General features: G+C 59.8%; 45 protein-coding genes and 2 tRNA genes (2 of these 47 running past the window's edge). 25 read left to right on the forward strand and 22 right to left on the reverse strand.

The features are described 5' to 3' along the window. On the reverse strand, positions 1-1,580 hold the 5' portion of the coding sequence (locus D0544_RS03800; RefSeq protein ID WP_125014671.1) for a DNA polymerase II. Its footprint begins 850 nt before the window's first position; the window shows 1,580 of its 2,430 coding nt (coding positions 1-1,580); it begins with the start codon at positions 1,578-1,580; its stop codon lies beyond the left edge, outside the window. Positions 1,581-1,817: 237 nt separating this feature from the next. Here D0544_RS03800 and D0544_RS03805 point away from each other — a divergent pair, with 237 nt between their 5' ends. Continuing rightward, on the forward strand, positions 1,818-2,183 hold the full coding sequence (locus D0544_RS03805; protein WP_207905752.1) for a ComEA family DNA-binding protein: 366 nt from the start codon (positions 1,818-1,820) through the stop codon (positions 2,181-2,183). Between the two features lie 71 nt (positions 2,184-2,254). Here D0544_RS03805 and D0544_RS03810 read toward each other — a convergent pair whose 3' ends face one another. Both D0544_RS03810 and D0544_RS03815 read right to left on the reverse strand, forming a co-directional pair. Beyond that, positions 2,255-2,989, reverse strand: coding sequence for a hypothetical protein (locus D0544_RS03810; RefSeq protein WP_125014672.1), 735 nt, complete (start codon positions 2,987-2,989; stop codon positions 2,255-2,257). A gap of 91 nt (positions 2,990-3,080) precedes the next feature. Next, complete coding sequence (locus D0544_RS03815) at positions 3,081-4,151, reverse strand: ethylbenzene dehydrogenase-related protein (protein ID WP_125014673.1); 1,071 nt, start codon at positions 4,149-4,151, stop codon at positions 3,081-3,083. Between the two features lie 304 nt (positions 4,152-4,455). On the opposite strand from D0544_RS03815, the gene D0544_RS03820 reads away from it, so the two are divergent. The 4 genes from D0544_RS03820 to D0544_RS03835 all read left to right on the forward strand — a co-directional run bounded on the left by D0544_RS03820 (position 4,456) and on the right by D0544_RS03835 (position 10,799). Continuing rightward, positions 4,456-5,304 carry a DMT family transporter gene (locus tag D0544_RS03820; RefSeq protein ID WP_341538850.1) on the forward strand — a complete coding sequence of 283 codons (849 nt, stop codon included), beginning with the start codon at positions 4,456-4,458 and terminating at the stop codon, positions 5,302-5,304. Positions 5,305-5,713: 409 nt separating this feature from the next. Next, on the forward strand, positions 5,714-6,808 hold the full coding sequence (locus D0544_RS03825; RefSeq protein WP_125014675.1) for a TRAP transporter substrate-binding protein: 1,095 nt from the start codon (positions 5,714-5,716) through the stop codon (positions 6,806-6,808). A gap of 277 nt (positions 6,809-7,085) precedes the next feature. Continuing rightward, the gene (locus tag D0544_RS03830) at positions 7,086-8,120 is read left to right on the forward strand and encodes a TRAP transporter small permease subunit (RefSeq protein WP_125014676.1); all 1,035 of its coding nucleotides are present in this window, start codon (positions 7,086-7,088) and stop codon (positions 8,118-8,120) included. A 21-nt stretch (positions 8,121-8,141) separates the two neighbouring features. Further along, entirely contained in the window at positions 8,142-10,799 is a 2,658-nt protein-coding gene (locus D0544_RS03835) for a TRAP transporter large permease (protein ID WP_125014677.1), read from the forward strand. Between the two features lie 159 nt (positions 10,800-10,958). Here the strand turns inward: D0544_RS03835 and D0544_RS03840 are convergent, their stop codons facing one another. Next, positions 10,959-12,284: a GAF domain-containing sensor histidine kinase gene (locus D0544_RS03840; protein ID WP_125014678.1), complete on the reverse strand. Its 1,326-nt coding sequence runs from the start codon at positions 12,282-12,284 to the stop codon at positions 10,959-10,961. Beyond that, the gene (locus D0544_RS03845; protein ID WP_125014679.1) at positions 12,284-13,819 is read right to left on the reverse strand and encodes an HD domain-containing phosphohydrolase; all 1,536 of its coding nucleotides are present in this window, start codon (positions 13,817-13,819) and stop codon (positions 12,284-12,286) included. The genes D0544_RS03840 and D0544_RS03845 overlap by 1 nt, the downstream gene beginning before the upstream one ends. A gap of 248 nt (positions 13,820-14,067) precedes the next feature. Here D0544_RS03845 and D0544_RS03850 point away from each other — a divergent pair, with 248 nt between their 5' ends. Beyond that, positions 14,068-15,375: a succinylglutamate desuccinylase/aspartoacylase family protein gene (locus tag D0544_RS03850; protein ID WP_125014680.1), complete on the forward strand. Its 1,308-nt coding sequence runs from the start codon at positions 14,068-14,070 to the stop codon at positions 15,373-15,375. A 9-nt stretch (positions 15,376-15,384) separates the two neighbouring features. Here the strand turns inward: D0544_RS03850 and D0544_RS03855 are convergent, their stop codons facing one another. The 3 genes from D0544_RS03855 to fusA form a co-directional block, all read right to left on the reverse strand. Then, positions 15,385-15,996: a LysE family translocator gene (locus tag D0544_RS03855; protein ID WP_125014681.1), complete on the reverse strand. Its 612-nt coding sequence runs from the start codon at positions 15,994-15,996 to the stop codon at positions 15,385-15,387. A gap of 121 nt (positions 15,997-16,117) precedes the next feature. After that, a tRNA-Asn gene (locus tag D0544_RS03860) sits at positions 16,118-16,193 on the reverse strand. Between the two features lie 99 nt (positions 16,194-16,292). Beyond that, positions 16,293-18,350: an elongation factor G gene (fusA, locus tag D0544_RS03865; protein WP_243647242.1), complete on the reverse strand. Its 2,058-nt coding sequence runs from the start codon at positions 18,348-18,350 to the stop codon at positions 16,293-16,295. A 192-nt stretch (positions 18,351-18,542) separates the two neighbouring features. Here fusA and D0544_RS03870 point away from each other — a divergent pair, with 192 nt between their 5' ends. Continuing rightward, on the forward strand, positions 18,543-19,946 hold the full coding sequence (locus D0544_RS03870) for a methyltransferase domain-containing protein (RefSeq protein WP_125014683.1): 1,404 nt from the start codon (positions 18,543-18,545) through the stop codon (positions 19,944-19,946). Between the two features lie 88 nt (positions 19,947-20,034). Beyond that, positions 20,035-20,111, forward strand: a tRNA-Pro gene (locus D0544_RS03875). Between the two features lie 294 nt (positions 20,112-20,405). On the opposite strand, the gene D0544_RS03880 is transcribed toward D0544_RS03875, so the two are convergent. Continuing rightward, complete coding sequence (locus tag D0544_RS03880; protein WP_125014684.1) at positions 20,406-20,597, reverse strand: DUF1289 domain-containing protein; 192 nt, start codon at positions 20,595-20,597, stop codon at positions 20,406-20,408. Positions 20,598-20,736: 139 nt separating this feature from the next. Here D0544_RS03880 and D0544_RS03885 point away from each other — a divergent pair, with 139 nt between their 5' ends. Then, positions 20,737-20,952: a hypothetical protein gene (locus D0544_RS03885; RefSeq protein WP_125014685.1), complete on the forward strand. Its 216-nt coding sequence runs from the start codon at positions 20,737-20,739 to the stop codon at positions 20,950-20,952. Between the two features lie 62 nt (positions 20,953-21,014). Here the strand turns inward: D0544_RS03885 and D0544_RS03890 are convergent, their stop codons facing one another. Then, positions 21,015-21,881 carry a helix-turn-helix transcriptional regulator gene (locus D0544_RS03890; RefSeq protein WP_125014686.1) on the reverse strand — a complete coding sequence of 289 codons (867 nt, stop codon included), beginning with the start codon at positions 21,879-21,881 and terminating at the stop codon, positions 21,015-21,017. Between the two features lie 199 nt (positions 21,882-22,080). On the opposite strand from D0544_RS03890, the gene D0544_RS03895 reads away from it, so the two are divergent. The 3 genes from D0544_RS03895 to D0544_RS03905 all read left to right on the forward strand — a co-directional run bounded on the left by D0544_RS03895 (position 22,081) and on the right by D0544_RS03905 (position 28,066). Further along, positions 22,081-23,223 carry an ABC transporter substrate-binding protein gene (locus D0544_RS03895; RefSeq protein WP_125014687.1) on the forward strand — a complete coding sequence of 381 codons (1,143 nt, stop codon included), beginning with the start codon at positions 22,081-22,083 and terminating at the stop codon, positions 23,221-23,223. A gap of 131 nt (positions 23,224-23,354) precedes the next feature. Further along, positions 23,355-27,143 (forward strand): response regulator, encoded by a 3,789-nt coding sequence (locus tag D0544_RS03900; protein ID WP_125014688.1) that lies wholly within the window; start codon positions 23,355-23,357, stop codon positions 27,141-27,143. Further along, complete coding sequence (locus tag D0544_RS03905) at positions 27,140-28,066, forward strand: diguanylate cyclase domain-containing protein (RefSeq protein ID WP_243647243.1); 927 nt, start codon at positions 27,140-27,142, stop codon at positions 28,064-28,066. The genes D0544_RS03900 and D0544_RS03905 overlap by 4 nt, the downstream gene beginning before the upstream one ends. Positions 28,067-28,155: 89 nt before the next feature. Here D0544_RS03905 and D0544_RS03910 read toward each other — a convergent pair whose 3' ends face one another. Together D0544_RS03910 and D0544_RS03915 are read right to left on the reverse strand one after the other, a co-directional pair. Beyond that, positions 28,156-28,974, reverse strand: coding sequence for a class I SAM-dependent methyltransferase (locus D0544_RS03910; protein WP_125014689.1), 819 nt, complete (start codon positions 28,972-28,974; stop codon positions 28,156-28,158). A gap of 42 nt (positions 28,975-29,016) precedes the next feature. Further along, positions 29,017-33,540 (reverse strand): two-component regulator propeller domain-containing protein, encoded by a 4,524-nt coding sequence (locus D0544_RS03915; RefSeq protein ID WP_125014690.1) that lies wholly within the window; start codon positions 33,538-33,540, stop codon positions 29,017-29,019. A gap of 241 nt (positions 33,541-33,781) precedes the next feature. Here D0544_RS03915 and D0544_RS03920 point away from each other — a divergent pair, with 241 nt between their 5' ends. From D0544_RS03920 to D0544_RS03935, 4 genes are all read left to right on the forward strand, one after another. Next, positions 33,782-34,105 carry a hypothetical protein gene (locus D0544_RS03920; RefSeq protein ID WP_125014691.1) on the forward strand — a complete coding sequence of 108 codons (324 nt, stop codon included), beginning with the start codon at positions 33,782-33,784 and terminating at the stop codon, positions 34,103-34,105. Between the two features lie 283 nt (positions 34,106-34,388). Continuing rightward, positions 34,389-35,237 (forward strand): HAD-IIB family hydrolase, encoded by an 849-nt coding sequence (locus tag D0544_RS03925; protein ID WP_164880825.1) that lies wholly within the window; start codon positions 34,389-34,391, stop codon positions 35,235-35,237. Next, positions 35,230-36,456 carry a glycosyltransferase family protein gene (locus tag D0544_RS03930; RefSeq protein WP_125014693.1) on the forward strand — a complete coding sequence of 409 codons (1,227 nt, stop codon included), beginning with the start codon at positions 35,230-35,232 and terminating at the stop codon, positions 36,454-36,456. The genes D0544_RS03925 and D0544_RS03930 overlap by 8 nt, the downstream gene beginning before the upstream one ends. Then, the gene (locus D0544_RS03935; RefSeq protein ID WP_125014694.1) at positions 36,453-38,195 is read left to right on the forward strand and encodes a sugar phosphorylase; all 1,743 of its coding nucleotides are present in this window, start codon (positions 36,453-36,455) and stop codon (positions 38,193-38,195) included. The genes D0544_RS03930 and D0544_RS03935 overlap by 4 nt, the downstream gene beginning before the upstream one ends. Before the next feature lie 10 nt (positions 38,196-38,205). On the opposite strand, the gene D0544_RS03940 is transcribed toward D0544_RS03935, so the two are convergent. From D0544_RS03940 to D0544_RS03980, 9 genes are all read right to left on the reverse strand, one after another. Continuing rightward, on the reverse strand, positions 38,206-39,171 hold the full coding sequence (locus D0544_RS03940; protein WP_125014695.1) for an AgmX/PglI C-terminal domain-containing protein: 966 nt from the start codon (positions 39,169-39,171) through the stop codon (positions 38,206-38,208). Then, positions 39,161-39,667: an ExbD/TolR family protein gene (locus tag D0544_RS03945; protein ID WP_125014696.1), complete on the reverse strand. Its 507-nt coding sequence runs from the start codon at positions 39,665-39,667 to the stop codon at positions 39,161-39,163. The genes D0544_RS03940 and D0544_RS03945 overlap by 11 nt, the downstream gene beginning before the upstream one ends. A gap of 4 nt (positions 39,668-39,671) precedes the next feature. Beyond that, the gene (locus tag D0544_RS03950) at positions 39,672-40,178 is read right to left on the reverse strand and encodes an ExbD/TolR family protein (RefSeq protein ID WP_125014697.1); all 507 of its coding nucleotides are present in this window, start codon (positions 40,176-40,178) and stop codon (positions 39,672-39,674) included. Then, on the reverse strand, positions 40,175-41,146 hold the full coding sequence (locus D0544_RS17450) for a MotA/TolQ/ExbB proton channel family protein (RefSeq protein WP_341538845.1): 972 nt from the start codon (positions 41,144-41,146) through the stop codon (positions 40,175-40,177). The genes D0544_RS03950 and D0544_RS17450 overlap by 4 nt, the downstream gene beginning before the upstream one ends. A gap of 133 nt (positions 41,147-41,279) precedes the next feature. Continuing rightward, entirely contained in the window at positions 41,280-41,555 is a 276-nt protein-coding gene (locus tag D0544_RS03960) for a hypothetical protein (protein WP_125014698.1), read from the reverse strand. 4 nt (positions 41,556-41,559) lie between these two features. After that, positions 41,560-42,174 carry a tetratricopeptide repeat protein gene (locus D0544_RS03965; protein WP_125014699.1) on the reverse strand — a complete coding sequence of 205 codons (615 nt, stop codon included), beginning with the start codon at positions 42,172-42,174 and terminating at the stop codon, positions 41,560-41,562. After that, positions 42,155-46,489: a tetratricopeptide repeat protein gene (locus D0544_RS03970; RefSeq protein WP_164880826.1), complete on the reverse strand. Its 4,335-nt coding sequence runs from the start codon at positions 46,487-46,489 to the stop codon at positions 42,155-42,157. Before D0544_RS03970 ends, D0544_RS03965 begins: the two co-directional genes overlap by 20 nt. After that, on the reverse strand, positions 46,489-47,028 hold the full coding sequence (locus D0544_RS03975) for a hypothetical protein (protein WP_125014701.1): 540 nt from the start codon (positions 47,026-47,028) through the stop codon (positions 46,489-46,491). The genes D0544_RS03970 and D0544_RS03975 overlap by 1 nt, the downstream gene beginning before the upstream one ends. A gap of 204 nt (positions 47,029-47,232) precedes the next feature. Next, complete coding sequence (locus tag D0544_RS03980; protein WP_125014702.1) at positions 47,233-47,727, reverse strand: Lrp/AsnC family transcriptional regulator; 495 nt, start codon at positions 47,725-47,727, stop codon at positions 47,233-47,235. Between the two features lie 119 nt (positions 47,728-47,846). Between D0544_RS03980 and D0544_RS03985 the strand changes: the two genes are divergently transcribed. The 9 genes from D0544_RS03985 to D0544_RS04025 all read left to right on the forward strand — a co-directional run bounded on the left by D0544_RS03985 (position 47,847) and on the right by D0544_RS04025 (position 57,538). After that, on the forward strand, positions 47,847-48,458 hold the full coding sequence (locus D0544_RS03985) for a LysE family translocator (protein ID WP_125014703.1): 612 nt from the start codon (positions 47,847-47,849) through the stop codon (positions 48,456-48,458). A 179-nt stretch (positions 48,459-48,637) separates the two neighbouring features. Continuing rightward, positions 48,638-49,111, forward strand: coding sequence for a bacteriohemerythrin (locus tag D0544_RS03990; protein ID WP_164880827.1), 474 nt, complete (start codon positions 48,638-48,640; stop codon positions 49,109-49,111). 342 nt (positions 49,112-49,453) lie between these two features. Then, a complete protein-coding gene (locus D0544_RS03995; RefSeq protein WP_125014705.1) occupies positions 49,454-51,643 on the forward strand; it encodes a malate synthase G in 2,190 nt (729 codons plus the stop codon). Between the two features lie 30 nt (positions 51,644-51,673). Next, positions 51,674-52,105, forward strand: a complete 432-nt coding sequence (locus D0544_RS04000) for a GlcG/HbpS family heme-binding protein (protein WP_125014706.1) — start codon at positions 51,674-51,676, stop codon at positions 52,103-52,105. 60 nt (positions 52,106-52,165) lie between these two features. Then, positions 52,166-53,632: an FAD-linked oxidase C-terminal domain-containing protein gene (locus D0544_RS04005; RefSeq protein WP_125014707.1), complete on the forward strand. Its 1,467-nt coding sequence runs from the start codon at positions 52,166-52,168 to the stop codon at positions 53,630-53,632. Then, positions 53,632-54,690, forward strand: coding sequence for a glycolate oxidase subunit GlcE (gene glcE / locus D0544_RS04010; protein ID WP_125014708.1), 1,059 nt, complete (start codon positions 53,632-53,634; stop codon positions 54,688-54,690). Before D0544_RS04005 ends, glcE begins: the two co-directional genes overlap by 1 nt. A gap of 16 nt (positions 54,691-54,706) precedes the next feature. Further along, a complete protein-coding gene (glcF, locus tag D0544_RS04015) occupies positions 54,707-55,921 on the forward strand; it encodes a glycolate oxidase subunit GlcF (RefSeq protein ID WP_125014709.1) in 1,215 nt (404 codons plus the stop codon). 26 nt (positions 55,922-55,947) lie between these two features. Beyond that, positions 55,948-56,739 (forward strand): IclR family transcriptional regulator, encoded by a 792-nt coding sequence (locus D0544_RS04020; protein WP_243647244.1) that lies wholly within the window; start codon positions 55,948-55,950, stop codon positions 56,737-56,739. A 109-nt stretch (positions 56,740-56,848) separates the two neighbouring features. Next, positions 56,849-57,538, forward strand: a complete 690-nt coding sequence (locus D0544_RS04025; RefSeq protein WP_125014711.1) for a crotonase/enoyl-CoA hydratase family protein — start codon at positions 56,849-56,851, stop codon at positions 57,536-57,538. Between the two features lie 41 nt (positions 57,539-57,579). Here the strand turns inward: D0544_RS04025 and D0544_RS04030 are convergent, their stop codons facing one another. After that, on the reverse strand, positions 57,580-57,671 hold the 3' end of the coding sequence (locus D0544_RS04030; protein ID WP_125014712.1) for a PAS domain S-box protein. The gene runs 1,960 nt beyond the window's last position; the window shows 92 of its 2,052 coding nt (coding positions 1,961-2,052); its start codon lies beyond the right edge, outside the window; the stop codon is at positions 57,580-57,582.

Consider the following 57,671-nt stretch of genomic DNA (forward strand, 5'->3'; position numbering starts at 1 on the left):
ACACCGTAAAAGGAGTTCATCAAAATTTTGATCGCCTGGCTGAGGGGCTGGTTTTTCGCCCGCTTGGCGTTATCGCGTAGGAGCCAGAGCTGCTCGATCAGGCCTGGCAGGATCGATTGCTCCTTGCTGAACAGGGCTCCGTTAAAGCCTGGCACCAGGGTGGAGTGCTCCAGCAGGTCGGTCTCATGCTGGCTGTCGTTGGCCGGGCGAGGATCGGCCTTAAGGCCGGCGATCAGTCCCAGCGGGTCCACCATAAAGGTGCGGATGATGCTGGGGTAGAGACTCTTGAAGTCGAGCACCAGCACATTGCGGTAGAGGCCGGGGGCGGAATCCATCACATAGCCTCCGGGGCTGCCTACTCCACGGGGATTTTGAGTCAGGTTGGGGGCGATGTAGCCGGCTCGGTGCAGGCGCGGGAGGTAGTTGTGGTCGAAAGCGGCGACCGAGCCGCCAAAGCGGTCCATGGCCAGTCCGGTCATGCAGGCGCGGCGGGTGGCAAATTCGATCAGCTCGGTTTTGGCAAAGATCTCCCACACCAGCTGGCAGTCCTCGAGGTTGTAGGCCGACAGGGCCGCTTTATCCTCCATAAAAAGGCGCCCGATCTCTTCGCCCCGCTGGTCGTTATGTTCGATCAGCTTGCCCCGCTCCAGCAGCTCACGGGCCACCGCATCCAGGGCAAAACTCTCGAAGTGCCAGGTGGCGGATTTGAGGGTGTCGATGCCATCGAGCACCACCCGCCCCGGCAGCAGCAGGCTGAAGTGGTCCGGGTTATCGCGGGATTGGCGCCACTCAAGGGCACTCCCATCGCGCCCGATGCAGAAGGGAATGGCCAGCGCATCGGCTCGCTTCTGCAGTACCCGCAGATCGAAATTGATCAGGTTCCAGCCGATTAACAGGTCGGGGTCCCGGTCGTGGCACCAGTCACAAAAAACCTGGATCAGCTCTCGCTCGTCGCGCATGAAACGGGTGTGGGGAGGAGGTGTCCCCTCACCGATCATCAGCACCTCGCGTTCGGTCGGGCTCTGGTCATGGTTTCCGCTGACCATGGCGATGGAATAGAGCTGCTCCGCCCGCAAATCGGTTTCGATGTCGATGGAGGCGACCCGGAAGCGGGGAATCTTCTCAAGCTGCCGGGCTCGCACCCTGGGTTGCTGGATCGCCTGGAAGCCCTCCTGGTCAACGAGCGTGCCCTGCAAGCTAAGGGCACCGAGGACAAATCGCTCCATGAGGAAGCGGTCGCTGGGCTGGATATCGGCCTCATAGAGCTCAATCTGCTGTTTGCGTAGCAGGTCGCGGGCCCGGTAGAGGTTACGCTGCTGCTGGAAGTAACAGCCGGTAATGGCCTGCCCCTCAAAACTCAGCAGCTGCAGCGGTCGTGACTGGAAGCCCGGCAGGGAGGATAGCTGTGGCAGGGCTTGGGGGAGCGACCCGGTGTTGATAAAGCAGACCGCTTTCTCACCCCCAATTTTCGCCCGCACCGGCCCCTGCTCGCCTTTGAGCCAGAGTGTCAACTCCAGGCCATGGGCCGTATCTCGCCATTGGCGAGTGAGGAGAAAGGCGTTATGGGTCGGTTGGGTCATCAAGGGCTCCAGCAGAGGGCAGTGTAGCACCGCTCGCTGGATGGATAACCCTGCCGGTCAGATAAAACCTGAGGTCCCTGTAGGTGATCGTCCTGGCAGATTTCCCCCAGCGAACCACCTGCGGCGATCTGCACGGCCTTAAACCCGCATTAGCCAAGGAATATCGCCTACAGACGCAGATCCCGGGACGCCTTAACCTGTATGCGCTCTATAGCCCATTCTTTAAGGAGGAAGATGATGAGCGCTCATAAAAATCAGGATGGTTTTCTGCGTACACAACGAAACAGGGCCAGCTCGGTTCGGTCGTGCCTGTTGGTGGTTTCACTGCTGTGTGCCCCTATGGCCTGGGCGGCATCCGAGCCAACCCCCGGCACTACAGCGGTTGCTACCGAGGCGGTAGCGATGCCAACCATCAACCTCAATACTGCCGATGCCCAGACCATTGCCGATAACCTGACGGGAATCGGCTTGACCAAAGCGCAGGCGATAGTGGCTTATCGCGATAAACATGGCGCCTTCGTGGCGCTGGAGGAGTTAACCGCGGTCAAGGGGATTGGCGAGAAAACCCTGGCCAAAAATGCCGAGCGTATTCGTTTGCAGTAAATTCAGGCGTTAAAAAGGGAGGTTCCAGTTCGGGCCTCCCTTTCTACGGTTATCGATGGTGGAGGGGCAAGTTAGCTCTCGTCTTTTTCCAGCATAAAGGACGGTAGCTTGAACCACATATTAATCAGGCACAGGCCACTCATCGCGATCACACTACCAATTTCCACGGAACCCGCACCGGCGATCAGGTAAGCAAAACCATCCCAATACTTGGACAGCCACCATGCCGAAATGTCGGCCCACAGGGCGATCCAGCTAAGACTGATTAATAGCGTTTTAAGTGCGCTGATATAGGAGCTGAAGGCGAATGCCAGCGTGACCAGAACCAGAAACACCGACATGCCAAAGAGATGAATGTGAGCGTTTTTTGCCATGTGGGTCCAGCTATACCCGGCTTCGGTGTATTTGATGATATCTTCATGGCTGCTGAAAGGGATTGAGGTGATCGCCTTGCTCATGGTGGAGTTGCGGCTATGGCACTTCTGACAGTCTTCCTCGAGGATATACATTACCTCTTCTTTGAAGTACTCATCATCCTTGGCGCCGTCTTTGATCCACTGCGCAATCACTTCGATGTCACCATCCTCGGCGACGTATTCGTACATGGAGCTTTTCATGGCGCCCACGAGCATAGGGTCACTGTATTTTGCTTTAACCTTGTCCATGTCAGGCACGTTAAAGCCACTGGTGTTGGTTGAGTAGATTAGCCCGATCAGGGTGGCAGCACTAAGAGCACCCAAAATCACGGTGATGAGGAAGCCTGAAAGCCCGAGACGGGCCTGGAAATTGAGGGTATCTATACGCATGATAATCGTCCTGATCAGTTGTCCATAAACTGCGATGCATGGTTTACATGCCTAAAAAAGCCCGCCCTTGAGGGCGGGCTGGATCACTTCATTACTTCTGGAAACTGAGCTTCAACACACCTTCGTGGTAGATGTGGTTGATCTGAGAGTTATCAAACACAGAAACACCAAAGCTATAGGCTTTTCCGAGATCGGAGAACTGTACATCCTGAATATCGGCTTTCTCACCGGTGGTCACCAGTTTGCGCTTGATCTCGATGGTCCACATACCCTCTTTCCATGCACCCTTGGCCCAGATGTCACCGCGGGAGCCGGTAAATGCGGTAGACATGATGCCGGGTACCATATCACCCGGCTTGAATGTATCTACGAATTCAGTTTTTTGGTCCGGAGTGATAGTGAAATCGTTAAGGCCATCCTGGGTACGGTTCATGAAGGCCGGTCCATCCTTGGCTTCGTTCATGTTGTTGACGTAGCCACCGCCAGTCTTGGCATCGCCGTGACGCCCCCAGTTTTTGTTAACCGCAGGGTCATTAACGCTATCGATGTACTGATCATCAATTACGCCTACCGGGTTCATGCGAACGCTTTTCCAGTGCCACATGTCGATGGTTTGATCCTTGCGGGTGTACTTGCGGCCGGGTGCTTTACCCTTTTGATCAATGCCATTGATCTTGCCGTCATCGTCCTGCATATGACAGGCTGCATCGCAACCCTTCTTGCCAAAGCCGCGTGCGTTGATATCCCAAAGGAGGGCTAGCTTATCTTCGTAGTAGACGTTGTCGTGACCGGTATGGTCTTTGTCTTTCAGTTGCTTCCAGCTGCCATCAGCCTGTTTTTCCCAAGGGTAGCGCATCAAGCTCTTGGTAGGATCCTTGTACTGTATGAGGAAGTAGACGAACTGGTCATCGTATAGCGACTTCAGGTTGACATCGACTGAGGTCATGCCTTTGTAGTTGTCGGGTTTGTAAGGAAGATTGTCGAGGCGCACGCTGAGCGTTTTGGCTGAATCCCAAGCGTTTTCCGCCATGCCGTCAAGGGTGATGCTGCTGCTGGTTTTTACGCTCACCAGTGATGAGTCGGCCGCATAAGAGGCGGGTGCAAGCATCAACATGGAGGAGGCGCACGCAAGTGCTAAGCTGGTTTTGCTAAAGGTGTTCATGGTCGTCATCCTTAAAGTAAAGCTGTTAAGCTATGGGGTTCCTGAAATTTAAAACGTTTCAAAGCAGGTAAAACCGTAGGCCATAAGTCTTAAGGTTTTCTTAATCCATATCAGTAGTGTGGTTTTTTCTATCAGGTACTTGCGTTATCTGTGACGTTCATCAACATAACGACTCGCTGTAAGTCACCCTGATACCGTTTTCTATAAAGGATGTTGCCTGCTGTCTCGATAGATAAGGCGGGTTACGGCCAATGATCCCCGTGAGGTTTCCCTGAACGCTGCTCACCCCCTAAAAGCCGATCTGCTGCTGGTTATTGTTACCCTGATTGCTGCTGCGGGCTGGGTGTTTTCCAAAGAGGCGCTGGCGGGGCTGCCGCCCTTACTCTTCATCGGGCTGCGTTTTACCCTCGCAGGGATGGTGTTGGCGATAGTCGTTGGGCGCGACTGGAAAGTGCTGTCTACTCCACAGTTGAAGGCCTGTGCACGGGTTGGTTGCGTCATGTCGGTGGCGATGGTGTTCTGGGTCCTGGGGCTGAACAGCGCTACGCACCTTGGTGAGGGGGCCTTTATCAACAGCCTTGCCTTTATCCTGGTACCTCTGTTAGTGCGTGTTCTGTTCGGCGAAAAGCAGCCTTTTTTTACCTGGATAGCGCTTCCGGTGGCAATAGTGGGTCTGGCATGCCTGACCCTCAAAGGCCAGGTCAGCATGGAGGAGAGTCAGCTGCTTTTTCTGGTGGCGGCTTTGCTGTTTGCCCTGCATATCTGCCTGATTACCCGTCTCTCCGGGAAGGTTCCGGTGTTGCCCCTGAGCTCGATTCAGCTATTGATGGTGGGGAGTTTCTCCTTGCTCGGATCCTTGCTGTTCGAGTCCTGGCCCCCGCAGGTTGAGGCGGCCATTTTGTGGTGGTTGCTGGTCAGTGCCCTGGTGGCCACCGCGTTGCGCTTCTGGTTGCAGATCTATGCCCAGGGGTTAACCAGCGCCAGTCATGCGGCCCTGATCCTCACACTTGAGCCTGTCTTTACCGCGCTATTGGCCGCCCTCTGGTTTGGTGAGCGTATGGCCCTTATCCAACTCGTGGGCTGCAGTCTGGTGTTTTTGGCCATGCTGATTAGCCGTGTGCCTGCCCTGATGTTGGCGTTGCGCCATCGTTAGGTGTGAACGGGTTCACCGGTAGGTGCATGGGGCTGGCTGCCTCTTGAATTTCGCGCCTTTGCTCGGTATCAATTACCATTGGTAAGACCGTTCAGCCGGAACCGGGACGTGGGCACGGGTAAATTGCCCCGAAACTGGGCTCTTTAGTGGCGCAGGGGTTGAATTGCTCCTACTTTAGTCGAACTATGGTAAAACCTTCTTTATTCGGGGGCAGGCATCGCTTTTACTAAACTGAGTGATTCGAGTGGCCTGTGTGACTACCCAGAGGCAAGGCTGCCCACTGTTGGCGGCGGTGCGATCACCGGAAAACTCAGGAGATCATCCGGCTTGGGTGTTGGTGCCGGGGTTGGCAAGCACAGGCAGTAACCTGCATGCGTATACAAATAATAACAGCAAGGAGAAAGTCAGAATGAAGAGACGTGAAGTACTTAAGAAGGGCCTGGTTGGCCTCGGTGGTGTTGCTGCCGCTACAACCATTTCGGCCCCCGCCATCGCCAAGGAGCGAATGGAAATCAACATGGTGTCCACCTGGGGGCGTGATTTCCCTGGACTGGGGACCGGTGCACAGCGTTTTGCCAAGCGTGTCACCGATTTGAGTGATGGTCGTATTCAGGTCAACTACTTTGCCAGTGGCGAGCGTGTAAAGGCCTTTGACTCCTTCGATGAAGTGGCTTCGGGTAACGCGCAGCTCTACCATGGTGCGGAGTACTACTGGAAGGGCAAGCACCCGGGGTTCGCCTACTTTACCGCCGTACCCTTCGGTCTGACTTACACCGAAATGAATGCCTGGATCCGCTTTGGCGGCGGTCAGGAGCTGTGGGACAAACTGGCAGGCGATTTCGGCATCAAAGGGCTGATGTGTGGTAACACCGGTGTGCAGATGGGCGGTTGGTTCCGCAAGGAGATCAACTCTGCCGACGACATCAAAGGCCTGAAGATGCGTATGCCTGGCCTTGGCGGTGATGTGCTGGCCAAGCTGGGTGGATCTCCCGTCTCTTTGCCTGGCACCCAGATCTATGAAAACCTGGTTTCCGGCTCCATCGATGCCACTGAGTGGGTAGGTCCCTGGAACGATCAGTTCATGAAATTCTACGAAGCGGCCAAGTACTACTACTACCCAGGCATGCACGAGCCGGGCGCGATGCTCGGTATCGGTATGAACAAATCCTGGTGGGAAGGGCTCTCAAAGGCTGACCAGCTATTGATCAACGCTGCGGCATCCATGGAAAACGATGTCATGATGTCCGAGTACAACGCCAAGAACGGTGCTTCCCTCAAGCAGTTGGTTGAGGAGCAGGGCGTTAAACTGCGTGCCTTCAGTGACGATATCTACGACAGCTTCGGTGAAGCGGCCGAAGAGGTGTTCGACGAAACTCGTCAGCACAGCGCGCTGGCCAATGAGATCCACGAAAGCTTTGCCAAAGCTCGGCAGGAAGTGGGTTCCTGGGCCAAGATCTCTGATCAGGCCTACGTGTCCCAGCGTAACCGCGTACTGGGCCTGTAAGGACCACACGCAGTGAGAAGCGCGGAGCCTGGTGCTCCGCGTTTTTTCACCCCCCCAACAGGGGTGAAAGATGATAAATACTCAAATATAGATATTGCCAGGATCACTCAGTCTATACAGGCAGACTGCAACAAGGGAGAGGAACTCCCCGGTGGGTGATCAAGGCAGGAAATTATCAGGCAGACGCACCTCCATGAATACGACAACTACCTCAGCTGCGATGGGCGCGGGATCTCCCCACCCTGTAAAGGGAGCAGGCGGCAGTAACAGCGGCAGGATGCTGACTCTGACCTTACGGATTCTGGCCGGCACCCTGGTGGCGATGGCGCTACTCTTTCTTTTCAATAACTATCTCACCTTCTGGCGTGACTGGCCTGGCCTGATCGAACTCCTTGCCCATCTCGGGGGGGGCGAAAAAGAGGCTCTTGAAGGGGAGGCCCTGACCCTTGGCTGGATACAGTTGGGGCTCTACCTGTCCGGCTTTGTGGCTATCTGTGGCTTTGTGCTGATGACCCCCAGCCGTTCGCTACGGGTGGATGCAGCGCTCTGGTCCGGTTTTGCCGGCTATATTGTGAGAGCCGCTTTCTGGACTGTGGTGTTGGTGGGGCTGGCCGATAGCCTGATCTCCTTCATGCGTATCGAGGGTTTTTTGGAGGCACTGTTTGGTGATGAGCTGACACAGGAGCTGGGGCGTCCCCAGTACCGTGGCACCTATATTCACTACCCGCTGTTATTGTTGGCCATGGTGATTGCAGCCTTTGCACGTACACTGGGGTTCACCTGGCTGGCGCTGCTGGTGGTGTTTGCCGAATTCCAGATCGTGATCTCCCGCTTTGTGTTCTCCTACGAGCAGGCCTTTATGGGTGACCTGGTTCGTTTCTGGTATGCGGCCCTGTTCCTCTTCGCCAGTGCCTATACCCTGGTTCATGACGGCCACGTGCGAGTCGACGTGCTCTATGCCCATTTTGGGCGGCGTGCCAAGGCCTGGTCCAATATCCTGGGTTTGTGCCTGCTCGGCTTGCCCCTGTGCTGGGTCATTCTCACCACCGGCATGTGGAGCAAGGGAAGCAGTATTGTGAGTCCGCTGCTCAGCTTCGAGATCACCCAGAGTGGTTACGGGCTGTACGTTAAATATCTGATGGTGGGCTTTCTGGTGGTGTTCGCACTCTCCATGATTGTCCAGTTTGCCAGCTACCTGCTGAGCAATGTTGCTGACCTCCGTGAGGAGGATGATGAAGGCAACGACCACGGCATGCGTGTGCAGGCCAACAGCACCGATGATGGTATGACCATCGCATCCGATCACCCATAATTTCAAAACAGGACCCGTTTCATGGAGCTCGTTTTTCTAGCCATACTCGTGCTACTGATGGTCGTTGCCTTGACCTCGGGATTCCCGGTAGCTTTTTCCCTTCCCGGATCCGCCATACTGTCGATCGGACTCGCCGCTGCCTGTGGCTACCTCTTCGCCGGAGACAGCAGTGCCTATTTTGCCCAGGGAGGGCCGGTACAGTGGCTCAGTGCCGGTGTCACCAATTTCCGCAGTCTCTACTGGGATGTGGAGCGGGACACCCTGATCGCCATTCCCCTCTTTATCTTCATGGGGATCATGCTGCAACGCTCGAAGATCGCCGAGGACCTGCTGGTTGCGATGGCGCAGCTGTTTGGCCCGGTTCCCGGCGGCCTGGGCATCTCTGTGGTGCTGGTGGGGGCGCTGCTCGCGGCCACCACCGGTATCGTGGGGGCGACCGTCATCGCCATGGGGCTGATTTCGCTGCCGGCGATGCTGCGCAATAACTACAGCCATTCGCTGGCCACCGGCACGATCTGTGCTTCGGGTACCCTGGGGCAAATCATTCCCCCCTCCATTGTGCTCATCATCCTTGCCGACCAGCTCTCCAGTGCCGCCGACCAGGCCAGCACCATTCGCAAGCAGCTCTACAAAGATGCGACCGGTGAGTTCTCGATGCCCTCGGTATTCGACATTACCTCCGCCAGCGCCGGTGACATGTTCATGGGGGCCCTGATTCCGGGCCTGATTCTGGTGGGGCTCTATGTGGGCTACATCCTGATCGTGGCGTTGGTGCGCCCCAAGATGGCGCCGCCGGTTCCCTACGAGGGGCAGTATGATCTTAAGTTTGCCAAGCAGGTCTTCCTGGCGCTGATGCCGCCTCTGACCCTGATCTTTGTGGTACTGGGCTCCATTATCATGGGGGTTGCGACCGTGAACCAGGCCGGTGCCATCGGGGCTGTTGGGGCCATGATCATGGGAGGCTACCGCCTGACCGAAGGTAAGCGCAGCTCCTACTATCCGGCCATTCTTGCTATCGGCTCAACCCTGGTGCTGCTGGTGGTGCTGAGCTTCTACACCCTTAATATCAAGAACATTGGCGACAACATGGTGGGCATCGTGATCGCGTCGATCGCGGTGGCCGGGCTTTTGTTCGCCGTCGGCTGGAGTGCCATTCGCGCCTATCGAATCGACAATACCCTCAATGAGGTGATGGTGGAGACCGCCAAGACCACCTCCATGGTGTTTATCATCCTCATCGGTGCCGCCATGCTGACCTCGGCGTTTCGTGGTTTTGGCGGTGAGGAACTGGTGAAACACTTCCTGACCGGCCTGCCGGGAGGCTTCTGGACCCAGTTTATCGTGGTGATGCTGGTCATCTTCCTGCTGGGCTTCTTCCTCGACTTTATCGAGATTGCCGTGGTGGTGGTGCCCATTGTTGCGCCTATCCTGCTGGCGGACCCGGAGGCAAACGTGACCGCCGTGTGGCTCGGAGTGATGGTGGGGCTGAATATCCAGACCTCCTTCCTGACGCCACCCTTTGGCTTCGCACTCTTCTACCTGAGGGGTGTGGCACCCAAGATCGTCAAGACCCTGTCGATCTACAAGGGGGCGACGGCCTTTATCGGCCTGCAGCTGCTCGCGTTGGTGATTGCCGGCTTTTACCCGAGCCTGGTCAACTACCTGCCCTACCGAACCTACCTCACCTCTGAAAATGCGCCGCCTCCGATGAATCCGCGCTTGCAGATGTGCCTGGAGGAGCAGTTGTTTGAGGTCTATGACAGTGAGGGCGATCGCTTGCGCTCCAGCATCACACGGATGCAGGAAACCGACCTCAGCAGCCTGCCTCGCTCATGGCAGAAATCCCTGGCTGAAAGTGGCGAAAAAGCAACAGCCACCTTTACCCTGGTTGCGTCAGTGCGCGAGGCGGAAGCCAATGTGCTGAATTACAGCACCGACTATGCGCCGCTACACGGTGAGGTTCGCCGCCTCGAGTCTCGTATTCGTATTGTGGATAAGCAGATGGCGAGCTGGAAGCAGACGATGGGTCGCATGACCCGCGAGGATGACCCCGACCAGGCTGCGATCAATCGTATCAAGGACAAGCTGGAGGAGTTGCAGCAGTATCGGGATGAGCTTGAAGCCGAGATTCCGGACGAATGGAAGGCCTCAAGGAAGACCTTTGTAGAGCTGCAAAAGGAGGAGAAAACGGCGCGTAACCGCTACCGTAATAACGTCGACAATGCCTATGAGCCGGTCATGAAGCTGCGTCAGGTTCTGGCCGATACCGATCCGCTGATTGCCCTGAAGGCAGAGCTTGACGGACTCAGGAGCACCATCACCAGCGCCGATCCGGAGGTGGCCATGGAGGCGATCAAACAGGCCGAGTCAAACCTGGGCGGGGTGGAAGACTCCAGCAAGATCAAGTCTCCGCTCTCCAAGGCCCGTCGCGCCCTGAAGGGGGATGATCCCGACCGTGACAAGGCGCTGGAGCTGTACAGCAAGGCGATGACGTTGTACCAGGCTGAAGTTGAGTGGCGCCAGCGTGCCCGTGAAGCTGTAGGTCCCGCACTGGCTGAGTACGACGAGGCGATCGCTTACTCCATCGGCCTGCGTCTGCAAAAGCGTATGACCCTGGAGCAGGCCAAGGGTGTGGCTCGCTGTCAGTCGGTGCATCGTAATATATCGCTGAACTTCTAGCTCAGCCTGAGCCGGTCAAGGCCGGCGCTCAATGGCCACCTCCGGGTGGCCATTTTTTTATGCCCAGGGACGAGCGGTAGATCGCGAGAGCCAGGGACGGGCCGGCCAATGCTCCTGCCAGGCCGGCACTCCCCACGTCCCTGTGGGTCGCGGCAGCGATCAAGGGGGCGCGGGCCCCTCACAGCCGCACCCTGATACCACGTATTCGAAATGGACTCCTTCGGGCTCCGGTATCAGGGTAAGGCTTTCACCGAAGCGTTTTTTAATCAGGTTGTAGATAATCGAGAGGCCGAGCCCGGTGCTGCCCGTCTCGCGGGAAGTGGTGAAAAAGGGGTCGAACACTTTTGCTTGAATCCCATCCTCAATACCGCATCCATTGTCCCGGTAGTCGACCTTGAATCGGTTCTGGTCCATCGGGGTGATGGTGACGGTGATCTGGTTCCGGTCCTGCTCGGTACGCTCCCGAAAACCGTGTTTGACGCTGTTGTCCACCAGGTTGGTGAGTATCTGCGCATGGGCACCCGGGAAGGTGTTAATGAGGCCATCACCCACACTGTGAATCTCCAGCTGTACCTTTTTCTTTTTCAGAAGCGGGGAAAGCGTCGAGGCGACCTGCCTGTAATAGTCCCCCAAGGGTATCTGTTCGCAGTCGTTGGAGTGCTGGTCAGCGGCGGTTTTCTTGAAATTCCGCACCAACTCGCAGGCGCGCTCCAGATTACTCTCAATCATTGCTGAGCCTTCGGCAAAGGTGTCGAGGAAATGGCTCATCTCCTGGGAGGAGAGCGTTTTGTTGTCGAACCCCTGTTTAAGTTTATGGTAAGCCGACTGCAGGTGGCTGTGGGCTGTGATGGCCACACCCAGAGGGGTGTTGACCTCATGGGCAACACCCGCCACCAGGTGCCCCAGGGCCGCCAGCTTTTCCGACTCCACCAGCTGTTCCTGGGCGGTGTTGAGGTTGTCGAGAGCGGTTTGCAGCTCCTGGGTGCGCAGCTTGACCCGCTCCTCCAGGGTGTCGGCGTATTCCGAACGCTCGATCTCGCTGGCGATACGGCCTGAAAAGATCTTGAACAGGGTCAGGGTTTGCTCTTCGTTTCGGATCGGTTGCTCGTAGAGAGCCACAATAATGCCGAGTACATCACCCTGGGAGTCGTGCAGGGGGGTTCCCAGATAGCCCTCGATCTTCATGTCGAGCAGCAGCTGATCGTCGGGGTAGTGTTCGCAGATACCGCTGGGGTAGCAGCAGATGGAGTCGTCTGCCGCGTTAGCACAAGGGGTGTGTTCCAGGGAGTATTCAAAATTGTCGGCCAGCTCGCCGTGGGCAACCAGGGCGATGGTGCGTGAAGTGTATTTTTGTCGGTCGAGCCGGGCAATAAAGGTGTAGTCGGCGCCGATCACCTTGTGTAGCTGCAGGGTGATTCGATTAAAAAACGCTTCTCCATAGGTGTTGGAGACACCTTCAATAATCTCTCGCAGTAGGGTCTCCATCAGACCTCCTCCTGTAAGGCCACCTGATTGCTTAGCTCAAGTAGTCGATCAAAGTGGTTAACGGCCAATTGCGACAGTTGGGGGTCGAACGCTTTTCCCTGTTGCTCAGTGAGGTAAGTCCGGATCTCGTGGTCGGGCCAGGGTTTTCGGTAAGGTCGCTCGGCCCTCAGGCATTCGATGCGGTCGGCGATGGCTACGATACGAGCCTCAACAGGGATCTCCTCGCCCTTGAGACCCTCCGGGTAGCCGCTACCATCCCAATTTTCATGATGGTGGCGAGCGATGCGGGCGCCGGCCTTGGCGATTACACCCTTACCGCGTGCGAGGATTTCTCCCCCCGCCACCGGGTGCTGTCGGACCAGGAGCCACTGTTCGTCGTTCAGGGGCCCCGGTGTTGAGAGCACGGACTCGGGGACGGTTATCATTCCGATGTCATGCAGGGCAGCGGCGATACCGATGACCCGGGCAAAGGGTTCACTCAATCCCAGGGTAAGGGCGATAAACTCGCTCATGCGTGCCACCCGCTCGGTGTGATGGGCGGTCTGGGGGCTACGGCTTTCGATGGCACCGCCAATGAGATAGATCAGGTCCTGCTCGATCTCATTGTGGTTGGTGAGGCTCTCCAGAATCAGTGACACATTGGCTGTGTACATATCGAGCAGCTCCACCTGAAGCTGGTCGGTACTGTTCTCGTGCTCCACATAGAGCACAGAGGCGGTCTGGTTGAGGGTTTCGTAATAGCCAGCGAAAAAGTGCTCTCCTACATTATGCTGTCGGGTTTTAAACGTGTGATGGATGCGGTCACGCACCTCGGCTGACAGGTCGTCATTATCCAGGTTCCCGGTGCAACAGATGTACTTCCCGGTGCAGGCGATCACCAGGTCCCGTGATTCGCTGTAGACATCTTCGGCGGTGTGGGCGATGTAGAGTGCGGAGCTTTCCAGCTCCATCAGTGTGAGCAGGTTATCCAGGGCTGCCGAGCCGAAGGACTTAAGGCGTCGTATCTTCAGCATGTCATTGGAGGCTTCGATCAGGCGGCGCAGCCCTTCCAGGCTTTTCTTGATGGTGATGATATCGCGGTAACCGCGTATACCCGCATACAGCGTGGAGATCATCTTGTTGGCGACAAAGTCGGTCTTCTCCTTATAGCCATTGATGTCATAGTCACGGATCACCTCTTCCTCCGGTGCCTGTCCGGCCTGGCCGGTGCGCAGGATCAGCCGAATACACTGGTTTTTCAGGTCGGTGCGTATCCAGTGCACAAGATCGAGCCCCGCGTGCTCGGTTTCCATGACCACGTCAACAAAGGCCAGCGCAATCTCCTTGTCACTGGCCAGTATTTCCCGTGCTTCGGCAGCTGAGTAGGCCGAGAGCAGCTCGATTCGTCGATGCTCGACCTCCAGCCCCCCTAATACCATGCGGGTGACCTGGTGGATGGCCTGGTCGTCATCGACCACCAGCACGCGCCAGCTTTTCTCCGCCTGCACAGGGACAACGAGCTCTTCGGGCTCATCGCTAAACATAAAATCAGACATGTTTGGGAATCCTTCCTCATACGCTGGAATCCGTCTAGGGCTCGCTTCACCCAGACCCTGCCTTTAGACTGTACACAGGTGGGCCCTGTGGGTTGTCGAAAAACGCCTAGACTCCTTTGCATTCTAGACGGTAGAAGCGGAGATAGGAGGCTGGACCTGTGTTAAAAGGGAGAACGGGGCACGCGGTGGCCATGCTGTGGCAGGGTTAACAGAATGGGTGATCAAGGGAAAGCGTACAGGGGGAATCGGTGCAACAAGTGGAGTGTCTGAGACGACTTTTTAAGCAAGGAGCAGAGAGCGGCAAACACTGCCCCTGGGTGGCGGCCGGGTTGCCTGTGGCGCTGGCACTGCTGCTATCGCTTCCTGTTCCGCCGCTGGCTGCTGATGAGGGGGTGTTGGGGAGTGCAGAGTTTGCCAGTGAGGCGGGTGAAAGCCGGGCGCCGGAGCCAGCGCCCCGGGCTGCCAAGCCTTCGGCCGAGCCCATCGAACAGCAGGTAAAGCCCCGTGCGGCACAGGATAAACCATTCGAAATCCTGGGGCAGTCGATCGCCCCCGGTAGCCGGGAGCCGGTGACTTGGCCGGTATCGATCAACAGTATTCAGTTCCAGGTTCCGGTGGTGGTTGCCCACGGCGGCCGGCAGGGGCCGGTGATGTGCATCACGGCTGCCCTGCATGGCGATGAGCTGAACGGCATTGAGATTGCGCGCCAGGTGATCTACGGGCTGGAGCCAGACACCCTGGCGGGAACCCTGGTGGTGGTCCCCATCGTCAATATGGAGGGCTTTATGAAGCAGGAGCGCTACATGGCTGACCGGCGCGACCTCAACCGCTTTTTCCCCGGCGACCCCAAAGGGGTGACTCCGGCGCGCTATGCCCACGGGCTGTTCCAGAGGGTGATTCTCAAGTGTGACGCCCTGATTGACCTGCACACCGGCTCCTATTATCGGACCAACCTGCCCCAGCTGAGGGCTGACCTGACCGACGAGCGGGTCGCCCGGATGGTGTCACTGTTCGGCGGAATGACGGTCTTGCACAGCCAGGGAAGCCGGGGGATGTTGCGCAACGCCGCCGTAGAGGAGGGCATACCGGCGGTGACGATGGAAATTGGAGGCCCCCTTAGCCTGGAACCGGAGGCGGTGGAGTACGGTGTAAAAGCGATCAAGACCTTTTTTGGCGAGCTGGGGATGACCCGCAGCTTCCGCTTCTGGAGCACCCCCCAGCCGGTTTTCTACGAGTCGGAGTGGGTGTTGGCGGACCACAGCGGGATTCTGCTGGCCGAGGTCGAGCTGGGGGAAAAGGTGCTCGAGGGGGAGGTGATTGCACAGGTGATCAATCCGGTCACCAACTCCAGCCAGCAGGTGCTGGCCCCCTATTCGGGCACCGTGCTGGGGATGGCGGTAAACCAGTTCGTGAGCCCGGGCTATGTGATTTTCAGGATAGGGAAACAGCGTACCGAGGACGAAATGCGTGCCGAGGCGCTGAGGGACAGTCAGGCGGAGGACTCCACTGACAGAGCGTTGGACCGTCTGGTTGACAGCGAAGAGGAGTTGCCCTGAGGCAATGGCTTAGCGCAGGATCAGGTAGCCTCCGGCGGCGGCCATAATGCTGCCGGAGATACGGTTGAGCCCTTTCATTGCCCGCTCCGAGCGGAAGTAACGGCGCGCCTGGGCGGCGCTGAGGGCGATCAGCATCAGGCCGGCCATCAGGGCCACCAGGGTCAGTCCGGCCGCCAACGCGATATCGGAGCGGTGGAGGCGGGTGAGATCCATAAAGGTGGGCAGGAACGCGATATAAAAGAGAATCACCTTGGGGTTGGAGGCGGAGATCAGGAACCCCTGTACGAAGCTCATCCCCTGGTGACGCTTACGCGGATAGTCACCGACCGCCAGCGACGCCGGCTGGCGCCACATTATCCAGCCGAGGTAGATCAGGTAACCGGCTCCCACCCAGCGAATCAGGGTAAAGAGACCGCTCCAGTTATCCGCGATCGCCGCCAGTCCCAGGCAGGCCAATACCAGGTAGATGATATCGCTGATGGTCATGCCCAGTGCCAGGGTAAAACAGCTTGAGGCCCCTTCGTTCATGGCGCGGGCCAGAATGGCGAACACGCCGGGTCCGGGGGTGACACCAAAGATAAAAATCGCGATAAAAAAGGTGAGGGCACTTTCCACTGACATACTGCTATCCCTGCTGGGGCGTTGAATCCTGCACTCCTTATACGGGATTAGGGCGAGGGCTAAAAGGGGGGAGAAATAAAAAAAGCGAAGCCGACAGGATCAGCTTCGCTTTTGGTATAGATGGCTCCCCGAGCTGGACTCGAACCAGCGACCCAATGATTAACAGTCATTTGCTCTACCAACTGAGCTATCGGGGAACTGCTTGGGAGGCGCTATATTAATGACTCCCTTGCATGGGGTCAACACCCCGGAGTCAGCAGAAAACGAGGCAGTCACGAAGGCGATACATGGGTGGCCTAGAGCAGGGGGGCAAGCTCTTTCTGCAGGCTGGCGGGAACCAGCGCAAAGTGGTTGAACTTCATCGAGAAGAAGCCCCGCCCGTGGCTGAGTGAGCGGAGTCGGGTGGTGAAGCCGAACATCTCCGCCAGGGGTACCTTTCCACGCACGATCTGGGCCTGTGTGTCGGTACCGGTACTTTCCTCCACCCGGCAACGGATCTGGGCCAGCAGGCTGAGCAGGTCTCCGAGGTTTTCTTCGGGTACGTTGACCTCCAGGTCGAAAATAGGCTCCAGCAGGCGAGGGCCAGCTTCATGGATGGCACGCTTGATGGCGATGGCGGCGGCACTGCGGAACGCCTGCTCGCTGGAGTCCACTTCGTGGCTGGACCCGCCCACCAGTGCCACCTCGATATCGGTGATGTCGTGGCCGCCGATCAGGCCACAGCTGATGCCGTCCCTGAGCCCCTTCTCGACCGCCGGGATAAACTCCGTTGGTATGAGCCCTCCCTTGACCTGGTTGAGGAAGCGAAAGCCGCTGCCTCGCTCGGCCGGGTGAACATCGATGACCACATCGCCATACTGCCCGTGGCCTCCGCTCTGGTGAATCAGGCGACCCCGGATACCCAGCACCGGGTCCGTGATGGTCTCCTTGTAGCTGACCTTGGGGCGGCCGGTCCGGACCGAGACATGGTGCTCCCGCTGCAGTCGCTCCACCAGTACCTCCAGGTGCAACTCCCCCATGCCCGAGAGGATGGTCTGGCCGCTCTCCTCATCGGTATGGACCCGGAAGGTAGGGTCCTCCTCCGCCAGGTTGGCCAGGGCCTGGCTGATCGCATCGCGATCCTGGTGGGTGGCCGGTTCCAGGGCGATCTTGACCACCGGTTCCGGGAACTCGATGGTCTCGAGCAGGATGGGGCTCTCACGGCTGCAGAGGGTGTCACCTGTGTAGACCCCCTTGAGGCCGATGATGGCGTCGATCTCGCCGGCGGGCACCTCGTCGATGTTTTCCCGGCGATCGGCGTAGACCCGTACCATGCGTCCGATTCGCTCCTCATGCTGGCGGGAGGGGACCCACACTTTCTGGCCGTTTTTAAGGGTTCCGGAGTAGACCCTCACATAGGCCATTTGACCGGCGTAGGCATCGGACACCACCTTGAAAACCAGTGCTGCCAGTGGTGCTTCGCTGCTGGCGGGCAGGCGGACACGCTCGTCACGGTCGGGGTGCCTGCCCTCCACTTCGTCAACGTCAGCGGGCGAGGGGAGGTAATCGACGATGGCGTCGAGCAGGGGCTGTACACCCAGGTTTCGCAGGCAGGCGCCGCACAGCAGGGGGAAGAGTCGACCACTGAGGGTAGCCCGGCGGATGGCGGCTTGTATCTCCGCTACCTGCAGAGGGGCACCCTCCAGGTAGCGATCCAACAGGATCTCATCCTCTTCGGCGATCCGCTCAATGAGGCGTGTGCGGGCGGCTTCGCTGGTGGCGAGCAGGGACTCCGGAATCGGCTCCTCGCGGACCTCGCTGCCCAGCTCCCCCTCCCAGTAAAGGGCGCGCAGGCTGAGCAGGTCAATAACGCCGCTGAAGGACTGCTCGCTGCCGATCGGTAACTGGAGTGGCAGCGGCTCGCAGCCCAGGCGGCGGGCAAAGCTGGCAATGCTGTTGTCGAAGTTGGCGCCCGTGCGGTCCATCTTGTTGATAAAACAGAGGCGTGGCACCCGATGCAGGTCCGCTTGCCGCCAGACAGTCTCGCTCTGGGGCTCGATCCCCTTCACCGCATCGATCAACACTACGCTCCCATCGAGGACACGCAGGGCGCGCTCCACTTCGGCCGTAAAGTCGATATGTCCGGGCGTATCGATGATGTTGAGCTGGTGCTCGCGCCAGCTGGTGGTGATCGCCGCCGAGACAATGGTTATGCCCCTTTCGCGCTCCTGCGCCATCCAGTCCGTGACGGTGTTGCCCGCATCCACATTGCCCATCTGGTGGGTGAAGCCACTGTAAAAAAGGACCCGCTCGCTGAGCGTGGTTTTGCCCGCGTCGATGTGTGCAATAAATCCGATATTGCGGATTTTCGCCATGGGATAGTGCCGGTTGTCCATAGCTCCCCCGAAGTTTCCCCTAGAGGATAGATGAAGGGGATGGCCCTTGCCGACAGGATCGCGCGGGGCGTGAAACAGTGGTCAAAGCGGGAGGGATTTCTATAATGGCCTGCAGCGGAGCGGCGCGGGCTAATGACTCGACTATGCTGACAGAGTAAGACGGAAGGCGTGATGGATACAGAACAACTCTTGCAAAAGGCATTCAGCCTGCTGGCGCGGGGCAAAACAGGCCCCGCGAGGGCGATCTGCCGTAAGTTGCAGGCCGAGAGCGGGGAGGATTTCAATGTCTGTCACCTGCAGGGGGTGCTGGCCCTGCAGGAGGGGCAGCTGGAGCTGGCCCAGGCCGCCCTGGAGCGGGCGCTCTCTCTGGCCGCCCCCGGCCAGCGCTCCGACCAGGCGCTCAGCAACCTGGCGTTGGCACTGCATCGGCAGGGGCGCGACCAGCAGGCGCTGGAGGCGATCGAACAGGCCATCGCGCTTTATCCTCGCGAGCAGGCCTATCACGCCAATATGGGCTATATCGCCGAATCCCTCGGCCGCTGGGACCGGATGGAGCAGGCCTTTGCCCTGGCCCTGGAGCTGCAGCCCGCAGAGCCTGAATACCTGTTGGGGCTGGCGGTGGCGCTGCGGCGCCAGGCGCACTACGACAAAGCCTGGGAGCTGCTCCGTGAACTGGCGGCCGATAGCCCCGACCTGGATATCCAGCGGGAGGCCGTGCTGCTGGAACTGGCCACCGACCAGCGCGAAGCGGCTCTGGCCAGGGTCCGTTGCATCCTGATGGAGAGCGAGCAAACGGGGCTTGCCACACAGTTCGCCGACTATCTGGCGGATGAAGGGCAGCTCGATAGCGCCCGCCTGCTCTATCAGCTGGCGCGGGAGCTGGAGCCGGATAATCCCACCATCGAACATATGCTGGCCTCACTGGAGCGGCGAGCCATACCCCGTGCCGGGGCTCCGGATGAGTACGTGCGGGCCCTCTACGACCAGTACGCCGACCGCTTCGAGCTGCACCTTAAACACCGGCTGCAATACGGCGCGCCCGGGTTGATTGTGTCGTGCCTGCTGGAGCAGGGGGTGGAACAGCTGGAGCGGGTACTGGACCTGGGGTGCGGCACAGGCCTGATGGGAGCAGCGCTCTGCGAAAAGCTGCCCGTGAACCACCTTGCCGGCGTCGATCTGTCGGCCAACATGATCAAGCTGGCCGACAGTAAGGGGGTCTACCACCGCCTGGAGCAGGCTTCAATCCTGCCTTACCTGCAAGCCAATGAGGCGCGCTGGACCTTGATCTGCGCCGCCGATGTCCTGATCTATCTGGGACACCTGGAGTCCTGGTTTGCGCTGGTGCGTCGCCGGCTGCAGCCGGGCGGGCTACTGGCCTTCACCATCGAGCAGGGGGAGGCGGAGGGCGTCTCACTGCTCGCCAATGGGCGCTACCAGCACCACCCGCTATACATAGAGCAGCTGGCCCAGGAGAACGGGCTGGTTGAGTTGCACTCCGCCGAACTGATGCTGCGCAAGGAGAGGGGGGAGGAGGTTCTGGGGCGCCTTTACCTTTTCCGCTACGTCACCGCCTAGTTGTCGAAAGTTAGCTGCTCCCTCTTGGATTTCGAGCGCGTTTAGTTATAGAATTCAGCCACCCAGCCGTTCGGCTGGCGTTCCAAGTCGGTGTGTAGCGCAGCCTGGTAGCGCACGTCCTTCGGGAGGACGGGGTCGGAGGTTCGAATCCTCTCACACCGACCACTAAACCACGCCTTTCGCCGATCGCGGTCACTAACTGAGACTGCAGTGGCACTCAAAGCGGCGCCCAAATTATGCCCTGTCTGCTGGCTTGAGGCGGGCGATCCCTGGTGCAATAAGTCCGTTCCGATCCCCCCCAATTGCGACTTTCCAGAAAGCTGAACCGGTCAGCGATCGCGTGCTTTTTTTATGAGCCGCTGCCAATGGCTGTTGAGGTGGTCCCGGGTATAGCGGTTGCCGCGCCGCGAGGGGGAAGAATATCAGTGCCGGTATCGGGCCCTTTGGTCCGGTTAGGCGTTAGTCTGCTCCCGGCAGGTCCTTTGTCCTTGCCTGCTGGCGCTGTCGAGCTCGGTCCAGAATCTGGCGCCGTTGCTCTTCGCTGGCCTGGTGCCAGAGAGTAATCTCCTCCAGGCTGCGGGCGCACCCCAGGCAGATATCCTGATCATCCAGGCAGCAGTTTCTGATGCAGGGGGAGGTCACCTTGGTCATAAGGGGTATGGTACCCCGGATGGGGACAGCGGTGCGATCGCTTGAGCGGGCAGGGGAAGATGGCCCTGGGGGCGGTCAGGCCTGCAAGTTGCAGCGATTTTGTGTACAATGGTTGGCCAATTCAGCAAGGAGCATACCCATGGCCGCACGACCCAGAACAGCCGCCACTCGCAAACAGCCGCAGGAAGCGCTGGAAACCTCGAAATCGATCGCCGACCAAACCCGGGCCTTTCTCGAGGCGGGTGGAGAGATCGAAAAGGTCAAGCAGGGGGTGAGCGGCATGCAGAGCATGGCCGGAAGTCGCCATATCACCCTGGGCAACAATCGCCCGAGCGAAAAACCGAAGAGCAAATAAGCCTGGCGCGGCGCGGGGTATCTCCAGCGGCCCGCTTGCCCCGGCTTTTAACGCTCCCCCCATCAGCCAAACAGATAGGGCTTGAGTTCCGCCAGGTTGCTGATAACGATCTGCTGTGCACGCGGGTCGCTGTCGATGGTATAGGGGTCGAGCTGCATCAGTTTTAGGGCGTACTGTACCAGTGCGGCCCGGGTTTTCAGGCTGAGCAGGTTACGCCGCATTCCGTAATCCCGTGCAACCACCTTGCGCTGCTCCGGCGTCAGTCGTGTGTCGGGTCGAATCCTGATGGTTACCCATCGGTTCCAGAGACTGTCTCCCTCCACCCCCTGCTCCGAGCCGGATAGCACCTCCGGAGAGCCGCGGAAGCGGCTTAATACAAAGTCCCGGTAATCCCCATGCTTTTCACACCAGGCCCTTACGTGCCAGCGCATGCCGTTGTACACCAGGGTGTGGGGGGTAATGATCCGGCCCTCCCGATTAGGATCGGAGACCGATACGTAATCGACCTCGATGCGTTGCCGATAACGGGCGGCGGCGACGATGGTGCGCAGGACCTCCGGCTCGATGGCTCGGGCGGGGACCGATAACACCTCCGTATGGGCACTTTTGATATTGACCGCTTCGAAGGTACTACTGAGTTCGCGGTTGCGGTTCAGCAGCTGCAGGTACTCATCTGCGGTGCCGCAGGTCAGGTGGGGCTGAAAGCGGGGGCTGGGCCTGTACCCTTTCAGCTGCTGGTCGTACTCCAGGTTGTCGGGGGCGATCTCCCGTTTATAGGTATTGATATCCTTGGAGGCTTGCTGTCGACCAATCCCGAAGGCGTCCACCAGGTGGTTGGTGGTGAGGCGCCCCTCCCACAGGGCTACGATCTCGATCAGTCGGTAACGTTGAAGCAGGTCCCATCGATAGGGCCAGGGGGATGCGGTCATGGTTGTTGGTTCCTGTGCTGTGGTGGAGAGTATTCAATGGATGCATAAAGCTGTCCAGCCGGAATGGGACTGTGCGGGAGCCTGAGGAGGTCAGTCTTGCCGACTACGTCAGGGTGTAAGGGGCTTCTGTAGTGGTGATCTTGTTTTAATGACACTAAAATCATGCGGATATTGACCACTTGCAAGCACAGGGATTGATATGGTCCAGATAAGGAGGTTGTTCAACGTCGCAGTGCTGCTGAGCGCTGGTTTGATACTGGGTTGCTCGGAGCCTGCTCCTCTCAAGCTGGGGGTTGCCGCGGGGTTGACAGGAGTCACCGCAGACCTTGGGCGCGAGGCCCGTGACGGAGTGATGTTGGCGGTTGAGCACGCCAACGCAGCCGGCGGCGTGAATGGCCGACCCATTGAACTGTTGGTCCGTGATGATCGGAATACCCCCGAGACAGCCCTGAAAGTAGACCGTGAACTGATCGATGCTGGTGTCATAGCGGTGATTGGGCACGTGACCAGTGCCATGTCGGTGGCGGCGGTACCGCAGATGAATGAGCATGAAGTGCTTATGTTGAGCCCTACCACCAGCACCAACCTGTTAACCGGGAAAAAGGATTTCTTCCTGCGGGTGTATGAAGAGATCCGCGAAGAGTCCCTTGCCATGGCCGATTACGCCTTCAACTCCCTGCAGGCCCGGGATGTAGCCATCATCTACGATTTCAGGAATCGGGCCTTTAGCGAGGGGTGGGGGGCCTACTTCAAGGAGCAGTTTATAAAACGGGGGGGAAGGGTTTCGTTTGAAGAGAGTTACTCCGAGATCGACGGTGACAAGTTCCTGCAGCTGGGGGCAGCGATCATTGATCCCCCCCACGACCTGGTATTGATTCTGGCCCCCGCCCTGGATGCGGCCCGCCTCAGTCAGCAGATGCGAAAACTCGGCTATGGCGGGCATATCATGACCAGTGCCTGGTCAACAACCAACGACCTGATCTCCCAGGGTGGAACCGCCGTAGAGGGGGTGGTTTCACCCTCAGCCTTCAATCGGGATAGCACCATCCCCCGCTTTACCCACTTTCGTGATGCCTTTGTCGCCCGTTTCAATTATGAGCCCCGCTTTGCGGGTACAATGGCCTATGAGGCTGCGGAGATCATTTTTCAGGCCATGAGGTCGATGAGTGAGGCTGACCTTGCTGCGGAAAACCGCTCGGAACGGTTGCGGGATAGGATTTTGAACCAGAGTCGCTTCGAAGGGCTGCAGGGGGCTATTGTATTTGATCCCTATGGCGAGGTGGATCGAACCAATTTCCTCGTGCAGGTGCGTAACGGGCAGTTTGTTATAGTGGATGATTGAAAGCTGGCCAGATGGTTGGATACGTGCTCGGGAGGGTGAGCGGGTACGTGCATTGGGTAGCTGGTCCCAAGAGAGGGTGACATGGATGTAGGTGCGTTCTGTTTGCGTGCTGAGGGTATCGGGGGCCAGGTTTGAATCTGCGCCTGAGTCATGCGGTTGCCTATACGGCATCCCTGGTTGCCTTCGCCTCGGTGCTGTTTCTGGGTGCGGTGCTCTATAACTTCTTTTCCAACCAGCTCAAACAGTCGATAGAGGAGCGTAACGAACTGGTTGCTCGAGCCAGTGGGGGTGAGGTCGCTGCGGCCCTGCGCCTCCCCTCTGAAGTGTTGCGGCAGGTAGCCGACCAGATAGATGTGCGGGATCCGGTAATCTACTCGGAGGCCCAGATGGACCTGCAGGTTCAGCGCAACGGATTTTTTGAAGCGATTTTGCTGCTCGACAGAGAGGGCAACAGTGTGGCGGTTGGTACGCAGCCATCACTGTCACGCTACAAGAACGAGTTGCGTGATCTCTCCATGGCATTCCAGGATTTTTATACGCAGGTACTGGGCGGCAATACCACCTACTGGTCTCGGATTATCTCATCTCCAATTACAGGACAACCCAGCCTGACGGTGAGCTTTGACAGTGGTCAGGAGGTTCTGGTCGGGTATCTCAACCTGGAGTGGTTGGAGCAGATTGCCTTACGATTGGAGCTGGGTGGCACTGTCGATATCCGCTTTGTGGACAGTGATGGCGTACTGTTTCGGGCTCCTGATACCGAGCGTGCGCTACAACGCCTGAATGTGAGCAATATTCCACTTATCGCACAAGCCCTGGACGGTCAGGAGGGGACCGATTCGGTGACCTACTTTGGCCAGTCTCTGTTGGCAACGGTGGTTAATGTACCCTCGACCCGTTGGGTCTTGATGGTGTCCCAGTCTGAGGCAGAGGCTTTTGCTCCGTTGGAGGAGTTATTACGGATCACCGTTATGGCGGCCCTGCTCGCCCTGGTGGTGGGCGGCCTGATCGCTTTGTGGTTGTCGCGCAGGGGCACCAACTCTATTGTCCGTTTATCCCAGGAAGTCCGGCGCATAGCCGATGGAGACTACCTCTACAAGCCTGCCAGTGAAGGGTTTATTGAAGCCAGGGCGCTGAGCCGGGATGTGCAGAGCATGGCCGCCAGTATCGCCCAGCGTGAGCGCGAATTAACCGATGCAAGGGACCAGTTGTACCAGACCAATGAGCAGCTTGAAGAGCGGGTGCGGGCGCGTACAGAGGAGCTGTTGGATAGCCAGGCGGCCTTGAGGCAGAGCGAGCAGATTAAGTCTCTCCTGGAGAGCAGCCCGGTAGCCGTTGGCATTTATCGCCGTGGGAATGGCCAGGTCCTGTTTGCCAACCGGCGTAATGCTGAGTTATTCGGCATGACCGTGCCGGAAGTGTATAAGCACCAGGTGAGCGATAACTGGGTGCATGAGTCCCAGCGTCAAAGACTGCTGGCACGGTTTGATACGGGGAAGGATATTGCCGATCAGGAGGTGCAGTTCAAACGGCGCGATGGTGGACATTTCTGGGGCTTGCTGACCTGGTATCACCTGGAGATGGAGGGGCATAAATGTATTCTCTACTGGATTTATGACATCACCGAAATGAAGCGGGTCGAAGCAGAGTTGGAACGGGCTCGCCAGGATGCTGAGATGGCGGCGCGGGCGAAATCCGACTTTCTTGCCAATATGAGCCATGAGATCAGGACACCGATGAGCGCGGTGATCGGGCTCAGTCACCTGCTTGAGAATACGCAGCTCGATGGACGGCAGAAAGACTACCTCACCAAGATGCAGAATGCTTCGGACCATCTTTTGAGTGTGATAAACGATATCCTTGATTACTCCAAGCTCGAGAGCGGGCTTATGAAGATGGAGTCGATCCCCTTTCGCATCGATGAGGTGCTCGATAAGGCCTGCGATATCGTGCGCCTGCAGTCTGAAGGAAAGGGGCTGGAGCTGGTGATCGCCCACGACTGGGGGATGCCTCAGGATGTGGTCGGGGATCCCCTGCGCCTGGGACAGATACTGATTAACCTTTTGACCAACGCCGTCAAGTTCACTGAGCGGGGCCAGGTGATCGTTTCCGTTGCCCTCATGGGGCGCGAGTCTGGCAGGAGCGAGTACAGGTTCAAGGTATCCGACAGCGGTATGGGGATGACCCAGCAACAGATCGGCCAGGTGTTCAGCTCCTTTTCGCAGGCCGACACCTCGACCACGCGTCGCTTTGGTGGCACCGGGCTGGGGCTGGCGATCTGTAGTCAACTGGTCGAACGTATGGGGGGCTCGATCTCGGTAACCAGTGAGCTGGGTAAAGGCAGTGAGTTCACTTTCAGCGTCCAGCTGGCCTCGCAGGAGGCCAATACGGAGGGCACCGATGCCGATGCTGAGCTGCTGGAGGGAGAGCCCCGCGTGCTATTGATGGATGACAGTCCGGTCTCATCAGCACTGTTCAAATCGATTATCAGCCAGTTTGGCGCTGAGGTGGTCAGCCTCAAGGAGCCTGGTAAAATCAGCCCGGAGATCAAACGGGCCAACAGTGGAGCCAACCCCTACGACCTGCTGCTGGTGGATTGCCGACAACTCGATAACGAGGGGGTCGGGTGTTTGCGGGAGCTGCTGGGCGACATGGAAGAGACCCCAATCCCTGTCGTTTTGATGTCGGGAAGCCGGGTACAGCCGGAGATTCTTGAGGATCCATCGTTCATCCGTATACGACAGGTACTGCTGAAACCCGTTTCCCCCTCGACCCTTTTCAATGCGCTCAGGGAGACTCTCAGGGGGACCTGGAGTAGCCGGGACAAGCAGGCGATGCCGTTGGCGGGCTTTAGCCAGACCCTGGATGGCCTGGCGGGTGCCCGTGCCCTTGTGGTGGAAGACACCCATGTCAACCAGCAGGTGGTGCGTGAGTTGCTCGAGATCAATGGCCTGGTCGTGCGGGTGTGTGGCGATGGCCGTGAGGCCTTGCAGGCCCTGCAAGAGGAACCCTTTGATATCGTGCTGATGGATATCCAGATGCCGGTGATGGATGGCTACGAAGCCACCCGAGAGATTCGTAAAAACCCCGCATGGCGCACGCTGCCCGTGGTGGCCATGACCGCCCATACCCTGGCCGGAGATCGTGAGCGTTGCCTGGAGGCGGGAATGAATGACCATATTGGTAAGCCGCTTGACCCGGACCGTCTTTACCAGACCCTCAAGCGCTGGATCGAGCCGCAGTTACAGCTGGGCAAGGTTACGCGCCCGCCGAAAGCAAGGCAGGTTGAGGGAGAGGTGGAGTTGCCGGACTACCTGCCCGGGCTCGACCTCGATCAGGCTCTTAACCGCGTGGGGGGTAATCGTGCGCTGCTGCTCAAGCTTCTTCTGGAGTTCTATCGAAGCTATCAGCGCACCGGGGCGGAGCTGCTTGAGCGGGTGGATGCGGGCAAGCAGGATGAGGCCGCTCGCCTGGTGCATACCATCAAGGGGGCTGCGGGTAACCTCGGTGGTGGGCGGGTAGTAAGCTGTTCCGAAGACCTGCTTCGCCGCTGGAAAAATGAAGGCTCCTCGCTTGAGGACACCCGTGAGGAGGTTACCGCATTGGTTAATGCGATTAACGAGATCCTGCGTGGTTTAGCGAGGATAAAGGAGCCCGCACCTGAAACGCTACCGCAAGGGGAGCTGAGGGTAGATGAAACACTTTCCCTGATGCGAACCCTTGAGCGCCAGCTGCAGCAGAGTAACTCCCGGGCCAGGGACACTCTGAGTGACATCAGGCGCGCGTTGGGCGGACATTTCGCTGAGCGCTTCACCCTCCTGCAGGATCAGGTGGACAACTATGAGTATGAATTGGCGGCAAAGACCCTGGCGGATATGATACCCGCACTAGAGGATAGGGTAAGCAGGGTGGCTAGATGATGGAACAGGGAATGGACGAGGCGCGCGCCAGAATCCTCATTGTGGATGACCAGAAAGTGAACCTTGATATTCTGGTCAACCTGTTGGAGGACAGTTACGAGATTGCCGTCGCCAAAAGCGGTGAGGCGGCGCTGCGGGCCGTTGAAGCTGATATGCCGGACCTCATTCTGCTGGATGTGGTGATGCCGGGTATCGATGGAACCGAGGTTTGCCGCCGCCTGCAAAGTGAGCCGGGCACCCGGCATATCCCCATTATTTTTATCACTGCCAAAAGCTCGGTTGAGTCAGAAGCTGAGGGGCTCGAGCTGGGGGCGGTGGATTACATTACCAAACCCTTTAATCCCGCGGTTGTGAGGGCCCGTGTGGCCAACCATATTCGGCTTAAACGATACCAGGACCAGCTCGAAGCCTTGAATACCCGTGACCCGCTGACGGGGATTGCCAACCGGCGTCGCTTTGACCGCTATCTGGAGCATGAAGGGCGCTCGGCCATTCGTTCGGGGGCGCCGCTGTCGTTGTTGATGATGGATATCGACTACTTCAAACCCTATAACGACAATTACGGGCACCCGGTCGGGGATGAGTGTCTCAAACAGGTGGCCAGGGCCCTGGTGGGGGCCGTGGACCGATCAATCGACCTGGTGGCCCGCTACGGGGGCGAGGAGTTTGCGGCCGTCCTTCCGGGTACCAGTGAGGCGGGTGCCTTGAAAGTGGCGGAAGCCATGCGCAAGGCGGTGCGTGCGCTGGGAATTAAACACCAGCACTCACAGGTGGCCGATTGCGTCACCATCAGCATAGGGGTGGGTACCGGGGTAATCACCCGGCACGATCAACCGATGCAGCTACTGGAGCAGGTCGACGCGGCGCTTTACCGGGCCAAGGCCCAGGGGCGGGATCGGGTGGTTGGCTGCCAGCAGCCCTGACGGGACAATAGGGTCGACGACGCGCCGGGCCCATAAAAAAAGAGAGGTCAGGGCCTCTCTTTTTTTATGCCGTACAACGACTGCACCGGTCACTCTTTGGGCTTGCGAAAGCGGAGAACAAAGCGGTCGCTTTCGCCGATGGCCTGATACTTTTCCCGGTCCTGATCCTTGAGGGCGTTGGTGGGCGGCAGGGTCCATACCCCTTTGGGGTGGTCTTTGGTATCGGCCGGGTTGGCGTTCACCTCAGAGCTCTCTTCGAAGATAAAACCGGCATTTTTCGCCAGCTGTTTCGTGTATTCCTCCGTCACATAACCCGTTTTGTCCATCTGCTCGACCGAGGTTCCCGGTTTCGCACGGTGCTCAACAACACCCAGGACACCGCCCGGCTTGAGGGCTTTATAAAACTGCTCGAAGGCTTGCTGCTCAAACTTAAAGCGAATCCAGTTGTGGACGTTACGGAAGGTTAAGACCGCATCGGCGCTGCCTTCGGGGGCAATCTCGGCCTCTTCCGGTGGGAAAAACGAGGTCAGTTTGACCTTGCCGTAGAGCTCGGGGTTGGCGGCCAGTTTTTGGGAAAATCGCTTGCGGGCCGGTTTATAAAAGGGGAGAAAGTTGTTGTCGGGGAAATGGGCCGCATAGTACTGGCCGTTTGCAGCCAGGTAGGGGGCCAGGATCTCCGTCCACCAACCGCTGGCGGGCCAGATCTCCACCACCGTCATGTCCGGTGAAACACCGAAGAAGCTGAGCACTTCGTAGGGGTGGCGAAATTCGTCGCGAGCCGCGTTTTTCTCGCTACGATGTTCGTTGCCAACGGCCGCCTGTAGCGGGTCCGCCAAGGCTTGCGTGGGCTGAAGAGCGACCAGGCCAAGGCCAGCGGCCAGTGCAACTGATTTGAGGAGTGATCCCATAGTTTTACCTTTTGTCCTGGAGTGGCACCCTTCCGTTGCTAATTAACGCCAGCGGAAAAGCACCTTGTCCGTGATAGAGGTTTTCACCGCGATCTGTTGACGCTTCTGGAGCTGCTCGGGGTCATCGGTGAGGCGTTCGAACAGTTCATTGTCGGCAGAGGGGGCCAAACAGTCAACACCCACCCAGGCGTTACGGCTACTGCGCTTGGCGGCGTAGAGCGCCATGTCGGCAATATCAACCACTTGCGACCAGCCGATCCCCTGCGGGGTTTGCTTCGCGAACGGATAGGCCGCGTAGCCGATGGAGCAGGTGCGGCTGATGGTTTTCCCCTCATCATTGATGACGAATTGGGTGCCTTCGATGCGTGCCCGCATCCGTTCAGCCATCTCCGGGGCGAACTGGCGGTTGGTGTGGCGGGTGACCACCAGGAACTCCTCGCCGCCCCAGCGAACGATATAGTCGCTTTCCCGCAGCACCTCGTGCAGAACCTCACTGATGCGTTTGAGTACCGTATCGCCGGCGGCATGGCCGTAGGTATCGTTGACCGCCTTAAAGTGGTCAAGGTCCACCATATAGAACACGATGTCGGCGTTGTGAGGATCCTTGCCGGTATCCTTCCTGAGTGAATCGTAGTGGCGATCGATCAGTTGTACATCCTGATCAATGCGGGCGGTGAAGTAGCGGCGGTTGAAGAGACCGGTTAAGGGGTCAGTCTGCGCGATGCTCTCCAGGTCCTTGTAGGCATTTTGCAGGGAGTTGTTCAGCTCCAGCAGCTCAGCGGTTCGCTGCTTTACCTTCTCCTCCAGGTCGCGGTTGATATCCAGCAGCTGCAAGTGAGTCTGCACTCGTGATTGAAGCTCATATTTAGCCACGGGTTTGGTCAGGTAGTCATTGCCCCCAACGGCGAAACCCTCCACGATATCCTTGACCTGCGACTTGGCGGTCAGAAACAGGATGGGCAGATCGTTTACGGGGTTGAGTTTGCGCAGTTCCTTGCACACCTCATAGCCTGAAATCATCGGCATCATGATATCGAGTAGCACCAGGTCAACGGGCGCGTGCTGCCGGGCAAGGCGCAGTGCCTCTTCACCCCCTCCCGCCTCGATCAGCTTGAAGTTGTAGCCACTAAGGTAGTTTTTCAGCACCTGCCGGTTGACCGGCTCGTCGTCCACGATAAGGATCGTAAAGCGTTTGTTGGGATCCAGGGTTTCGATGTTGCCGCTGGAGGAGAGGATCTTGCGCTTGAGGGCATCCTCCTCAGGTAACGACTCTGGGTCCACCGGGGTCTCTGCAGACACACGCTCCGCTAGGATTGTCGTCATGTGGGCGTTTTCAGGCCGGTCCTCATCGAGGGGATCCTGTGCCTGCTGGCGATCGCTGGCGGTTAATTCAAAGCTGAAGCAGCAGCCTTCGCCTGGGCGGGACTCGAGTTCGACCTCCGAGCCCATTTGCTGTGCCAGCTGGCGGGTCAGGGCAAGCCCCAGCCCGGTGCCACCATACTCCCGTGAGGTAGAGCCATCAGCCTGGCGGAAGGGCTCAAACACCAGTTCATGCTTGTCTTCGCTGATCCCTATCCCGCTGTCGCAAACCTCCACACGAACCCGGCCGTCCGCCTCGCTGACACGGATCTCGATACTCCCCTGGTGGGTAAACTTGGTGGCGTTATGGACCAGGTTATGAAAAATCTGGTGGAGACCGCTTTCATGGCCCATGACCAGGGAGAGGGTATCAGGGAGGGTGGCGTTGAGGGTGACGGGCTTGCCACTGAGGAGCGGGCGCGACAGCGTAACCACCTCCCGAATGATGGGGCCAAGATCCACCGCCTCCAATGGGGCGTTCTGGTCCTGGGCACCCTCTGATTTGGCTTTGGCGAAGGTGAGTATGTTGTCCACCAGGTCGTTGAGCCGGCGGCCACTGCTGACGATCATCTCCAGATTGCTGCGCATGCCGTCCGCTATCTGGTCATCGAGCATGGAGTCGGCAAGGCCAATGATGCCGTTGAGCGGTGTGCGAAGTTCGTGGGAGGTATTGGCCAGGAACTCGTCCTTCAAACTGTCGAGTTCCCGCAGTCGCCGGCTGATGGCCCGCTCCTGCTTCAGTTTTCTGTGCTGGTAGAGTACGTAGCCGGCCAGGGCTGAGATCGTCAGCAAAGCATAAATCAGGTAAGCCCACCAGGTACGCCAGGGGGGAGGAAGCACCACTAGCCTGAGGGGGAATTCGCGCTCTGCGCTGGCACCGTCCTTATTGGCGCCGCGCAGGCGAAAACGGTACTCACCACTGTCCAGGTTGGTGTAGGCCGCAAAAGGGCGTGAGGCATCGGTGTTGATCCACTGTGAGTCGAATCCCTCGAGCATGTATTGGTAGCTGTTGTTGGCCGGATCCACGTAATGCAGGGCGGCAAACTCCAGTGAGATCATTGATTGGCGGTGGTTGAGGGTAATCTGCCGGGTGCTGTTGATACTGCGGCTCAATAATTCACTCTCATCCCCTATACGAACGCTGCGGTTGAACAGGCGCAGATCGTTGAGCACAAGTTGGGGGGGGACCGAGTTGGGTTGCAGTGCGTTCGGGTTAAAGAGGTTGAAGCCGCTAATGCCCCCAAACACCAATTCTCCCGATGAGGTGACGGTCGAGGCCCGGGTATTGAACTCATCGGCCTGCAGGCCATCGGCTTCGGTATAGCGGCTGAACTGCTCGTTGCCAGGGTTGAGTCGAAACAATCCGCGATTGGTGCTCACCCAGACGGCGCCATCCCGGGCGATCTCCAGCGCGTAGATCACCTCGTTGGAGAGGCCCCGGTCCGCTCCAAAATGACGCAGCTCACCGCTGGAAGGATCATACCGGCCTAGCCCCTTGCGAGTGCCAATCCAGAGACGCCCCTGATCATCAAGTCGTAGGGAAGAGATGCGAAGGTCCGGCAGCTGCTGGCCATCGAGACCGATAAGGAGCGAGGCCCGCCCGGTTTCGGGGTCGAATCGATGGACCCCCTGCATGGTACCCACCCAGAGCTGACCTTCAGCTGCGGGTAGGATCGCCGTGACGCGATCATCCCTCAGGGTGTCGGCGCCATCGATTTTATTGCCGTAGTGGATAAAGTCCCCGTTGGGCAGGTAGCGATTCAGACCGCCTCCCCAGGTACCGATCCAGAGGTCACCCTCGGGCGCCAGATAGAGGCTGCGGATTTTATCACTGGTCAGGCTATTGGGGTTGTCCGGGCTGTGGCGCAGCCGGGTCACCTTCCCCGTTGACAGGTCCAGGCGATTGAGGCCGCCGGAGGCCGTTCCGGCCCAGATTACCCCGGACTTCTCATCGCCGGCCAGAGCCCAGATGCGGTTGTTGCTGAGGCTGCTGGGATTGTCGGGCTCGTGTTGCCATCCCCGGATCTGGTCCCGTGAGCGGTTTAACCGCTGCAGGCCATTGTCTGTGCCTATCCAGAGGTCACCGTTGCTGCTGGCATAAAAGGATCTGAGGGAGTTGGAGAACAGCGGTGTTCTGGAGGCGCGCTGGTGGAAATAGTGAAACCGTTGCTGGGCCAGCACATGCTTGTTGACCCCGCCCAGCAGGGTTCCGACCCAGATCACGCCGGAGCGGTCCCCGTAGATTTGGGTAATGTGGTCGTTGGAGAGGGTATGGGGGCTGTTCAGGTCGCTGTGTAGAAAGTCGAGCAGGCCTCCGTGCCAGATGAAGAGCCCCCGGTCGGTACCGATCCAGAGGCTGTTGTCCTCGGCTGACAGGTAGAGCGATTTGACATCGCGCCCCTGCAGCGGCTGGTTAATATAGGGCCTTAGCCTGGCCTGCTCCGGAAGCAGCTCAAGTACGCCCAGCTGGCCCGCCGCCAACAGAATAGATCCGTTTTGGGCCTTCAGCTGGTGCACCTCAAAGGCCTCGGTCGTTTCACCCCCTGCCTCGTAGGTGACCCGGCTGATTGCGCCTGAGCCCAGGTCGGTGAGTTTATAGAGCCCCCTATCGGTACCGAGCCAGAGTGCCCCCTGGGCATCCTCGATGAGCGAACGGATATCGGGCTGTGAGCCATCCCCGGTGTTCAGGCTTATCGGCACAAAACGATCTTGCTCAGGCACATAATGGTTAAGGCCTGCTCGGGTTCCGACCCAGAGGCGGTTGTCCCCTCCAAGGTAGATCGTCTCAATTTGAGCGTTGCTGAGCCCCTGCTCGCTGGCGTAGTGATAGAAGCGGCCGTTGTCAGGGTCGAATCGGCTGAGGCCCGTACGGGTACCGACCCAGATCTGCCCCAGGTGGTCTTCTGCCAGCGCTGTGATAAAACTGTCTGACAGGGAAAAGGGGACCTGCTCTCGGGGCTGGTAGACCTTGAAACGCAGGCCATCGTAACGGTTAAGGCCATCCTGGGTGCCGAACCAAAGGTAACCCCGGGAGTCCTGTAAAATGGCTGAAATGGTGTTCTGCGAGAGCCCGTCAGAGGCACCCAGCGCACTAAAGCGAATGTTACCGCTGACCGGCCCGGAGGCGGCGGCCGGAAGTGAAAATATGGTCCACAGGCACAACATGAAACTGGCAACAATGCTGTAGTGGACTCGTTTTCGTGTCATCTATCCTGGCCTGTTTTAAGGTCGTAGAGATCGTCTGGGAGAAACGGCACGTCCTGTAAAAAAAAACATCTACCTCAGAATGCTACCATAACAACGCCGCCAGCACGCAACCAGCTTTTATACACCCTGACGGCACCGGAGACAGTGAAAAACCAAGCTTTCGTGCAGCCGGGTTTGAGTGGAGCGGTCTCTGTCATATAGAATCAGGTGACACCGCATAAGGGATTTTGGAGAGGGGAGCATGCATACATCGGACAGCAACCGCTTACTGCTTGAGCTTGAAAAGAAACGGCGTGACATCAACAGGGCCATTATCAACCCCAGGATCGACGAACTCTCTCTGGACGACCTGGAGCCGATCCTGTCGATGGTGGCCAATGCCCGTGCTGATTATCTTTGTGCGCTCTTTGCCCTGACCACCGGCGATACGGGCATCCCCAACGAGGATCAGGTTGAGGAGCTTCGTCTGCGCCGCCAGACCTTTGATGAGTTGGTCAGCGCCGTCAATGCGCTGGAAACCGTTATCCAGCGTGGTTATCTGGATGTAAAGGCTTCACGCGGTTGAGTCCAAGCCTGCAGTTAGCCAACGTGCGGCTGCTATGACGGACTGTGCCTGCCCACTGGATCAACCGCCCCATTCTGGGGCGGTTTTCTTTTGTGCACCATTTCTGTGCGCCTTATGGGCTTCTCGGTGAGGGATTCGTCGCTAACTCTGGGCGCCGTTCCCTCTTCGGTACCCGTCTACCCCCTGTTATAGGCGGCGGGGAGAGAAAAAAGCCAAGTTGGCAAACATGCTGCATTGCTTATCCCATCAATGGAAGCATAAAGCAGGGGGCGGCAGCCGAGTTATGGGTATTTCAGGTCAACGGGCAACGCTGATATTCAGCGATCTGGATGGTTGCCTGATCGATCACGATGGCTATGGCTATGCAGCCAGCGCCCAGACCCTGGCCGAACTTCGTACGCGTGTGCCCATCATATTAAACTCCAGCAAGACCTTTGCCGAAGTCGAGCAGTGGCAGCAGGAGCTGGCGCTCGACACCCCCTTCATCTTTGAAAATGGCTCCGCCATCGCCTTTCCTCTGCACTGGAGCCCCAGCCTGCCCGCCAGCGCCTACCCTTACCGAAACCGGCTGGTGATCTCGTTGGCCGGGCCCCGAGAGCTGCTTTTGCACCGCTTAAGTGCTTTGGCCAACGACTACCGCTTTCAGGGGTTTTACAACATGTCGGTGGAGGAGGTGGTCAGCCACACGGGCCTGGACACTGAATCGGCCCGGCGTGCAAAGGAGCGACTCTTTACCGAGCCCCTGTTGTGGCAGGACGGGGAGGAGCAGCTTCTCGACTTTTCACAAGCCCTGGATGCCGATGGGCTCTGTGTTCAGCGAGGGGGGCGTTTTGTGCACGTGATGGATCGGGTGGACAAGGCCATGGCCATGCGCACCCTGCAGATCATGCTCGAACAGCGGGATAACACCTGCTACCAGACTCTGGCATTGGGAGACAGCGGCAATGACCGGCGTATGCTGGAGAGCGCCGATATTGCCTGCGTGGTGCGCAAGCCCTCAGGGGAACACCTGAAACTTAAACGGTCCCAGGGGGTGCACTATAGCACCGAGATCGGATCCTGCGGCTGGAACCAGCTGGTCAGGGAGCTGATGGCGCAGGGACTCATCAACGGGGAGAGAAATCATGGGTGACTTTTACCAGAACGGCATCATCACCACCTTGCATAACCTGTGTGACCGCCCGCTTGAGCAGTTGGAGGCGGAGTTGCAAAGTTTTTCCCGCACCCGTCCCATGGCGCTGGTCTTGCCTTCCCTGTTCTCCGAGCTGGAGGGGCCCGCCCTTAAAAATATTGTTGGCCATGTTCGCAACGCCTCCTACCTGAGCCAGATCGTGGTGGGGCTGGACCGCGCCGATGAAACGCAGTATCGCTTCGCACAGGAGTATTTCTCCCTCTTTCCCCAACCCTTTCGCATCCTCTGGAACGATGGGCCCCGCCTGAGGGCGATCGATGCCCAGTTGCAGGAGCAGGGGCTGGCGCCCCGCGAGATGGGAAAGGGGCGCAACGTCTGGTACTGCTTCGGCTATATACTCGCCTCCGGCAAGGCCCGTGCAGTGGCCTTGCATGACTGTGACGTGCTCACCTATACCCCCGAGATGCTTGCGCGCCTGATCTATCCGGTCGCCAACCCCAACTTCAGCTATGAGTTTTGCAAGGGCTACTATGCGCGAGTGGGGGGAAACAAGATTAACGGGCGGGTGAGTCGCTTGCTGGTGACCCCCCTGATACGAGCCCTCAAGTGCGTGTGCGGGCACTCCGACTACCTGGAGTATCTCGACAGCTATCGCTACCCTCTGGCGGGCGAGTTCTCCTTCCAGGTGGATGTGCTTAATGACCTTCGCATCCCCTCCGACTGGGGGCTTGAGATCGGGGTGCTGTCGGAGATGAAACGCAACTATGCCACTAACCGGATCTGCCAGGTTGATATCGCCGATGTCTACGACCACAAGCATCAACCCCTCTCCAAGGAGGACGCCAGCAAGGGGCTCAGCAAAATGAGCCACGATATCGCCAAGGCGATCTTCCGCAAGCTGGCGACCAATGGCGAGGTGTTCTCCAGCGAGCGCTTCAGGACCATCAAGGCGACCTACTATCGCATCGCCCTCGACTTTATCGAAACCTACCATAATGACGCGCGCATCAACGGTCTGGAGCTGGATCGTCACGATGAGGAGGAGGCGGTGGAGCTCTTTGCCCGTAACATCATGGAGGCGGGTAACTACTTCCTCGACAACCCGATGGAGAAGCCCTTTATCCCGAGCTGGAACCGGGTGATCTCGGCCCAGCCCGATATTTTGCAGCGCCTGTATGAGGCAGTGGAGGAGGATAACCAGGAGATGGGGGGACTATGAGCTGCTTTTCGCTGCGTGCCCGGGTCGAAGAGCATCTGCGGCAGATCTACGGGGCGCGCGAAACGCAGGAGCTTGAGGCCATCACCGACCGCTTGCTGTCGGCGATGGGACTCCGCGCGGAGGCGCCCTGTCTCGGGCAGGGGGTTGAGCAACCCAGCCAGTGGAGTGCGGCCGATGCTTACCTGATCAGCTACGGTGACAGCATCTACCGGGAGGGGGAGAAACCCCTCCATAGCCTGTATCGATTCCTTAAGCAGGAGCTGGATGGGGTGGTGAGTGCGGTTCACCTGTTGCCTTTTTTCCCCTACACCTCGGACGACGGCTTCGCAGTGATGGATTTCACCAGCGTGAATCAAACGTTGGGCGATTGGGAAGACATCGAGGCGATTGCCGGCGACTTTGTGCTGATGGCGGACCTGGTGATCAATCACATCTCTTCGCGCAGTGCCTGGTTTGAAAACTTCCAGGCCGGGGTGGATCCGGGGCGTGACTATTTCATCTGCCGGGACCCGGCCGAGGACCTCTCTAGGGTGGTCAGGCCGAGGGCCAGTGAGCTGTTGCGGGAGGTGCAGACGGTGGCGGGTCCACGCCATGTCTGGTGTACTTTCGGCCCGGACCAGGTCGACCTGGATTTTAGTAACCCCGAACTGCTGGTTGAGTTTGCGCGCATCGTCCACCTTTACCTGCAACGGGGTGTGAGGGTGTTCCGCCTCGATGCGATCGCCTTTCTCTGGAAGCAGGTGGGCAGCGACTGCCTGCACCGTCCGCAGACCCACGAGATTGTTCGTCTGTTGCGCACCCTGGTACTCCACGCCGAGCCAGCGGCGCTGCTGGTGACCGAAACCAATGTGCCCAGTCGGGAAAATCTCTCCTACTTCGGTAACGGCAACGAAGCCCATATGGTGTACAACTTCCCGTTGCCACCGTTGCTGCTGCATACCCTCTACGCCGGCGATTGCCATGCCCTCAGCGAGTGGCTGATGAGCATGCCGGCACCGCCGCTGGGCTCCACCTATTTCAACTTTATCGCCTCCCATGATGGCATCGGGTTGCGGCCGGTGGAGGGGATCCTGAGCGAGCTGGAGCGGGATCGCATGGTCGCGATGGTGGAGCAGCTGGGGGGGCGCGTCAGCGTACGCAAGCTCGAGGGCCGGGTGGTGCCCTATGAACTCAATATCTCCCTGTTCGATGCCCTCTCCGCCAGTTACCAGGGCAGTGACCCCTGGCAGCAGGCGCGCTTTCTCTGCGCCCACTGTCTGATGCTGGCTCTGCAGGGGGTGCCGGCCTTTTACATCCACAGCCTGCTGGCCACCCCGAACGATTACGAGCGCCTGTTGCACACCGGTAATGCGCGCTCGATCAATCGCCACCGCTGGTCGGCAGACCGGCTGGCGGAGGCGCTGGAAAACTCCCAGAGCCCCCAGCGGCAGGTTCTGGAGGCGATGCGGTCACTGTTGGCCATTCGCCGCCAGCAGCCGGCGCTGCACCCCAATGCCAGCCAGTACGTACTGCAGCTGGGGTCCGAAGTGTTCGGGGTCTGGCGCCAGAGCCTGGGACAGCACCAGACCCTGTTTGCGCTGACCAATGTGACCGACCGTGTGCAGTGCGTCAGCTTGCACAGTGTCAACCTGGATGCGGCGGTCGAATGGCGGGAGTTGCTAAGCGGGGTCCGCCTGGCGCCGGATCAGGCCAGCATTGAGCTGCAGCCTTACCAGTCGGTGTGGCTCAGCTCGCTTTAGCGGGGGCGGGCTAGCCGGCGGGTGAAAAGTCGACGTGATAGTTGCCGGTCCATCGCTCGACCGGCTTCTCACCGAAGTCCATCAGCAGGATACGGGCCACCAGCTTGCGCTCAAGGGTGGGGTTATTGAGTTCGCTGGAGACCAGTTCGCAGCGCTCCACCTGGCCAGAGGGAAGGATGCTGAGTCGGAACACCACCCGCCCTTTCAGACCCAGTTGCTTGCGCAGGGCACTGCGGTAGAGCGCATAGAAGGAGGTTTTGTGGCGGTCGAAGGTGAGCTGGATCTCCTCGCTGGTGCGCTGGCTGGGACCGCTGCCGCCCTGGCCGCGACCGCTTCCGGCACCGATACCCACCAGATCCGCCGGTGTTTCCACCTGGGTGGTGGAGCGTCCGGCCAGTGAGGAGCTGCCGCTGCTGGCAACGGTGCTGACCTCGATTCCCCCACTGCCGCCCATGGCGTTACTGGCCAGCTTGTCCTGCTTGCTGCTGCGGGACTGGCCGGCCACCGAAGAGTTGAGTTTGGTGGCCCCGATCTTGTTAAGGTCGGTGAGGTTACGCAGTGCCGCCAGTTGGCTGGTGGCTTTCATCAGGCCGCTTTTAGCGGCGACCTCGCGCGCGGCCTTGACCTGTTCGGCGGAGGCCTTTTCAGTGGCGGGGCGAGGCTTGGGCGCAACGGCAGGAGCAGGGGCCGGTGTGCTGGTGCTGGGCTGGGGCTGCTCTACCCGCACCTGGGCGGGAGGGGGCGGCGGCGGTGGCACGGGCTTTTTCTTCAGCACCATGCGGGCCACCCGCGGTGGCACCCGCTCCAGCTCCTCGCGCTCCACCTCGGGCAGCACCACAAACAGGTTGACCCACAGGAACAGGGCCATAAAGGCCCCCAGTGAGATCACCAGCAGACTGCGGAAAAAAAGCCGCTGTGCCCGGGGTTCCGCCCAGGGCAGCAGGGGGGTGGGGTGGAGCAGGGGACTACTGGCCACGGTCGTCTTCCTGGGGCAGACCGATCACCGCGAGGGAGATCTGGCCGTAGCCGGCCTCGCTGCTGCTGACCATCAGTTTTTTCAGCAGCGAAAAGGGGAGCTCGCGGTCGGCCATCACCGTGACCGCCTGCAGGTCGCTTTCACCGTCTTCGAGCAGGGGGCGGCGGCTGGCCTGGTATCTCAACTCTTCCACGAGCGGCGCGATCAAGGGCTCTTCCTGGCCGCTGATTGTGGCCACATCGGCCACTTTACGACCCTGAACGATGATGCTTTCGTCATCGATCTGGATCACCAGACTCTCCTCGATCGGTTTCTCCACCCGCGCTTCGGGTAGTTTAAGACGGGCGCTCTGGGGCTGCTGGGCGGTGGAGGAGTTGACCAGCAGGAAGAACACCAGAATGGTGAAGATATCCATCAACGATACCAGGTTGAGCCCCGCCGTCCGGGTGCGGCTGGCTCGTTGCAGGCGGCGTGCGCGGGGGGAGGTGCTTTTCATGGCGCTAGGCTCCCGTCTCCGGGGCATCCCCGAGTGCGATATCGGGGAACAGCTCGATCCGGTAGCGGCTGCCCGCCTCCTCGATCGACATGGCACGTACCCCGTCCATCACCTCAATGATGGTTTCGTAGCGGGTGTCGGGCTCCGACAGCAGGGTGATCTGGGTCATATCGGTGTACTTTGCCTTGAGCGACCGCAGCTGCTGCTGTAGCCCCGGGATATCCAGCGCCCCCTCGTTGCTGTGGGGCAGCTCCGCCACCTGTCCACGTGGGTGCACGTTGAGCACCAGCTTCTCTTTTCGCAGCAGCACCGCCAGCTCCACCTTCTCCTCCTCATTGGTCTGGGTTGCCTGGGCGCTGCTGTCGGTAGGCAGGAACAGGTCGAAAGCGGTCAGCTGGTTGAAGGCCGCGGACATCAACAGAAAGGGGATCAGGACCACCATCAGGTTGAGGAAGGCGGTGATATTGATCTCCGGCTCCCCCTGCTGGCGGCGCAGGCGTCGGCGTCTCATTTTGAGGACTTGTTGGCTTCTGCGGCGGCGGCCTCGGCCTCGGCGAGCGCCTGGTTGGCGGCCTTGGCGGCGGCTTCCGCTTCGGCAGCGGCCCGGGCGGCGGCTTCGGCCTTGGCTTTGGCCGCTTCGGCCGCCTGTCGCCGGGCCTCCTCCTCTTTACGGCGGACCTCCTCCTGGCGGCGCGCCTCTTCGGCCGCTTTGGCGCGGGCCTCCTCTTCGGCCCGGGCTTTGGCTTTAGCGTCGGCTTCAGCGGCGCGAGCCTGCTCGTCAGCGCTGTTGCGGTCGGCGGTTTGTGCCTGGGCGCGGGTCTGGAGGTGGAGCCCGTCCACCTCGCTGCGATGGCGGACCTGAATCAGGTTGGCCAGTTTTACCGTGGCCATGTCCATGCTGTCGACGATCTCGTTGGTCTTGGTGCTCAGCAGTGCGTGCAACAACAGCAGGGGAATAGCGGCCACCAGGCCGAAGGCGGTGGTGTTCATGGCCACCGAGATACTGCTCGAAAGCAGGTTGGCCTTTTCGGCCGGGTCGGCATTGGCCACCGCCGAGAAGGCGGCAATCAATCCCAGAATGGTGCCCAGCAGGCCGAGCAGGGTGGCGATGTTAGCGAAGGTGGCAAGGTAGCCGGTGCGCTTTTCGAGGCGGGGAATCACCTCCATCAACCCCTCCTCCAGCATGCGCTCGACGTCGTCGGCACGGCGTCCCGCCACCAGGTGGCCGAGGGCGTACTCCAGCATTTTTGACAGCTGCGCCTTGGAGCCGCTAACGAACTCGATGGTCTCCTCGATCCTGCCTTCGGACATCAATGGAAAGATTTGATTCCAGGCACTGTGGTTGAGGGACTTGATACGGGTCAGGTAGAGGTAGCGCTCGGTGGCGATGGCGATACCGATGGCCAGGGTGAGCATGATGGGGTACATGAAGGCCCCTCCATCCTGGATAAAACGAACAATAGTATCGAACAGTTCCATGGCACGTACTCGGTGGCTGGTGGTGACAAAAAGGGGGGCGATGGACACCCTGTTGCGGCGCTAGCCAGGCCCAGGGGCGACCTAATCGGCGGCGATTATAGGAAAGCCCACCGGCTTCGCCTAGGCACTGACGTCAAGGTTTGGCCGCTTTTTGTATCTCAGGGCAGTTCCAATGCGGGCTATTGAGACCCAAATCACAGGGCGTTGCCGGCCGATCCAGTGGAGAGTCCAGCTCGGGCGGGTTTATCCTGGCCGGTTGCGGGACTTTCCAGGGGACAATGTAAAGCACCTTGGGTAGCTCCTGGTCACCGGTGACCTCCATCCCCTGACTGGGGGCGGAGGCGGCGACCGCCTGACCGCTGGTCAGCAGCAGCGTCAGGATAAGGGGGCGGGCAAGCGGTGGGTGCATCCAATTACCCCTTTTGTTGTGCTATGCGTTGGTCAAGGTCCAGCAGCCAGTGCTCCACCCGTGGGTCGGGGTTGGTGCTCAGCTGTTGGTAGCGACGGTAGAACTGACGGGCATCATCCCAGAACTGCAGGTAGATATCGAACAGGATCGCCATATTGAGATAGGCGGGGGCGTAGTTGGGATCGGCCGCCATGGCGTTGGCGTAGGCCAGTGCGGCACCATCAAAGTTGCCCTCCCGGCGCATCAGGGTGCCCTGCAGATTGTAGGCAGCGGCGTTGCGTGGTGAGAGCGCCAGCGCCCGCTCCACCGATTGCCGGGCCTGGTCGAGCGACTCGTTGCGGTAGAAGATCAGCGCCAGGTTGAGGTGGGCGCCGGCGATCCGGTCATCCTTTTCCAGCAAGGCGTTGAGCGCCTGCTGGGCGGGTTGGGTTTTCCCCTCACGCAGCAGGGCAATGGCAAGCTCATACTCGTGCTGCAGTTGAGGGCTGATGCGATGGTCACTGGCCGTGGCGCTCGGCAGGTTGGGGGTGAGGGTGGGTTTTTGCCGTTGCCCTCCCTGGCCGGCACAGCCGGCCAGCAAGAGGCAGAGGAGAAGTGCGCTAGTTGATCTGTTCAACATAGGTATCCACCTGCTCGGGTTTGTCGAAGCGGCTGGGCATCAGCGCGCGAAGCTTGTTGAGGCTGGCGGCAACCCAGGGGGTATAGACGCCATCGCGGATGCGATCGACATTCAGCTGGTGCAACGCAATCGCTTTGTCTTCGAAGGGGATCGCCTGCTCCTCCAGCAGAATTTCGTACTGCTCCAGTTGCAGGGCGTCCAGCTCTTTGGGGCGCTCCGATTGCATCAGTGCCTTGGCAAAGTCGCTGTAGAGATTGCCGATCAGCACGGTGGCCTCGGTGGCATGCTCATCCAGCCCGTAGTCAATGGTTTTGGTGAGCCACTGGATACTGCTCTCCATTCGCTTCTGTTTGCGCGCCAGGCTCTTCTCAAGGGGCAGGGAGAGGGACAACTCGCCATAACTGACCAGCTCCTGCCGGGCCAGCTCGAGGGCCGCTGCCGATGCCAGGTAGCGGGTCCGCTCGCTGGTGCCAGCGGTCGCCTTGTCCTGGTGGCTGATGATCTGCTTTAGCCAGTACTGGCGCTGGCTGCCGATGCGGTGGTCGCGCGCCAGGTTGGCCAGTTGCAGGCGTGCCTCCATGGCTCGTTCCAGGGGGGCCGGGAAACGTTTGATAAAGCCCTGATAGGCCTCAGCGGCCCGCTTCGGGTTGCCAGCCTTCTCCTGCAGGGCCGCGGAGCGCCAGAGTGCGTCCTGCCCCAGCACCGATCCCCCTTCGCGCTGGTAGATGGCGTGAAGGGCCGCAGCCGCCTTGTCCCAACTCTCGGTATTTTCGTAGCAGAGCACCAGCTTTTCAAGCAGGGTGGCTCGCAGGGGATGCTGGGGGTAGCGGGTGTCGAACGCTTCCAGGGTGGCCTGGGCATCGGCCCAGCGCTTGAGGCGCATTTGCAGGGTGGCAGCGTCGAACTCCGCCTGGGGGCGTATCGATGCCTGAGGCTCGACGCTCCCCAGTCGCAGGAACTGCTCAACGGCGCCGGAAAGGTCACCTTGCAGTTGCAGGCTTTCCGCCCGCTTATAGATCGACTCGGCGATCCTCAGGTGGAACTGCTTCGCTTCGGGGTCGGCGGGCTCATGTTCAAGGGCCTGCTGATAAGCCTGTTCGGCTTCGGCGTAGAGCGCGCTGTCGAAGCTGGAGTGGGCTATGACACGCCACAGGCGCAGGGCTGCTTGACGGGGAGGCTGCTGCGGGTTCTGTAACAAGTGATGCGCCAGACCGATGGCCGCTTCGTGTTGACCCAGTATGCGGTAGTCCTCAGCGACTTTGGTGCGGATCTTGAAGTCTGCATCCGCCTGCGGATAGTGCTCCATAAAACGCAGGCTTTGGCTGATCTCTTGTTGCAGCCAGTGGGTACGCTGCTCCTCCCCGCTGAGGCGGTAGAGGTGCTGGTAGGCGAGCAGTGCTGCGTAGCCGGCCTGTTGCCTTTGCTCGTAGTCGGGGAAGTCGTAGGCCGCCTTCTCGTAAGCAGCGGCCGCCTGCTCATGACGCTCCATCTCGGTCAGCGCCTCGGCCTTCATGAACCAGACATTGGCCAGGTGCTTGCTCCGGGGCAGGGCTTCGATGAAGTGATCGTAGCGGGCCAGGGTGGTGCGGTGCAGCTGTGGGTCTCCCGCTTTCTGGGCCAGGGCATGGTCGCGCTGGGCGAGATCGAGCAGGTAGGGCTCGAGATAGGTGAGGATCAGCTCGCGGCGGGTCGCATCGGCGTTGCGCCAGTAGTCACTGTGGATGCCAAAGAGTTCGGTGTAGCGTTCGCGTGCCGGCCAGGACTGGCTGGGGAAGCCGCCGTCCACATAGGCCTGTACCACCCTGGATTGGTAGTAGGGGGCTTGCGGGGAGTTCGGGAAACGAGCCAGCAGGCGACTGAAGGTGTCGGCGGCGTCGTTGTAGCGGGATTTCTCGACGTAGTAGTCACCGAGGTCGATGTAGACCTGCTGGCTGTAGTCGCCCGTACCATGGCGCTCGACATACTGGTCGAGGCTGGCTACCCCGTTGAGGTTGGAAAAACTGAGAGCGATCACCCGGCGAAGGTCGGCCAGCAGGGCCTCATGCTCGCTCTTTTGGGGCCAGTATTTGGCCAGCAGGGAGAAGAAGTGGTCCAGGGCGCTGCTGTACTGGGCCTCCTTGAACTGCGCCCAGCCCAGTTTGAAACGGGCGCGGTCATTAAAGGCATTGTTCCCCTGCACTAAAGCCTGGTAGAAAGCGATCGAGCGCTCGTAGTCGCCCATCGCAAAGTGCAGTTCGCCGAGCCGGAACAGAACCTCGTCGCGGCGCTCGGTGCTCGGGAAACGGTCGATCAGGGTCTGCAGGCTGGCGAGGGAGTGCTCAAGTTGACCCAGCTGGTCCTGCGCATGGGCCAGTTGGTAGAGCACCTCATCGAGTCCCACGGCGGGGTCATTTTCCCGCAGTAGCTGCTGGTAGAGGGCGATCGCCTCCTCGAAATCGCCATCGAGGCCGGCCGGATCCCGACCGTCGAACAGCTCCTTGCGCACCGAGCTGGCGAGGCTGAGGTCGGCCCGGTAGCGGGTGGCCAGCAAGCGGATATCCCGGTTGAGGGCCTCCTCCGATAACCGCTTCAGCGCCGCAAAGGCGTTGCGGATGTCGGGCATGGGTGGTTGCTCAATCTGCACCGGTTGCAGGCGCCCCTGGTGCAGCTGGAAAGCCGGTTGGGGCGAGCGTTCCTCGAACAGCCAGGGGCTGGGAAGGGTGCTGGTGGCCATCCACAGTAACTGCTCTTCGGCGTCACGAATCCAGGTGGCGGCCTCTTTTTGCAGGGCCCGCTGCAGGTGGGGCTTGAGGGCCTCCATCAGGCGATCGAGCTTCTCCGGTTGCTTCCCGGCCTGGCGGGTGATCTGCCGCATCTTCTCGGTACTGGCACGAATCTGGTCGGCACTCAGGGCATCAACCCGAATCAGTCGCTCTTCGAGAAACTGATCGAGCTCAAAATCGGCGCCGTGCTTGTCCAGTTGCCCGTTTTTGAGCCAGGGGTTATCGCCATGCTTCCAGATCAGTAGCTGGTTGAGCAGGTTGTAACGTCGTCCCCAGGGGGAGGGTGCACCGACCAGCTCGCTCAGGCGCTGTTCGAAAAACTGCATCTCGGGGGTGCTGCCCTCCGCCTCGGGTGGCACCGGATAAAGAGGGTAGGGCATCAACTCGGAGTAGCGGTTGAGGCGTTTACCCAGCTCTATGGGGCCCTTATCAAAAAGCGCCTGGTAGGGAGGGTGCATGTTGAGGGTGCTTTCCAGCAGTCGCTTGAGACTGTTCAGGCGTTCGATCTCATTCACCAGCGTGCCGGTATCGGTGCTCAGTTGCTGCAGCAGCTGTGAACGGGGGTCTCCACTGCGGCGTTGCAGCAGCTGCTGGTAAAAGGCTTCGGAAGCCAGCTCCTGAGCCAGCTGGTGGTTGCTGGCAAAGCGCTCAATCATCCGGGGTAGCGCCTGCTCGCCGACAGCAACCGCCTGGTTGTGGGCACCGAGCTGGTTGAGCATCGACTGCAGCTTTGCCTGATAGGCGGGCAGGGGGGCAGCGGTACTGGCGGATAGCTTTAGCAGTGCCTCCAGGGCGGCGTTGTTATCGTTGCGTGCCAGCTCGGCATCCGCCCGCAGGGCAATTGACAGGGGGGATAAGCGGTGGCCGGCAGGGATCTGCTCGAGCAGCTTAAGGCTGCGCTCGACCTCCCCGTTAGCGAGGTAGAGCTGTGCCAGCAACAGACGGGCCTGGTGCAGATGGGGCGCGCTGGGGTTGGCGCTCGCAGCTGTCTTTAGTAACTCCTCCAGCAGGGCGCGTGCGGGGGGCGCCTTGTCGTCAAGCAGTCTGGCCAGAGCCAGGTTGTAGTGGACCGGGATGCGGAGGCGGGGATCCTTGAGGACCGATTCCAGGGAGGCCGCCGCGTCCATGTAGCGCTTTTCGCGGATCTGCAGCATCCCCTTGAGCAGCATCGCCTGGGGCTCGATCGTTTCAGTCAGGGGGACGCCCAGCTGTGCGATGGCGTAGCGGCTCTGGGGCCAATGGCCGCCCTGGTAGGCTTCAGTGGCCCTGCGTATCCACTCGGCATTGAGCTCCTCGAGGCTGAAGGTGGTCGAAGGAAGGTGCAGCAGGGAGCGTCCGCGCTCGGTGCGTTGGGTGTGCCCCTTGAGGAGGCCGGCCAGTGGCTGCTGGTTCAGCCCCTCCTGCTTCAGCCCCTCCCAACGCTTGAAGAAATCCCGGGTTCGCTCCCACTGCAGGTGCAGGTGGGCCTGTTCGTTGTCGAGCTGAATGGCTTGTACGGGGAGCGCCGACAGGCTGCCCAGCAGCAGAAGGAGGCCAAGCGGAGAACGGCGCATCAGTCCCATTGCTTCAATACCATCTGGCTGCCACTGATAACGATCTCTACGAACAGGGGGCGGGAACCCTTGTGAAACTGCAGATCGCTGGTGATGCTGGGTCCGCCGGCGAAACCGGTTCCATGCAGCCGGGCGCCTATCGAGTAAGCACCGGGGGGGATCAGGGTGGTGTAGATCGTTTGCACGCCGCGGCGCATCAAGCGCTCCATATCGCGCTCGGAGTAGCGGTGGACCGCCACCTGCTCTCCATTGAGGCTCAGCTCCAGTTGTTCCAGCAGCAGGGTGGCGCCGTAGTCCTGGCTGAGGATAACCACCAACAGGTTGGTCTGGGGAAAGAGGATGGAAGACTCGGTCAGGTAGATATCATCCAGTAAACCGATGGTCTCCTGTTGCAGTTTGAGGCTTTGTTGCAGTAACTGTTGCAGCTCGGCCTCTTCGAGTTCTGGCGATAGGGGCTGGCTGGCGGAGGCCAGCGTGCTGAGCGAAAGCCAGAGCAGGATGGATAGCGCTGTTCGGAGGAGGTCGATGATGGACTGCATAGGGCTCAACGATCGATAACCAAGGGCTCTCTGGGCTGTTTAGGAGGCAGGTAAGAGCGCGAATATTAGCATGCTCCCTGCACTGGCCTCTGTGACTTTTCATGCAGATATCCGCCTGCAGGGAGGGGGAGAGCGCTAATGTTGCCATTGTTTGATTTCGATCAATGGATAGGGGCTGAGGTCTCTGGGTCGCGGGAAAGCCCACTATCGAGCGCTACTCTGTCTCTGCGGCGGCAGGACAGTATCGCGCTTTATCTCCCGCAGGGAAATACTGGATTGAATGGAGTTGACCCCCTCCAACCCCCTTAGCAGGGTGGTGAACTCTGCATACTGATCGAGGTCTCGGGCCACGACCTGCACGATATAGTCCTCGTTGCCGGTCACGTTGTGGCAGCTGATCACCTGGGGATGCGTCTTCATTGCCTGTTCGAACCCCTCCGCCGCGGCCAGGCCGTGGCTGCCAAAACGGACCTGCACAAAGGCCGTTACGCCGTACCCCAGCCGTTTGCGCTCTACCCTGGCGCTGTAGTGATCTATATAGCCTCGCTCCTCGAGTCGTTTCCAGCGGCGCCAGCAGGCGGCTTCGCTGAGATTGAGTTGTTGGGCGGCGCGGGCATTACTGATGCGTCCCTCCTTCTGCAGCAGTGTCAGCAGGTGGGTGTCGGTACGATCCAGTTCTTCTGAAAGAAAATTAGTCATAATGATAATTTTGAGAATCAATCTTTCTGTTTGGTTGGGTTTTTCTCGTATATATAAAGCTAATTTCACTATTAATTCAGGATAATTTCCATCTGATTTTGCCTGGGGAGGGGTTTGTCATGGATGGGGTTGTGCTGGGGGGCTATCTGTTGGGGTTGGCGGTGGTCTATCTGCTGCCGGGGCCTGACATGGTGTTGTTGCTATCCACGTCGGCCAGTGGGGCGGTGGGAGCGGCTCGGGCGATGGCGCTGGGATTTGCGCTCGCGCGCGCCTGTCATGCCCTGTTTGCCGCTGTGGGTGTGTCTGCGCTGCTGGCGGCCAGTCCGCTGGCTTTTGACCTGTTGCGCTACCTGGGGGCTGCCTACCTTTTGTTATTGGCCTGGCACTCTTTTCGGTCGGGTGGCTTGGTGGGCGCTGGGGCGGATCCCGCCGCCGGGTTTCGCAAAGGGCTAATGACCAACCTGTTGAACCCCAAGGCTGTCCTTTTTTGTGGGGTGTTTTTGCCCCAGTTTATCGATCCGGCCGGTGCGGCTCTGTGGCAGCAGTTTTTACTGCTAGGCGTGCTGTTGGTCGCAGCGGGGCTGATCTTTGATCTGTTCTATATCGCCTGTTCCCAGCGTCTGCTGGCTCGCTTAAGGGGTCGGGGGGATGGGCGAGGTTTCTTCCGCTGGTTGGGGTCTTCCCTGCTGACTGTCCTGGCGATGCGCCTGCTGCTGCTGGACGGGCTCTGAGGGGTTCGTCACAGTACGGCAAAAGCGGGGGGGCGGGGTGACTGTGGTTACCGATATTCTCCAGCGCGCAGCTATAGTGATTGAAAGGGGTTGTATTCAGACGTAGCCCATAAGGCTTGGCGAGTGATGTGGCGCTTTGTGTGCGCTAAGCAGTGCAATCCAGGATGGAGAAACACCGCATGAACACAAGAGGAAATGGCTACCCCGAAGGGGTCTGTCAGGATGGGGAGTGCGCCAGCTCAACCTCGGTGCTGTGGAGCAAACGATTGGAGTTGGGCATCGAGCGCCTGGACCAGGAGCACCGTGAACTGGTCGCAGGGTTTTCCGGGCTGCTGTTGATGCTGAAACAGCGCGCTTCGGGGGAGGTGGTCCGGCAGCGCTTCCAGCACTGCTTTGACCTCCTGCTTGAGCACCTTCGCTACGAGGAGGAGCTGATGGTCCGCTACCACTATCCGCGATATAACCAGCACATCATGGCGACCAGTGATCTTGTCAAATCGGTCTTCGAGATCGGTCGGCGGCTGGATGGACAGCGTTCTTCTGGTCAGTTACAGGGGCGGATCGAGTTGGCTATACAGGAGGGGCTGTTTCGCCATATCGATCAGGTCGATCGCCCGCTGGCCGACTATCTGCGCCTACGGGGTATGGTCTAACCCCATTCCCTTCGTCTGTCGGGGAGCCATTGCCCCGTATCGCTCCCTACCCCTTTTGCCCGAAAGTGCAGTTTGGCTTATCAGAATCGAATTCCGCATCGTGGAATGGTATAGTCTGATCTGGTTTTAGGGATAATGGTAATACCATCTATTTTTATCTTTTAAAATCATGGAGATAAAATTATAATGCCGGCTGGTTTTGGGTTTTATTCTAACCAGTTGGTTGCGGCTTTCACTATGCAGAACCGTCCCGGTGAGAGCCTCTTGAGCTGGAAAAATGGACGTCATACTGTGTGGGCATTGCGATGGTCATGGTGACCATCGGTGCGCAGGAGAGACCCTATGACATCACGAATTTGCACGGCTGGGCTTCAGATCGCCACGCCTCTGTACGAGTTGGTACGCGACGAGATAGCACCGGGAACCGGCATCGATGCCGAGCAGTTCTGGCAGCAGTTTGCCGAGCTGGTGGCGGAGCTGGCACCGGTCAACCGGCAGTTGTTGGAACGGCGGGACCAGTTGCAGCAGCAGATTGACCAGTGGCACCGGGAGCATCCGGGTGCTGCTTTCGATGCGGCCGATTACCGGTCTTTTCTGCGCGAGATCGGTTACCTGGTGGAGGAGGGGGGCCCGGTCAGGGTGACCACCTCGGGGGTGGATGAGGAGATTGCCAGCATTGCGGGCCCCCAGTTGGTGGTGCCGGTGATGAACGCCCGTTTTGCCCTCAACGCGGCCAACGCCCGTTGGGGCAGTCTGTACGACGCTTTCTATGGTACCGACCTGATTGAGGAGTCCGCCGGCCTGGAGAAAGGAGGAGCCTATAACCCCGCCCGCGGCCAGCGGGTGGTGGCGATGGCCTGCGAGTTCCTGGACCAGACCGCTCCCCTCAGCCAGGGCTCTCACAGTGAGGTGACCGACTATCGCCTCGACCACTCCACGGGGGAGGCCCGCCTGCAGGCCCGCCTGCAGAATGGAACCGAGACGGGGTTAGCGGACAGTGCCTTGCTGGTCGGCTACCGGATGGAGGGGGAGCGTCTGGCCTCCCTGCTGCTGCGCCACCATGGCCTGCATATCGAGATCCAGATCGACCGCGAGCACCCGGTGGGCAAGGGCTCTCTGGCTGGCGTTAAGGACCTGGTGATGGAATCCGCCCTCACCACCATCCAGGACTGTGAGGATTCGGTGGCCGCGGTCGACGCCGAGGACAAGGTGGTGGTGTATCGCAACTGGCTGGGCTTGATGAAGGGCACCCTTGAGGAGCAGTTGGAAAAGGGGGGGCGTACCCTGACCCGTCGTCTCAACCCGGATCGAGAGTACACAGACCTCAATGGCCAGCCGATGAAGCTGCACGGGCGCAGCCTGATGCTGGTGCGGAATGTGGGCCACCTGATGACCACCGATGCGGTACTCGATGCTGAAGGTAACGAGGTGCCAGAGGGGTTCCTGGACGCGATGGTGACCACCCTCTGCGCCCTGCACGATATCAAGGGGAATAATGCGCTTCGCAACAGCCGTACCGGCAGCCTCTATATCGTTAAGCCGAAGATGCATGGTCCGGAGGAGGTTGCCTTCGCAAACCGTCTCTTCTCCCGGGTCGAGGATGCCCTGGGGCTGGCACGTAATACCATGAAGATCGGGGTGATGGACGAGGAACGCCGCACCACCGCCAACCTTAAGGCCTGTATTCGCGAGGTCAGTGAGCGTCTGGTGTTTATCAATACCGGCTTCCTCGACCGGACCGGAGATGAGATCCACACCAGCATGGAGGCCGGTGCGGTGCTGCCCAAGGAGCAGATCAAGGCGCAGCCCTGGATCGCGGCCTATGAGAACTGGAACGTGGACATCGGTCTCGAAGCCGGACTGCGGGGTCATGCCCAGATCGGTAAGGGGATGTGGCCCAAGCCCGATGAGATGCGCGAAATGATGGCGAGCAAGCGTGCGCACCCAGAGGCGGGCGCCAACTGTGCCTGGGTTCCTTCACCCACCGCCGCCACGCTCCATGCGACCCACTACCACCAGGTCAATGTCTCCTCGGTGCAGGAGCAGCTGAGCCAGCGCGAGCGGGCCAGCCTGGAGGCCATTTTGACGCCTCCCCTGCTGGGTGACCGCTCGCTTTCTGCCGCAGAGGTCCAGGCCGAACTCGACAACAACGCCCAGGGGATTCTCGGCTATGTGGTGCGCTGGATCGATCAGGGGGTGGGCTGTTCCAAGGTGCCCGACATCAACAACGTCGGGTTGATGGAGGATCGTGCGACCCTGCGCATCTCCAGTCAGCATATAGCCAACTGGTTGCGACACGGCATCTGTAGTGAGGCGCAGGTGCTTGAAACTCTCCAGCGTATGGCGGCGATTGTCGATCGCCAGAATGCAGGTGATGCGGCCTATCGCCCCATGGCGCCCGACTTTGACAGCAGCATCGCCTTCCAGGCGGCCTGTGACCTGATATTCAAAGGCTGTGATCAGCCCAGTGGCTATACTGAGCCGGTACTGCATGCCCGTCGTCAACAGGCCAAGGCGCAGCAGCGTGCTTGATGGTTTTAATCCGGATAAGGAGAGAGTGATATGTTAACGATTCACCGACTGGAACAGCGCGAGGCGAGGTTGTTGATAGAAGGGGCCCGCCAGCGGGCCGAGGCGATCGGGGTGCCGATGTGCATCGCGATTACCGATGAGTCCGGTAACCTGCTGGCCTTTGAGCGCATGGATGGTGGCAAGACCAGCAGTGTGATCATTGCCCAGGACAAGGCCTACACGGCCGCCGCCGCCCGCAAGGCGACCCACGATTACAATCAGGTCAATGTGCCCGGCAATCTCGCCTTCGGTATCCACACCGAAGTGGGGGGACGCATCTCCTCGGTGGGAGGTGGGCTACCGGTGATGGTCAACGGTGAGGTTGTAGGGGGGATCGGGCTTAGCTCGGGTACTCCCCAACAGGATATGGAGTGTGCCCAGGCCGGCATTGACTACTTTATGCAGCAGAGCGCCGGACACTAGCACAATACAGAGGAGGGGGAGCGCCGCGTTTACGTGGCGCTTTTCCCGTTTAGGAGAGCCATGAAACAGCAACCCCTGATCAGTAAATCGGCGCTGGCACAGCGATTTCGGGAAGTGATCAATCCCGCCTTTGTCATCGAGGACAGCGAAACCCAGAAGCCCTACGAGTGCGATGGGCTCTCGGTCTATACCGAGATGCCTCTGCTGGTAGTGCTGCCGGACACCGTGGCGCAGGTGCAGGAGGTGATGCGCATCTGCCACCATTATCAGGTACCGGTGATCGCCCGCGGAGCCGGGACCGGCCTCTGCGCCGGCGCCATGCCTAGCCCCGATGCGGTGGTGCTGTCGCTGGCCCGTTTCAACCGGATTCTGGAGATCGATCCCCGCAGCCGGACTGCCCGGGTGCAGCCGGGGGTCCGCAATCTTGCGATCTCTGAAGCGGCGTCGGAGCAGGGGCTTTACTACGGCCCCGACCCCTCCTCCCAGATCGCCTGCACCATCGGTGGCAACGTGGCGGAAAATTCGGGCGGGGTGCACTGCCTCAAGTACGGTTTGACGGTCCACAATATCCTCGAGCTGGAGATGATTACCGTCGAGGGAGAGCGGGTAGTGGTCGGCTCCCAGGGGCTCGACAGTGCCGGCTACGACCTGATGGCCCTGATGACCGGCTCCGAGGGGCTGCTTGGGGTCGTCACCGAGGTGCGGGTTCGTTTGCTGCCCACCCCCGAGGTGGCGCAGGTGGTGATGGTGGCCTTCGATTCCGTGCAAAAGGCGGGGGATGCGGTGGGTGGCATTATCGCCGAGGGGATTATCCCGGCGGGGCTGGAGATGATGGACGGCTATGCCATCCAGGCCGCCGAAGCCTTCGCCAAGGCCGGCTACCCGGTGGAGGCCGAGGCGCTTCTGCTGTGCGAGGTGGACGGGACCCGCGAGGAGGTGGAGGAGCACCTTGCGCGGGTGGAGTCGCTGTTTGTGGAACTGGGGGCGATCGCGACCCGGGTCTCCCACAATGAAGAGGAGCGTGCGCTGCTGTGGAAGGGACGTAAATCAGCCTTTCCCGCCGTCGGTCGCCTGTCTCCCGACTACTACTGCATGGATGGCACCATTCCGCGCGGGCAACTGACCCATGTCCTCACCGAGATGCAGAAGCTCTCCGACCACTATGGTCTACGGGTAGCCAATGTGTTCCATGCCGGTGACGGTAACCTGCACCCGCTGATCCTGTTTGACGCCAATGTACCGGGCGAGCTGGAGAAGACCGAGGAGTTTGGCGCCCGCATCCTGGAGCTCTGTGTAGAAGTGGGTGGCTGTATTACCGGCGAGCACGGCGTAGGGGTGGAGAAGATTCGGCAGATGCACAGCCAGTTTAATGATCAGGAGCTGAGCCTGTTTCACGCCATCAAACACGCCTTCGATCCCCGTGGAAGCCTTAATCCGGGCAAGGGCATCCCGGTGTTGAAACGCTGTCAGGAGTATCGCTCCCTTGACCATATCGATGAACCGTCCACGGCAGGGGGAACGCACTGATGACGGACCAGTTAGCTCAGATTATTGATCAGGTAAATACGGCCCGGCACAGCAACCGACCTCTGCTCATCAAGGGTGGCGGCAGTAAATCCTTTATGGGGCGTGCATCCTCTGAGGGCGATATCCTGGAGGTGTCCGGCCATCGCGGCATCGTCAACTACCAGCCGGTGGAGTTGGTACTGACGGCCCGTGCCGGAACCCCGATTCGTGACATCGAAGCGGCTCTGGATGAGCAGGGCCAGCGACTCAGTTTTGAGCCGCCCCTGTTTGGCGGCGAGGCCACCATCGGTGGCACCCTGGCCACCAACCAGTCCGGCCCGGGTCGACCCTGGCAAGGCTCGGTTCGGGACATGGTGCTGGGGGTGCGGCTGGTAAATGGCGAAGGGGAGCACCTGCGCTTCGGCGGGCAGGTGATGAAAAACGTAGCGGGTTACGACCTCTCCCGCTTCCAGGCCGGCGCCATGGGCACCCTGGGTGTGATCACCGAGGTCAGCCTCAAGGTGCTCCCCAAACCCGCCTGTAGTCGAACCCTGCGCATTGAGTGCGATGCCCAGGAGGCGATCGATACCATGAATCGCCTGGCGGGGACCCCCAAGCCCCTGACCGCCGCCTGCTGGCTCGACGGTGTGCTCTATCTCCGGCTGGAGGGGGCCTCCAGTGCCGTGGAGGGGACCATCGCCCAGTGGCCCGGCGCGGTATGGGAGGAGGTAGCTGATTTCTGGACCCGCCTGCGGGAGCAGCAGCTGGACTATTTTGAAGGCGACCAGCCCCTGTGGCGCTTCTCCATCAACTCGGCGGCGCCACAACTGGCGGCCGCCGGGCAGTTGATCGATTGGGGGGGCTCCCAGCGCTGGTTGCGGGGCGAGCAGGATAGTGAGGCGCTGCAGCACTGGGCCCGTGAGCAGGGGGGAAGTGTGGCCCTCTATCGAGGGGGCGACCGCCTTGGTGAGGTGAATCCCCCCCTGCCGGAGCCGATCCAGCGACTGCACCAGCGCGTGAAGCACGCGGTGGATCCCCACGGATTATTCAACCCCGGTCGGCTCTACAGCTGGTTGTAAGGGGACGGACAGAGATATGAAAACCCAGATTAGTGAACAGTACCGGGGCAGTGCCGAGGGGCAGGAAGCCGAGGCGATCCTGCGCAGTTGCGTACACTGTGGCTTTTGTACAGCCACTTGCCCGACCTATCAGGAACTTTGCGACGAGCGGGACGGTCCCCGCGGTCGTATCTATTTGATCAAGCAGCTGCTGGAGGGGGGGGAGGTGACCGACCGTACCCGAACCCACCTCGACCGCTGCCTCACCTGTCGCAGCTGCGAAACCACCTGTCCCTCCGGGGTCAAGTACGGCCGCCTGGTGGATATCGGGCGTGGTCTTATGGAGCAGTCGCTGCCCCGCAGTCCGGCTCAGCGGGCGATTCGCTGGGCCCTGCGACAGGTGTTGCCCTATCGCAACCGCTTCGGCCCGCTGCTGAAATTGGGGCAGGTGATGCGGCCGCTGTTGCCATCGGCCCTCAAGGCCAAAGTGCCCCCGACCCAGAGCGCATCACCCTGGCCCACCCGCAGCCATCCCCGGCGCATGCTGGCGTTGCAGGGCTGTGCCCAACCAGCGGCAACACCCAACACCCTGGCGGCCACCGCTCGCGTACTCGACCGGCTGGGGATCTCGCTGGTGGTGGCTCCGGAAGCCGGCTGTTGTGGCGCTGTGAGCTACCACCTGGCCGCCCACAGCGAGGGGCTGGACTTTATGCGTCGTAACATTGATGCCTGGTGGCCTGCCGTGGAAGCGGGCGCCGAGGCGATCCTGATAACCGCCAGCGGTTGTGGCGCGATGGTGGAGGAGTATGGCCACCTGCTACGGGATGATCCTGCCTACGCCGAGAAGGCGCGTCGAATCAGCGAGCTGTGTCGGGATATCAGTCAGGTTCTGGCGGCGGAGGATCTTTCGGTGCTGGCCCTCAAGGGCGGCCAGGAGCGCATCGCCGTTCACTGCCCCTGCACCCTGCAGCATGCCCTCAAACAGCCCCAGACCGTACAGAAGATCCTGCGTTCAGTCGGCTTCGAGCTGACCCAGACCCGTGACAACCACCTCTGCTGTGGCTCGGCAGGCACCTATTCGATCCTGCAGCCGGAAATGAGCCAGACCCTGCTGGGCAATAAGCTGGAGGCCCTCACAATGGATAATCCGGATCGTATTGTGACTGCGAATGTCGGCTGCCAACTGCACCTGCAGAGCCGCGCGCAACAACCGGTTTCCCACTGGATTGAACTGCTCGACCAGCCGGGTTGATGCCCGTGGTGGAGCATCGAAAAGTCGTGGCAGGGAAACGGGGCAAGAGCGGGCAGGTACAATCCCTGTCCCGCGCTTTCCAGCTGCTGATGCGCCTGTCGGAAGATGAGATGGGCTTTACTTTGTCGGAGCTGGCAAGCCTCGAGCAGCTCCCCCCCTCCACCGTGCACCGTCTGCTCAATAGCATGCGGCAACTGGGTTTTACCGAGCTGGATGAGTCCCGTGGCCGGTGGAGTGTGGGTATCAACGCTTTTCGCTGCGGCAACGCCTACCTCAAGAAGCGTGATTTTATCGCCCAGTCGCGCGCAGTCATGAAACGGTTGGTGGAACAAACCGGCGAAACCTCCAATCTTGGGGTGTTGCGTGATGCTGAGGTGGTGTTTGTGGGGCAGGTGGAATGCCAGGCCGTGATGCGTATGGTGGTACGGGTAGGCAGCAGTGGCCCGATTCATGCCAGTGGCGTGGGTAAGGCGCTGCTGTCGGCCCTTCCGATGACTGAAGCCCTGAAGCTGTTGGGTCGGAGTGGCATGACGGCGCTTACCCCCCGCACCCTGACCACCCAGGCTGCTTTCAGTGAAGAGCTGCGGGCCATTCGCTTGCGCGGTTACTCCATCGATGACGAGGAGCAGAACGAAGGGCTGCGCTGTATAGCGGCCAATGTCTATGACGAGTTCGGCATGGCTCTGGCGGCGGTCTCCATCTCCGGGCCCACGGTCCGGGTGCAGCAGCAGCGGGTTGCCGAACTGGGGGCCCAGGTAGTGGCCGCGGCGGATGAGATTACCCACCTGATCGGCGGGTGCAGACCCGAGGGGCAATAATCTGCTAGGATTCCCGCTCGGTTACAAAGCGTAACTGCCATAACAAAGGCTCTAGAGGGCCTGAACAGAGACAGGGGGCCCAGAGCCCCAGCAGCGGAGCAAAAAAAGAATGAGTGAACTCGTTAACTTGCAACTCGATGGCAAGGTGGCCACCGTCACCCTCAACAATGGCAAGGTCAATGCGATCTCCCCCGAGGTGATTGTGCAGCTCAATGAGGCCCTTGACCGGGTGGAAGCGGCGGGCGCCGTTCTGGTGTTGGCTGGCTCTCCGGGTATCCTTTCCGGTGGTTATGACCTGCGGGTAATGGGCAGCGGAGCCGATGCAGCTATTGCACTGGTGAGCGCCGGCTCTACCCTTGCCCGACGACTGCTCTGCTTCCCCACGCCGGTCGTGGTGGCCTGCGAGGGCCATGCGGTTGCCAAGGGGGCGTTTTTGCTTCTGTCCGGAGACCTGCGCATCGCAGCAGACGGCGATTTCAAGATTGGCCTCAACGAGGTGGCGATCGGTATGACCATGCACCATGCCGGCATTACCCTGGCTCGCCAGCGGCTGACACCGGCAGCCTTTGAGCGGGCGGTGGTGCTGGCGGAGATGATGGATCCAAAGCAGGCGCAAATCGCCGGCTTTGTGGACCAGGTTGTTCCTGCGGCGTCGGTGCTGGCTACGGCCCAGCAGGCGGCCCAGGTTCTCTCCCGGCTGGATATGAAAGCCCATTACCAGACCAAGCTGAAGACCCGCAAGGCATTGCTCGACACCCTGGACCAGGCGATTGAGCTGGATAAGCAGCAGTTGATCTAAGCGTTGAGCTCAGCGGCCGCGCCGAGATGCGGGGCCGCTGGCTAGGCGAGGGCTGAGCGGCTGGGGGTGTGTTGCCTGGAATCACTCCTTTGGAGCGGAATCTGGATATTGATATGGATCCCTTTGCCTGGCA

The organism is Aestuariirhabdus litorea (genome assembly GCF_003864255.1).
GTDB classification, from domain to species: Bacteria; Pseudomonadota; Gammaproteobacteria; order Pseudomonadales; family Aestuariirhabdaceae; genus Aestuariirhabdus; species Aestuariirhabdus litorea.

Excerpts from the sequence above, each read along its gene's own strand:
- D0544_RS03855 (WP_125014681.1), bottom strand. The coding sequence starts at position 15,996 with ATGTCAGTGGAAAGTGCCCTCACCTTTTTTATCGCGATTTTTATCTTT.
- D0544_RS03815 (WP_125014673.1), bottom strand. The coding sequence starts at position 4,151 with ATGAACACCTTTAGCAAAACCAGCTTAGCACTTGCGTGCGCCTCCTCC.
- D0544_RS03885 (WP_125014685.1), top strand. The coding sequence starts at position 20,737 with ATGGCCGCACGACCCAGAACAGCCGCCACTCGCAAACAGCCGCAGGAA.
- D0544_RS04025 (WP_125014711.1), top strand. The coding sequence starts at position 56,849 with ATGAGTGAACTCGTTAACTTGCAACTCGATGGCAAGGTGGCCACCGTC.
- D0544_RS03975 (WP_125014701.1), bottom strand. The coding sequence starts at position 47,028 with ATGCAGTCCATCATCGACCTCCTCCGAACAGCGCTATCCATCCTGCTC.
- D0544_RS03990 (WP_164880827.1), top strand. The coding sequence starts at position 48,638 with ATGAACACAAGAGGAAATGGCTACCCCGAAGGGGTCTGTCAGGATGGG.
- D0544_RS03915 (WP_125014690.1), bottom strand. The coding sequence starts at position 33,540 with ATGACACGAAAACGAGTCCACTACAGCATTGTTGCCAGTTTCATGTTG.
- D0544_RS03895 (WP_125014687.1), top strand. The coding sequence starts at position 22,081 with ATGGTCCAGATAAGGAGGTTGTTCAACGTCGCAGTGCTGCTGAGCGCT.
- glcE (WP_125014708.1), top strand. The coding sequence starts at position 53,632 with ATGACGGACCAGTTAGCTCAGATTATTGATCAGGTAAATACGGCCCGG.
- D0544_RS03965 (WP_125014699.1), bottom strand. The coding sequence starts at position 42,174 with ATGTTGAACAGATCAACTAGCGCACTTCTCCTCTGCCTCTTGCTGGCC.
- D0544_RS03920 (WP_125014691.1), top strand. The coding sequence starts at position 33,782 with ATGCATACATCGGACAGCAACCGCTTACTGCTTGAGCTTGAAAAGAAA.
- D0544_RS03810 (WP_125014672.1), bottom strand. The coding sequence starts at position 2,989 with ATGCGTATAGATACCCTCAATTTCCAGGCCCGTCTCGGGCTTTCAGGC.
- D0544_RS03840 (WP_125014678.1), bottom strand. The coding sequence starts at position 12,284 with ATGGAGACCCTACTGCGAGAGATTATTGAAGGTGTCTCCAACACCTAT.
- D0544_RS03845 (WP_125014679.1), bottom strand. The coding sequence starts at position 13,819 with ATGTCTGATTTTATGTTTAGCGATGAGCCCGAAGAGCTCGTTGTCCCT.
- D0544_RS03880 (WP_125014684.1), bottom strand. The coding sequence starts at position 20,597 with ATGACCAAGGTGACCTCCCCCTGCATCAGAAACTGCTGCCTGGATGAT.
- D0544_RS03970 (WP_164880826.1), bottom strand. The coding sequence starts at position 46,489 with ATGCGCCGTTCTCCGCTTGGCCTCCTTCTGCTGCTGGGCAGCCTGTCG.
- D0544_RS03910 (WP_125014689.1), bottom strand. The coding sequence starts at position 28,974 with ATGGGATCACTCCTCAAATCAGTTGCACTGGCCGCTGGCCTTGGCCTG.
- D0544_RS03835 (WP_125014677.1), top strand. The coding sequence starts at position 8,142 with ATGGAGCTCGTTTTTCTAGCCATACTCGTGCTACTGATGGTCGTTGCC.
- D0544_RS04000 (WP_125014706.1), top strand. The coding sequence starts at position 51,674 with ATGTTAACGATTCACCGACTGGAACAGCGCGAGGCGAGGTTGTTGATA.
- D0544_RS03950 (WP_125014697.1), bottom strand. The coding sequence starts at position 40,178 with ATGAGACGCCGACGCCTGCGCCGCCAGCAGGGGGAGCCGGAGATCAAT.
- D0544_RS03930 (WP_125014693.1), top strand. The coding sequence starts at position 35,230 with ATGGGTGACTTTTACCAGAACGGCATCATCACCACCTTGCATAACCTG.
- D0544_RS03805 (WP_207905752.1), top strand. The coding sequence starts at position 1,818 with ATGAGCGCTCATAAAAATCAGGATGGTTTTCTGCGTACACAACGAAAC.
- D0544_RS03980 (WP_125014702.1), bottom strand. The coding sequence starts at position 47,727 with ATGACTAATTTTCTTTCAGAAGAACTGGATCGTACCGACACCCACCTG.
- D0544_RS03890 (WP_125014686.1), bottom strand. The coding sequence starts at position 21,881 with ATGACCGCATCCCCCTGGCCCTATCGATGGGACCTGCTTCAACGTTAC.
- D0544_RS03985 (WP_125014703.1), top strand. The coding sequence starts at position 47,847 with ATGGATGGGGTTGTGCTGGGGGGCTATCTGTTGGGGTTGGCGGTGGTC.
- D0544_RS03870 (WP_125014683.1), top strand. The coding sequence starts at position 18,543 with ATGGATACAGAACAACTCTTGCAAAAGGCATTCAGCCTGCTGGCGCGG.
- D0544_RS03995 (WP_125014705.1), top strand. The coding sequence starts at position 49,454 with ATGACATCACGAATTTGCACGGCTGGGCTTCAGATCGCCACGCCTCTG.
- D0544_RS03925 (WP_164880825.1), top strand. The coding sequence starts at position 34,389 with ATGGGTATTTCAGGTCAACGGGCAACGCTGATATTCAGCGATCTGGAT.
- fusA (WP_243647242.1), bottom strand. The coding sequence starts at position 18,350 with ATGGCGAAAATCCGCAATATCGGATTTATTGCACACATCGACGCGGGC.
- D0544_RS03830 (WP_125014676.1), top strand. The coding sequence starts at position 7,086 with ATGCTGACTCTGACCTTACGGATTCTGGCCGGCACCCTGGTGGCGATG.
- D0544_RS03905 (WP_243647243.1), top strand. The coding sequence starts at position 27,140 with ATGATGGAACAGGGAATGGACGAGGCGCGCGCCAGAATCCTCATTGTG.
- D0544_RS03960 (WP_125014698.1), bottom strand. The coding sequence starts at position 41,555 with ATGCACCCACCGCTTGCCCGCCCCCTTATCCTGACGCTGCTGCTGACC.
- D0544_RS17450 (WP_341538845.1), bottom strand. The coding sequence starts at position 41,146 with ATGGAACTGTTCGATACTATTGTTCGTTTTATCCAGGATGGAGGGGCC.
- D0544_RS04005 (WP_125014707.1), top strand. The coding sequence starts at position 52,166 with ATGAAACAGCAACCCCTGATCAGTAAATCGGCGCTGGCACAGCGATTT.
- D0544_RS03825 (WP_125014675.1), top strand. The coding sequence starts at position 5,714 with ATGAAGAGACGTGAAGTACTTAAGAAGGGCCTGGTTGGCCTCGGTGGT.
- glcF (WP_125014709.1), top strand. The coding sequence starts at position 54,707 with ATGAAAACCCAGATTAGTGAACAGTACCGGGGCAGTGCCGAGGGGCAG.
- D0544_RS03945 (WP_125014696.1), bottom strand. The coding sequence starts at position 39,667 with ATGAAAAGCACCTCCCCCCGCGCACGCCGCCTGCAACGAGCCAGCCGC.
- D0544_RS03935 (WP_125014694.1), top strand. The coding sequence starts at position 36,453 with ATGAGCTGCTTTTCGCTGCGTGCCCGGGTCGAAGAGCATCTGCGGCAG.